This window comes from Kordiimonas sediminis, assembly GCF_014656395.1.
GTDB classification, from domain to species: Bacteria; Pseudomonadota; Alphaproteobacteria; order Sphingomonadales; family Kordiimonadaceae; genus Kordiimonas_A; species Kordiimonas_A sediminis.
This window is the reverse complement of the sequence record NZ_BNCI01000002.1, coordinates 1,037,573-1,095,243: the sequence shown is the minus strand read 5'-3', so window position 1 is coordinate 1,095,243 and position 57,671 is coordinate 1,037,573. Positions and strand designations below refer to the sequence as shown.

Here is a 57,671-nt window from a genome sequence, read left to right as displayed (position 1 = left end):
TGTCCGCAACCTGGCCAAGAACACGTCTTGTTGTGAATTCTTGTCCATTCAGGGATGTAATCCCGGCGGCTTCCTGTCCCCGGTGCTGCAAGGCATGCAGTCCCAGTGCCGTGTGGGCAGTAGCGTCAGGAGAACCAAAAATACCGAAAACACCGCATTCTTCGCGTAGTTTATCGTCATCAAAGGGATTAGTGGTAAGGGTGGATGAACCGTTGGGCATGAAGCTTTGGGGCATGACTTTGTTACCATTTCTGGACCGGTCAGAGGTCTATGTTGTAAGCGGCAAAATTCTTTTTTGCTGCGTATCGTGAATTCTTAGGATGGATATACCTTCCACTGGCATGAATGCATAGTGAAAAAAACTGATTAATTTAGACTTACCGATTGTCTTTTTTCTTTTTTTCTTCTTCGTCGGCAATGTCATCAAACAGTTTATCCATCTTATTGCGTTGTTCCTGCATATATTTTGCAGCTTGTTCTTCCAGTTTTTCGTTGATGAACTGGCTTTCTACACTCTGAGATGCTTTTTCAATATAGTCTTTGCCTACCTCGGTCGGGTCTTTCCCAAGTGCTTCGGCTGCAAGCCCTTCCATCATTTCGGCGCCCCACGATACCAGTGGTCGCAGTTTTGCATCCTTCACCCATTCGGGCTGTTCTTGTCCTGGGTACAATTTAGCAAATCCGAGATAAAGTATCGAGACAATGACCATACCACGTAGCAAACCAAATAAAGCCCCAAGAGAGCGATCCAGGAATCCGATCTGACTGTCTTTAATCGCCCCGCCGATCCATTCGGCCAGAAGCTTCAGTACAAACAAAGTCACAAAGAAAAGAACTACAAGCGTGATAAGGTCAGCCAGTTCAGGGGGAGTTATTAAATCTCTGCCGTAAGGCTTTAGTAGCTGAAACCCGAAGATGGAAGCAACAAACGCACCGGCCCAAGCGCCAAAACTAAGGGCAACTGTTGCGAAACCTCTGCCAAAGGCAAAGAGGGTGGACAGGCCAATAATGACCAGTACGGCAATATCAAATGCGGTTAAGCTACTAACATCCATGATCGGTATGATACTCCAGTCTTACAATCAGGTCACGCATCAGGTTCAATGAACAGGGCGACAAGGTCGCTGACCCGGTCAACGGTTGTTTCCCGCATGCCGGACTTTCCCTGTGTTTTGCCTTTTGGCATAATGGCAGAAGAAAAACCAAGTTTTTGTGCTTCTTTCAAGCGCGCTTCGGTTTGGGAGACACTGCGGATATCTCCAGATAGGCTTATTTCTCCAAACAAAATGCATTCATTGGCGACCGGGCGCTGCGCCACACTGGATATCAGGGCGGCTGCAACGGCAAGGTCTGCTGCTGGTTCCGAGATTTTTAATCCACCGGCAACATTCAGATATACATCACAGCCAGAAAGACCAAGGCCGGCACGTGCATCCAGAACGGCAAGCACCATGGCAAGGCGTCCACTATCCCAGCCTACAACGGCACGCCTGGGGTTGGCCGCAGTTGTCTGCGCGACAAGCGCCTGAATTTCAACCAGTACTGGACGTGACCCTTCAACACCGGCGAAAACTGCACTGCCTGGCTCTAACGTATCGCGGTCGCTTAGGAATAATTCAGACGGGTTGGCCACTTCTGCAAGGCCTTCACCGGTCATTTCGAACACACCAATTTCGCCCGTGTCACCAAAACGGTTTTTAACAGCTCTTAGAATACGGAATTGGTGTCCCCGGTCCCCTTCGAAATACAGGACGGTATCAACCATATGTTCCAGAACCCTGGGGCCTGCGATCTGCCCGTCCTTGGTAACATGTCCAACAATCAGCATAACGGTGCCGCGTCGTTTTGCGTAACCGATCAGTTCGTGGGCGCAGACTCGCACCTGACTAACGGTACCGGGGGCACTATCTATATGGTCAGCAAAGATGGTCTGAATACTATCAATCACAACAACATCAGGGGGCGGCCCTTCATCAAGCGTAGTCAATATATTCCGAAGGCTGTTTTCTGCGCCTAGCTTCAGGGGGGCATCTGACAGTCCAAGTCTGCTTGCGCGCATCTGAACCTGTGCGGTTGCCTCTTCGCCAGAGAAATATATGCAGTGTTTCCCAGCTTTGGCGAGGTTGCCCATCGCCTGCAGAAGAATGGTGGATTTACCAATGCCAGGGTCCCCGCCCACTAGAATTGCACTGCCGGGTACTAAACCACCACCAAGGGCCCGATCAAATTCGGGCATGCCGCACAGTGTCCGCGGCACTTCTTTCTCTGGCGCATTCAGGTCAACAAGTCTTACATTGCTGCCTTTTTTCGCGGAAAGTCCTTTGGGCGCGCCAGAAACTGCCGCGGCTTCCTGTTCTATCGTGTTCCAACCGCCACAGTCGTCACATTTGCCCTGCCACCGCGTGTAAACAGATCCGCAACTTTGACAAACAAAGGATGTTTTTGCCTTGGCCATTAGCTTTTTAAAATCTGCATTTCAATGGGGCCGTGTGCGCGGCCATGGATAAATTGATCCACATATTCGTTGCCAGAGGTATCAATCGTTTCTTTACTACCTTCCCAGATAATCTTGCCCTCATAAAGCATAGCGACACGATCAGCGATTTTACGGGCACTGGCCATGTCATGGGTAATGGATAATGTAGTGGCGCCCAGATCTTTCACGCATTCGACAATAAGATCATTAATGACGTCAGCCATAATCGGATCAAGACCGGTCGTTGGCTCGTCAAAGAAGATGATCTCAGGCTCTGCTGCGATTGCCCGCGCCAGACCAACACGTTTCTGCATGCCGCCGGACAGTTCAGCTGGCGACAAATTGGCTACATCAGGACGCAGCCCAACACGCCTTAGTTTTTCAACAGCGATTTCCTTGGCGTCTTTTTTGTTCAAGCCTTTGCCCTGAATAAGGCCAAAGGCGACATTTTCCCAAACAGGAAGACTGTCAAAAAGCGCAGCGCCCTGAAAGAGCATGCCAAACTTTTCAAGAATTTTTTTTCGTTCACTGCGACTAGCGGTGGTGACTTCCTGTCCATCAACCTTGATTGACCCGCTATCAGGGCGGAGAAGCCCCAGAATACATTTCAGCATCACAGATTTGCCGGTTCCCGATCCGCCAATGACGACAAGCGATGAACCCTTGGCAATCGTAAGGTCAAGCCCTTGCAGAATATGCTTGGGGCCGAAGGATTTATGGACACCACTCAGGGCAATTTTTGGTGTAGCGGTCATCCTTTACCTCCAAACACGATAACGGTGATAATGAGGTTCGCAAGCAAGATGACAATGAAGGCAGATACAACAGCGTTTGTCGTTGCCTTGCCCACACCTTGTGCGCCGCCGCGGCTGATATAGCCATGATAACTACCCATCAAGGCGATGATGAACCCAAATACCGCTGCTTTCACCAGAGAAGAATAAACGTCAGCCTTCTCCAGATAGTCGTAGGTTACCTGCAGGTAGTTGCCAGCATTAAGTCCCAGCCGTTCGGTGCCGATAACATATCCACCCATGATTCCAATGATATTTGCAATCAATACCAGCATTGGCAGGGTAATCACTGCCGCCATCAAGCGCGGTGTAATCAGATATTTGAAAGGGTCAGTCGACAGGGTTACAAGCGCGTCTATCTGTTCAGTAACGCGCATGGTGCCAAGTTCAGCCGCCATCGCGCTAGAGACGCGCCCGGCAACCATCAGGCCGCCAAGAACAGGTCCCAACTCCCGAACAATGGCGATAACAACAACCCCGGGTACGACATTTTCTGCGTTAAAGCGGCTGCCACCAACATAGATCTGCTGTGCAAGTGCCGCCCCAGTGAAAAGTGCTGTCAACCCCACAACAGGTAGGCTGTTATATCCTATCAGCCACATTTGCTTTAGAATGATGCGCCAGTATATGGGCGGACGAACCAGATGGCTCACCGCATGGGCGGCAAATGAAAAGACACGACCGACTTCTGCCAAACTTGCTAGAAAGACGCTGCCAACAATAGCGAGAGGATTATACACGAGACCTTTAATGCCCTATTTAACCAAAAGATAACCATCAATAGCCGTTCTTTTAGGGAAAGAAAAGGGCAGGATTATGTGCCCGTAAAATTTGCTTTTCGTTTTTGTAGAAAGGCCGTTACACCTTCGCGGCAATCATTGGAAAAATAACAATCTCGCTGGATCATAGCCTCGGATTGGATTTGTTCTGTAAAGCTTTGATTGAATGACTTTGCTATCAGTTGCCTGATCCCGGAAAGGGCGCGGGTAGGGCCGTTAGCCAACCTGTTCGCAAGCGCGGTTGCTTCAGACATCAGGGCGTCATCCTCTACACATTTGTAGATCATGCCCCACTCAGCGGCCTTATCAGATGGCAATTTTTCGCCAAGCATTGTGACTTCCCGTGCGCGTGCTTCTCCAATTAACCTCGGTAGGATGTAGCTACTGCCTGCATCGGGTACGAGCCCAATGTTTACGAATGCCTGCAAAAAATAGGCGGACCTCGCAGCTACTACAAAATCAGCGGATAGCGCCAGGGACATACCTGCGCCGGCAGCTACACCGTTCACCGCAGTGATCACCGGAATTTTCAGGTGTGCTAATTCAAGAAGGAAAGGGTGATAGGATGTCATAAGATCCGTCCCTGCATCCTGCAGGTTACCCGCAGATAAATCGGCTCCCGCTGAAAATGCCTTGCCTTGTCCCGTGATGAGAAGGGCCCGCGCTTCGATCGCTCCTACCGCAATCTGGTTCAGGGTTTTACGCATTTCTTCAAGCATTTCGCGGCTAAGCGCATTGAGCTTGTCTGGCACATTCAGCGTTATCGTTGCCAGGCCGTCTTTGATGTCGAAGGTTATTGTTTTTAAATCTGTCATTTCACCCCTCCCAACCCTTGCAAATTGCAATGTACTGACTAATGAAGATTTTTATTGACCTTAGGGTATCTTTCGTGGGGTTTCAATCATCATCAGTTCAGGTATTGAAATGATGGTCATTATGGCAGTCTCTTAGTTGGGCTGTATGCGCAGGCGATCAGCTGCGGAGAATACTTTACGGAATCAGCATAAAAATGCGGTGAAATATCACCGCATGCGTCTTTAAATTTTAACTGGGTTTGCCAGAAATGCCGGGATATGAGGCCCCATGCCAATAACCTTGCCCTTTGGCCAGTCATCTGCTGCCAGTTTGGGTTTTGGTGGGACTACATCCGGTGCTTTAATATGCGGGATTTTTTTGTTGGTTAGCTTTTCAATATCAGCCAGGTTTTTCTGGTCCAGCTTGCTTTTCGTGACGATGGTGAAGGCACTTCCTTCTCTCCCCGCTCGTCCGGTTCTGCCAATACGGTGGACATAGTCTTCTGCATTGCCCGGTACATCAAAGTTAAAGACATGCGATACATCAGGCACGTCAAGACCGCGCGCGGCTACATCAGAGGCAACAAGGAGTTGAATAGTATTTTCTTTGAAGCCACTTAAAACACGCATTCTATCTGACTGCGCCATATCCCCGTGCAGTTCGCCAACGCTAAAACCGTGACGGTGTAGGGAGGAGTAGACTTCTTTGACGTCAGATTTGCGGTTACAGAAAATGATACCGTTTTTGACTTTCTCAGATTTCAGCAGCGCACGCAAAGTTTTGCGCTTATCTTTTGCTGCAACGGTGATCAGTTTTTGGTCGATTGTCGTGGCCGTGGAGGAAGCACGAGCAACTTCAATCATTTTGGGGTCATCAAGGAATTGTTTTGTAAGGCGCTCGATCGGAGGAGGCATGGTGGCTGAGAAAAAGAGGGTCTGGTGTTTCTTCGGAATACACTGACAAATTTTCTCAACGTCTGGGATAAATCCCATGTCCAGCATACGGTCAGCTTCATCGACAACCAGAATATCAATACCGGTCATCAGCAGTTTTCCACGCTCGAAGTGATCTAACAGGCGGCCTGGTGTCGCGATCAGGACATCTACACCGCGGTCCAGCAGTTTTTCCTGATCACCAAAGTTCACACCGCCAATAAGAAGCGCCATAGTCAACTTGTGATTTTTGCCATACTTCTCAAAGCTTTCGGCAACCTGTGCAGCAAGTTCACGCGTTGGTTCCAAAATCAGGGAGCGCGGCATTCTGGCACGTGCCCGGCCTTCGGAAAGGATGTCAATCATGGGCAAAGTGAAGGACGCGGTTTTCCCTGTACCCGTTTGGGCGATACCAAGAATATCGCGGCCCATTAAAACCTGAGGGATGGCTTGTGCTTGTATGGGTGTCGGCTCCGTATAGCCACTTTCGGCTACTGCAGACAGTGTTCCTTCGCTCAGTCCTAAAAGATCAAAACCCATTAACAATCCATATTTTTAATCAACAATTTGCGCGCAGCATAGGAATTGTGCACCCAATGTCAATGACAATGGCAACTGTCGAAGTCCATCTGTCGGTTCCTGTGTCTATGGTGCGACAAATTTATCGCGCCTTTCCCAAGCAATCAGGATGGGTATTTGTCAGTTTCAGCAATAAAAACTGGCTGTAATCGGCTGATATAAAGAGAATGTCTAGATATCCAATTCTGCTACAGAGTCTGCATTATCCCGAATAAATTCGAAACGACGCTCAGGCTTTTTGCCCATTAAATCATCTACGAGTTTATTGGTGATGGCACGTTCAGCATATTCAGTTGGCAATGTAACACGCAGTAGTGTCCGATTCTCTATTGCCATGGTTGTTTCTTTAAGCTGAGCTGGGGGCATTTCGCCCAGACCTTTAAAGCGGCTGACTTCGATTTTACCTTTGCCCGCAAACTCAGTTTCCATCAGTTCGTCTTTATGGGCGTCATCTCTGGCATAATGAACATTACCACCCTTCGCCAAACGATACAGCGGAGGCTGTGCCAGATAGAGATTTCCATCCAGAACCAATTGCGGCATTTCCTGGAAGAAAAAAGTCATAAGAAGGGTGGCGATGTGAGCACCATCTACGTCCGCATCGGTCATAATGATAACTTTTTCGTAGCGCAAAGACTCACGGTCGTAGCCTTCTCGCGTACCACAGCCTAGTGCCTGAATAAGATCCCGTACTTCCTGGTTTGCGGCGATCTTGTCACGGGTTGCAGAAGCAACATTCAGGATTTTACCGCGAATAGGTAAGACTGCCTGTGTTTTCCGGTCACGAGCCTGTTTTGCAGATCCGCCCGCACTATCACCCTCTACGATGTAAATTTCGGTGCCTTCTGAGCTGTCACTGGAGCAATCTGTAAGTTTGCCCGGTAGGCGAAGTTTACGTTTCCCAACAGCCGTTTTACGTTTGATTTCGCGCTCCTGCTTACGGCGTAAGCGCTCCTCGAGACGTTCCAACGCCCATGTAAGCAAGTTGTTTGCACGGTTTGGTTGGTCCGCCAGCCAGTGATCAAAGGCATCCCTGATAGCATTTTCAGTCAGGCGTGCGGCTTCTGCGGTAGACAGTTTGTCTTTGGTCTGGCCCTGAAACTGTGGGTCCCGAATGAAAACCGAAAGCATCGCGCAGGAAGAGCCGGATATATCTTCGCCTGTTAACTGAGCTGCTTTCTTATTGTTGACCAATTCACCATACGCCTTCAGCCCTTTGATCAGGGCAGCGCGCAGACCGCTCTCATGGGTGCCGCCTTGCGGGGTAGGGATTGTGTTACAGTAACTGTTAGAAAACCCATCCCCAAATTCCGGCCATGCCAGTGCCCATTCAACCTGACCCTGTTCGTCTGGAAATTTTGCAAAGCCAGCAAACGGTTCTTCGGTAACGCAGGTGCGTTTGCTCACGGTCTCTTTTAAATAGTCTGCAAGACCGCCAGGGAAGTGCAGTGTTGCCTCTACTGGTGTTTTGTCATCTTTCTCAATGAGATCCGCAGCACACCGCCAGCGAATTTCCACACCGCGAAACAGATAGGCTTTTGAACGGGCCATTTTGTAAAGCCGTGCCGGTTTCAGCTTTGCCTTGACGCCAAAAATCTCATGATCAGGCAGAAAGGTAATTTTTGTACCGCGACGATTATTGACACTGCCAAGATCTTCAAGACCGGTGACGGTTTTACCGCGGCTGAACTTTTGCTGTTTCAGTTGCTTGTCACGTGCGACTTCAACGGTCATCCACTCGCTGAGAGCGTTTACGACAGATATACCAACACCGTGCAGGCCGCCTGATGTTGCGTATGCATCAGAGTTAAACTTACCGCCAGAGTGAAGCGTAGTCAGAATGACTTCCAGTGCTGATTTGCCGGGGTATTTAGGGTGTGGGTCAGTTGGGATACCGCGACCATTATCCGTGATTGTCAGCGATCCATCGTCGTTTAGCTGCATTTCAATGCGGTTGGCATGGCCAGCAACGGCTTCATCCATGGAGTTGTCGAGGATTTCAGCAACAAGATGGTGCAGAGCGTTGTCATCAGTACCGCCGATATACATACCGGGTCTTTGCCTGACTGGCTCCAGCCCCTCAAGGACCTCAATATCTTTCGCGCTGTAGTCGGATTTGGTCTGGCTGACTTCGAAGAGGTCGCTCATGCAGTATTCCCCGGAACTTGGATCAAAAATAATCGAATTAAAGGAGGTAATATAGAGACCGGAGTGCGTCAAGGTTAACGAGTTTAAATCTACACAATGATCTTGGCCGAATTGTAAGGCGAACCTAAAGTGCCCCTATGATGGTGCTAGGTTTAGTCAAACAAGGCGTCGATTTCTTCCTGTGTATGTGCGGCATCTCTGTCATCATCCTTGATGTTGGTGGACTCTTTTGCAGCAATAATGGTTTTTGACGTAGCTTCATCTACAAATTCGTCCACTTTCCCATGAATGATTGCATTCAGCTTCGCCAGTTCTTCCTGGACTTGTTGCACGCGTGATTTTATCAGCATGCTCGCATTTTCAGTCAGACCACGCTCTGCCACATTTAGAGTCTTCAAGCCGGAAACTGTCGCAACAAGAAAGTCATCAAGGTGCTGGCACGTGATGTCAAATGCCTTGCGAATACTTGTCGGAGCCAGTTCATACGCTTCTACCGCAAGGTCCTTGGCCGCAAAACCACTATCAAGAAAATGCTGGGGGTAACTTTTAGGCGCCCATTCATAAGTATCTTCGGCAATATCAGGCATGTCGGGCACCATCTCCAGCAGCATCACTATCTCATTGTAATGATTAAGGTAATCAGTTGCCAGAAAGCTCGCAGGATTGATGTTTGCTTGCTGCAGACGAGGCTGTATTTCTTGTTGTTCTTTTGTCAATTGTGTTTTGGTCATCGTCATCGCAATCGTCATACGGGCCCCAAAAACTCAATACACTTACCTTTTGTGGCAAGAAAATGAAGCAAATAAAAGTTCTAGATGTCAGAATGAGGGAAATATCTTTACGGGACGTAAATGCCATAAAAATAGAGGCCCCTTTGTCAGGGCCTCTGGAAGTACTGTATATTTGTAGCGTATTATGCGCTGTAGTACATATCGAACTCGACAGGATGTGGCGTCAGGTCCAAACGGTTAATTTCCTGCCATTTCAGTTCAATGTAAGCATCGATCTGATCGTCGGTGAAAACGCCACCTTTGGTCAGGAACTCACGGTCAGCATCAAGGGCCTCAACCGCTTCGCGTAGTGAGCCGGCAACTGTTGGAATGCCTTCCAGTTCTTCTGGTGGCAGCGCATACAAATCTTTGTCCATGGCATCGCCCGGGTGTATTTTGTTCTGGATACCGTCAAGGCCAGCCATCAGAAGCGCTGCAAATGCCAGATATGGGTTAGCCGTTGCATCCGGGAAGCGTACTTCTACACGCTTGGACTTTGGGCCACCACCGAATGGAATGCGGCAGGAAGCGGAACGGTTGCGTGCTGAATATGCAAGCAGAACCGGTGCTTCAAAGCCAGGTGTCAGGCGTTTGTAGCTGTTTGTCGCCGGGTTGGTGAAGGCATTCAGTGCTTTGGCGTGTTTGATAATGCCGCCAATGTAGTAGAGTGCAGTCTCTGACAGGTCAGCATAGCCATTACCAGCAAACAGTGGGTTGCCGTCTTTCCAGATGGACATGTGCACGTGCATGCCTGACCCGTTGTCTGCGGCAACAGGTTTTGGCATGAAAGTAGCCGTTTTACCGTATGTGTGGGCAACTTGGTGGACGCCGTATTTGTAGACCTGAACGTTATCAGCAGTTTTAGTAAGCGTAGAGAAGGTCATGCCGAGCTCGTGCTGAGACGCAGCCACTTCGTGATGGTGCTTATCCATAGGAGCACCCATCTCTTTGATAACTTTTACCATGTCGCCACGGATGTCAGAGGCGCTGTCAACCGGCGCAACAGGGAAGTAACCGCCTTTTGCTCGTGGACGGTGCGCAAAGTTACCGCCTTCATACGTTTTGGCAGTGTTGTAGGGGCCTTCGATATCGTCCAACTGATACATGGCGCCGCTGTAGTCTACTTTGAAGCGGACGTCATCGAACATGAAAAACTCTGGTTCCGGGCCAAAATAGGCAGTTTCGCCGATGCCAGTGAACTTTAAGTATTCTTCAGCGCGTTTTGCAGTAGAGCGTGGGTCACGAGCATAATCCTGGCCGGTAGACGGCTCAAGAATGTCGCAGAAAACAACCAGTGTGACATCTGCTGCGAATGGATCAATTGTTACCGCAGACAGGTCTGGTTTAAGGATCATGTCTGATTCGTTGATTGCCTTCCAGCCAGCGATGGACGAACCATCAAACATGAAACCTTCTTCGAGCATGTCTTCATCGATTACTTCGGAATCCATTGTCAAATGTTGCCATTTGCCCTTGGGGTCAGTGAAGCGAAGGTCAACCCATTCAGCATTCAGCTCTTCGATAAGCTTGAGAAAAGAGTCGATGGTTAGATTTTCGTATTTAGACATATTGGACCTCTTTTAAAACGTCGGATGGTTTGAATTCTTGGATGCCGCAGAATTAGATCGCGTCATCTCCGGTTTCACCGGTTCTGATGCGAATTGCTTCTTCAACGGTGCTGATAAATATTTTGCCGTCACCAATGCGGCCAGTGTGTGCGGCATCGCGAATTGCTTCTGCAGCACGTTCCATTTGGGCGTCGGAAACAACGACTTCGATTTTTACCTTTGGCACAAAATCAACTACATATTCTGCACCGCGATACAGCTCGGTATGTCCCTTCTGACGACCAAAGCCTTTTGCTTCGGTAACTGTAATTCCTGAAATGCCGACATCATGGAGGGCCTCTTTGACCTCATCCAATTTGAACGGCTTGATGATTGCTTCTATTTTTTTCATTCTTTTTACACCTGTTTTCATTTTGGTGTTCTGGACGCGTGTAAGATTGCACAGCTTGTGCCAGTTTTAGAATGGCTGATGAAACGGCAGTTTTATGCGAAAAACTCACAGCAAAAGTCTGTATTCTGACTTTTAATGTGATTAAAAAATAAGCAGGTGACTATTGGTGAAGCATTTTACTGTCCCTCACGGAGCAGAAAAAACGATTTTCGGGCATCTTAGGTCTTGACGAATGGGGGGCAGTGCGCATAAACAGGCGCACCCAACGGGCAATTGCTCCGTTTGGTTTGAAATGTTGTGGCGGGTGTAGCTCAGTTGGTTAGAGCGCCAGATTGTGATTCTGGAAGTCGCCGGTTCAATTCCGGTCACTCGCCCCACTTTCCCTGCCTTCCTTAAATGTCCAGCAACTTAGCCTCTGAAATTTTAGCAGTGATTTCATGTCGCTTGTCCATGCAATGTTCAGGTGTAAGTTCTCCAAGCATAACAAGTCTTTTGTCTTCTATATCCGTACATATATCGCGTATTGAAATTAATAGATTCGTCACTCCGTATCAGCTTCCCTGAGATAAGAACTGCAATAAAAGTAAAGTTTTGGCGTTTGTCGAATCGATTCTTTTGATATGCTAAAGCGATTCGTCAGGTCTGTGAGAGGGATGGAGTTGGTTATGGGGTTGGATCCGCGTTTGCCGGAAAGTCATATACTATTGTCACCGCATCAAATGTATGCGGCGGATACCTGGGCGATGCAAAATGGCACGTCCGGTATTACGCTGATGGAAAGGGCTGGTAAATCAGTTGCAGAAGTAGCTACTGAAATGATGCCCCATAACGGTGATGGTACTATCATTGTTTTGTGTGGACCAGGCAACAACGGCGGTGATGGCTATGTCGCGGCCAGATATCTGGCTGAGTGGGGCTATACTGTATCAGTGATGCCAATCAGCGATATTATGGCGTTGAAGGGTGACGCAGCCATTATGGCGCGGCCATGGATTGGCCGGACACGACCGATGGACCTTAACGCACTGAAATCGGCAGACCTTGTGATTGATGCCATGTTTGGAGCTGGGCTGGACCGCGATATTGAAGGAGATATTGCGGCTGTCATAGAGGCAGTAAACGAAGGATCTGCCGTGGTTTTGGCGGTTGATTTGCCTTCCGGGCTGTCTGGTGCGACGGGGCAGGTACAGGGGACTGCTATTCAGGCGGATACTTCTGTTACTTTTTTCTCTTACAAACCAGGCCACATCCTGACGCCAGGGCGGTATTATTCTGGCGGAATAGACAATATTCATGTCGTGGATATTGGTATTTCGCGGGACTGTCTGGCCGATATTCAAGTGAATACCTATTGGAATACGGCCAGTCTGTGGCAAGGGGCGGTTTTTCATCCGGGGCCATCCTCTCATAAATATGACCGCGGACACGTGCTGGTTCTGGGTGGGCGGGAGCCCGCGCTGGGCGCTTCACGTCTTGCCAGTTTGGCTGCGCTCAGGTCAGGGTGTGGATTGAGTACACTGGCATGCCCTTCAGAATCCTATTCTATTCAGGCGACGGCTTTAACAGATGTTATGGTCAGGCGTTATGACAGCAGCTTTGGCCTTCTAAGTATTATGGCGGACAAGCGTATCAATACAATTGTTGCCGGTCCGGGGCTGGGTGTTGGAGAGAAAACGACAGAAACTATTCTTGCTGTTTTAAATGAAAGGCGCAGGACTGTTCTGGATGCGGATGCGCTTACCAGTTTGGCGCGGCAAATGGTGCAACTATCTGATTATTCTGGGCAAGACATTGTTTTGACGCCACATGATGGCGAGTTTAAGAAAATGTTTCCGGACATTTCACTGGATGATCGTCTGTCTGCTGCAAGGCAGGCCGCGCGTCAAACGGACTGCGTCATTGTACTGAAGGGGGTGTCTACTATTGTTGCCGCGCCAGATGGCAGGGCATCAATTGCCAGCAACGCACCGGCATGGTTGTCTGTGGCGGGTGCAGGCGATGTTCTTGCTGGAATCATAGCCGGAGTTCTGGCGCAGGGTCTGCCGCTCTTTGAATCTGTGTCTTATGCAGTGTGGCTACACGGAAAGTCCGGGGAGGTAGCGGGGCGCGGTTTGATCGCCAGTGATCTGCTGCCAGCGATTGCCAAGTCACTGCCATAATGCGTGGTGATCGGCGATATTGCTCGCTCATAGTGTGTTTATCGGCATCCGGATTTGGGGTAGGCGAAATGCCAAAATAGGGTGCTTTCGGGAAAAAGCGTCTCCTCAGGTGAAAAAAAGCTTGTGCTCCGGCGCGCGCCTGTTATAAGCCCACAATCACAAATCACTCGCGGTGCCAAATGTGGCGCCGCTATTGTTTGTGCCCAGCCAGACTCCCTTGAGGATCGTCAAACGGCTGAACGGAAAATGGAACTGCGGGCGTGGCGAAATTGGTAGACGCGCTAGATTTAGGTTCTAGTGTCCTTCGGACGTGGGGGTTCAAGTCCCTCCGCCCGCACCATCTTTCCGAAATAAGCACAGGGTAGGGTACAGACACCCGAACTGCAAAATCGCAGATCGGGCACACATATTAGAGATTATGAAAGTGGGATGAGCGATGCAGATCGACGAACTGCTGAACGAAGGTTTGAAGCGCGAATTTAAAGTTACCGTAACTGCCGGTGAACTTGATGAACGCTTGAATGTTGTTCTTGAAGACTTCCGTAAAAACGCCAAGATTAAAGGCTTCCGTCCAGGTAAAGCTCCTATTTCGCTTCTGAAGCGGATGCACGGTGATCGTGCAATGGGTCAGGTTCTGAATGAAACAATTCAGGAAACGTCTGCCAAGCTTTTCGAAGACAAGGATATCCGTCCTGCTTTGCGTCCAGACATTGATCTTGGTGATTATGCAGACGGCAAGGATCTGGAATACACTTTGAAAGTGGAAATCCTTCCAAATGTTGATGTTGAAGGCTTTAAAGCGCCATCACTAGAGCGCTGGGTTGCAGACGTTGAAGAAGCAGAGATTAACAAATCTCTGGAGCGTATTGCTGAAGGTCAAAAGTCTTTCAAGAAGGCTGCGAAGACTACAAAAGCTGCTGAAGGCGACCAGCTTCTTATCGATTTTGTTGGTCGTAAAGACGGTGTTGAATTCGATGGTGGTAAGGGCGAAGACTTTGCTCTTGAGCTTGGCTCAAACACCTTCATTCCAGGTTTTGAAGAGCAACTGGTAGGCGTAAAGGCTGGCGACGAGAAGATCGTTGAAGTTACTTTCCCTGAGCAGTATCACTCTGCAGACCTGGCGGGTGCAGCGGCTGAGTTTACAGTAACTGTGAAAGAAGTACGTCGTCCGACTGAAACAAAAATTGACGATGAGCTTGCAAAAGGTCTGGGTCTCGAAGACCTGGACGGTCTTAAAGAAGCTCTAAAAGGTCAGATCGAAGCTGACAACAACACGCTTACACGTGCTAAACTGAAGCGTTCTCTCCTTGATGTTCTTGCTGATGAATATTCCTTCGACGTACCGCAGGGTATGGTTGATCTGGAGTTCAAGCAGATTTGGGAGCAGATCAAACGTGACAGCATCATGTCTGGTGATGCCAAGCCTGAAGACTTTGAGGGCCAGGAAGAGCCAGAGGACAAAGAAGAAGCGGCTGAGTTCCGTGCCATTGCTGAACGCCGTGTTCGCCTTGGTCTTCTTCTCTCCGAGCTGGGCGTGAAAAACGAAATTCAGGTAAACCAGGAAGAAGTAAACAAGCGTATCTTTGAAGAGGCGCGTCGTTATCCTGGTCAGGAAGCTGAAGTCTTCAAATTCTTCCAGGAGAATGAAGAAGCTCGTGCACAGCTGCGTGCTCCAATCTTTGAAGAAAAGGTTGTAGATTTCGTTCTGGAAATGGCTGACCTCAAAGACAAGAAGGTCTCTCGCGAAGAGCTTGAAAAAGCTGTTCGTGAAGCTGATGAAGAAGAAGCTAATCCAAAGACTAAGAAAAAAGCGCCAGCTAAGAAAAAAGCTCCGGCTAAGAAAGCTGCAGCTAAGAAAGAGCCAGCCGAGAAAAAAGCCCCGGCTAAGAAAGCAGCGGCTAAAAAGGCTCCTGCAAAAAAAGAAGCAGCTGAGAAGAAGCCGGCAGCTAAAAAGGCACCAGCCAAGAAAAAGGCTCCTGCTAAAAAAGCTGAAAAATAGAATAACTGCTTCAGGTGGTATCACCTGTGGTAAGGTATTAAGGGCTCCGACATTCGGAGCCCTTTTTCGTCTGTCTAGCTTTTGGTCATTAGGCGTATTTAACGTACGAATAGGATTTTCAAGCTTGCCTCTTACTTCATGATCTTTTACCACTTGGAAAATGGATATAGGTCACCATATCTGGTGTCCTGCAACTGAAACGGATTGGGAATTCATATGACTGATATGCTTGATATTTACGCAAATACACTCGTGCCAATGGTTGTTGAGCAGACGGCTAGGGGCGAGCGGTCATTTGATATCTATTCGCGCCTGTTGAAAGAGCGGATCATCTTCCTGACAGGCCCTGTGAATGATCAGGTTGCAAGCCTGATAGTAGCGCAGTTGCTGTTTCTGGAAGCTGAAAATCCTGAGAAGGATATCTCCTTCTACATCAATTCTCCGGGCGGTGTCGTGACATCTGGTCTGTCAATGTATGATACGATGCAGTATATCAGACCAAAGGTAGCGACTATGTGTATTGGTCAAGCCTGTTCAATGGGATCCTTGCTACTGACTGCGGGTGAAGCAGGAATGCGCTACGCGCTGCCGAATGCACGTGTAATGATCCATCAGCCATCTGGTGGGGCGCAGGGGCAGGCTGCTGATATTGAAATCCAGGCAAAAGAAATTTTGAAAATGCGTCAGCGCCTGAATGAAATTTATGTGAAGCATACCGGGCAGAAACTTAAGACGATCGAAGGGGCAATGGACCGCGATAACTTTATGTCTGCTGAGGAAGCAAAATCTTTCGGTCTGATTGATGAGGTAATCACCAGTCGGGAAGACGAAGGCAAGAAAGAAAAGAAATAAATTCAGGCCTGAAGAAAGGCTTAGATTATGCGCTTTATCGCCCGGAATATGCGGGCGATTTTGCGTCTCTGGAACGTCTGGTTATATTTTGTTTATATTTTTCTTGTAAGCCTGAACATGCACGGTTTACGATGAAGCTGGTTAAAAGGGACTTTTCCCGGAAAAAACGGTGACTGATTTGAGTAACAACGATTCGAAAAACACGCTCTACTGCTCCTTCTGTGGCAAAAGCCAGCATGAAGTACGCAAGCTGATCGCAGGACCTACGGTCTTTATCTGCGATGAATGTGTCGAGCTGTGTAACGATATTATCAAGGAAGAAGGTAAAGCAGCTGCATCAGGCAGTCGCAGTGGTGTTCCATCACCGCTGGAAATCCTTCAGACTTTGAATGATTATGTTATCGGTCAGGCAGGTGCCAAAAAGGTGCTGTCAGTAGCGGTACACAACCATTATAAGCGTCTTAACCACGCTAGTGCCGGAAATAACGACGTGGAGCTGTCCAAGTCGAATATCCTTCTGGTTGGTCCTACCGGGTGCGGTAAGACACTTCTCGCTCAGACTCTTGCTCGCATTCTGGATGTGCCGTTTACTATGGCAGATGCGACAACGCTTACCGAAGCGGGCTATGTGGGCGAAGATGTAGAGAACATCATCCTGAAGCTATTGCAGTCTGCGGATTATAATGTTGAACGTGCACAGCGCGGCATCGTTTATATTGACGAGGTAGATAAGATTAGTCGCAAGGCTGATAACCCGTCTATTACCCGCGATGTGTCGGGTGAAGGTGTGCAGCAGGCACTGTTGAAGATCATGGAAGGTACTGTTGCCAGTGTACCGCCACAAGGTGGCCGTAAACACCCTCAACAGGAATTTCTACAAGTTGATACAACGAACATTCTCTTTATCTGTGGTGGCGCATTTGCGGGCCTTGATAAGGTCATTTCTAACCGCCTGCAGGGTAAGTCAATCGGCTTTGGTGCTGCTGTTTCTGGCCCTGATACCCGCGGTACAGGTGAATTGTTCCTTGAGACAGAGCCAGAAGATTTGCTGAAGTTTGGTCTAATTCCAGAATTTGTTGGCCGTTTGCCTGTAATCGCAACGCTGGAAGATCTGGATGAAGATGCTCTGGTTCAGATCCTGTCCATTCCAAAAAATGCGCTACTGAAGCAGTATCAGGCGCTTTTCGAAATGGAAGATGTGGCCCTTACTTTCACCGATGATGCGCTTTTTGCTGTCGCTAAACAGGCGATTGAGCGTAAGACCGGTGCACGTGGGTTGCGTTCTATTATGGAAGATACGCTGCTTGATACTATGTTTGACCTTCCTTCCCTGGAAGGCGTTGAGGAGATTGTAATCAACGCAGATGTGGTGAACGGTAAAGCGACTCCTTTGCAGATTTATGCAGAACGGAAAGACGAGGCAGATCAGTCTGCCTAATTTCTAAGCTTTAGACATAAAAATATATTCTATTGGGGTTGAATTTCGCTATTCAGCCCCAATTTTTGTTCTGAAGGTGTATAAATCTTCACCAAAAGCCATAAACGGCTGCAATATCGCTATCTATTGCTGCTTTCATAGCTTAAAATTAGTGTTAAGGGTGCAAAGCCCTATGAGTTTTAATCGATATCAGGATATTTATCATGTCTAGTTCCGTATCTGACTTTTCTGACACAGCGACATTACCGGTTCTCCCGCTTCGGGACATTGTAGTGTTCCCGCACATGATTGTACCGCTGTTTGTTGGGCGGGATAAATCTGTTCTCGCGCTTGAAGAAGTGATGGCAAACGACAAGCAGATATTGTTAGTTGCGCAAAAAGATGGGGCAGAAGACGATCCATCCGTAGAAGATGTCTATGAAATCGGTACGATTGCTACGGTATTGCAATTGCTAAAGCTTCCTGATGGGACGGTGAAAGTTCTGGTTGAGGGGCAAACCCGTGCGAGAATTGAGGATTTTGTGCGTCAGGAAGATTTCTTTGAAGCACAGGTTTCTGTTCTTGAGCCGGGCGAAGACGATAGTGCTGAACTGGAGGCGCTTGGCCGCACTGTGATTTCCCAGTTTGAGCAATATGTTAAGCTGAACAAAAAGATCCCTGCAGAGGTTGTGGCAACTATCAACCAGATAGATGATCAGGAAAAGCTTGCGGATACTATTGCATCTCATTTGGCATTGAAGATTGGGGACAAGCAGGAGCTTCTTGAAGCTACCACCATTACCGAGCGGTTTGAGCGTATCTTTGCCTTTATGGAAGGTGAGATTGGTGTCTTGCAGGTGGAAAAGAAAATTCGTGGCCGCGTGAAGCGCCAGATGGAAAAGACACAGCGCGAATATTATCTGAACGAACAGTTGAAGGCCATTCAGAAAGAGCTGGGTGAGGGCGATGAAGGCCGTGAAGAAACCCAGGAACTTGAAGAAAAAATTGCCAAAACTAAGCTGACGAAAGAAGCCAAAGAGAAATCTATGGCAGAACTCAAGAAGCTTAAAAATATGAGCCCAATGTCCGCGGAAGCAACGGTTGTTCGTAACTATCTTGATTGGATGCTGGGCGTGCCGTGGGGTAAGAAAAGCCGCGTTAAGAAAGATATTGCCAAGGCGCAGCTTGTCCTGGATACGGATCATTTCGGTCTGGAAAAAGTCAAAGAACGTATCATTGAGTATTTGGCGGTACAGCAACGGGCGAAAAAACTTAAAGGACCGATTCTGTGTCTTGTTGGCCCTCCGGGTGTTGGTAAGACGTCCCTTGGTAAATCTATCGCCAAGGCTACAGGACGGGAATTTATTCGTTTTTCACTGGGGGGTGTTCGTGACGAAGCAGAAATTCGGGGACACCGGCGGACCTACATCGGTTCTATGCCAGGAAAAGTAATGCAGTCGATGAAGAAAGCAGGAACGACGAATCCACTCTTCCTGTTCGATGAAATCGATAAAATGGGGCAGGATTTTCGCGGTGATCCAGCGTCTGCACTACTGGAAGTGTTAGATCCGGAACAAAATAATAAGTTCAATGACCATTATCTGGAGGTTGATTACGATCTGTCGGATGTAATGTTTGTGACAACAGCAAACTCTCTGAACATGCCGCGGCCGCTTCTTGACCGGATGGAAATCATCCAGTTGTCCGGCTATACGGAAGATGAAAAACTGGAAATCTCCAAGCGCCATTTGATTTCAAAATTGATTTCTGATCATGGGTTGAAGGAAAACGAGTGGTCCATTTCTGATGGCGCCATCCGTGACCTGATTCGCTATTACACACGGGAAGCTGGTGTTCGTAGCCTGGAACGCGAACTGGCGAAACTAATTCGTAAAGCAGTGAAAGAAATCGTTGAAGGCAGCCGCGAAACAGTCGCCGTTACTTCAAGAAACCTTGGTCAATATGCAGGCGTTCGTAAATACCGATTCGGTGAGGTCGAGGAAACAGACCAAGTCGGTCTGACAACGGGTCTTGCATGGACCGAGGTTGGTGGTGAGCTACTCGCTATTGAAGCTGTTACCGTTCCCGGTAAAGGCCTGATTAAGCAGACCGGTAAACTGGGCGATGTGATGAAAGAGTCTATTGATGCAGCCCGGTCTTTTGTGCATTCGCGCTGTGTCGATTATGGTATTCATCCATCAATGTTTGAGAAGAAGGATATCCACGTTCACGTACCAGAAGGGGCGACGCCAAAGGATGGTCCAAGTGCCGGTGTTGCCATGTGTACGTCAATCGTATCAACGCTTACAGGTATTCCTGTTCGCAAAGATATCGCTATGACAGGTGAAGTAACATTGCGGGGCAGAGTGCTGCCAATTGGTGGCTTGAAGGAGAAGCTTTTGGCTGCACTGCGAGGCGGAATCAAGAAAGTATTAATTCCGAAAGACAACGAAAAAGATCTGGCAGAAATTCCTGATAATGTGAAAAAAGGTCTTGAGATTGTACCGGTATCAGAAGTTGATGAAGTTCTATTTCATGCTCTGACAGAGAAGATGACTCCTATCGAATGGGTAGAGGAGGCAATGCCGGATATTTCTTCGGAAAAATCGGAAAAAGAGGGCGGAATCGCGACTCATTGACCGCCTAATTATGTTTTGACATAAATTACAAGAAAAAAAATGCACCAAACCGCAGTTTTCTGCGGTTTTTTGCTTTGACAATTGGTTTTTTCTAGTCCTAAGATGCGCATGCATTCGGCGCGGTGTTTCGCGTTATTACGAAAGCATTCTCATCAACTCAGAGGGGGATACCTTGAACAAAAATGATCTGATTGCAAAGGTTGCTGACTCAGCTGACCTTTCTAAGGCAGACGCTGGTAAAGCAGTAGACGCAGTATTTGATTCTATCGCAGCAGAGCTTGCTGGCGGTGGTGAAGTACGTTTGGTTGGTTTTGGTACTTTTGCTGTTGCAAATCGCGCAGCTACTAAAGGCCGTAACCCACGTACTGGTGAAGAAATTGACATCCCAGCGTCAAAGCAGCCTAAGTTCAAAGCCGGTAAGGGTCTTAAAGACGCTGTAAACGGCTAAAAAAATCAGCTTATGTTGATGACTGGCGGTCGCGGATTTTCCGTGGCCGCTTTTCCTTTTTCTAGCCATGGCAAAAAAAACTTTCTGAAAGTGCACTTTAGGCTGGACACAAGGCGAAATTCTTTTTACAAGCGCGCCACCACGTTGTTCGTGGGCGATTAGCTCAGTTGGTAGAGCATCTCGTTTACACCGAGAGGGTCGGCAGTTCGAGCCTGTCATCGCCCACCATTTTCTAACTTAGTTAGGAAATAATTACAGGAATTTGCGTGGGCGATTAGCTCAGTTGGTAGAGCATCTCGTTTACACCGAGAGGGTCGGCAGTTCGAGCCTGTCATCGCCCACCATTCCATTCACCGCATTTTTCTTGATACATTTTTCTTCACGCCGGTAGGGTGTCTCCAATTCATTTAAAGAATCGGAGCGAGGAATGTCATTAACTTTTAAAAACTTGTTTATCTTGGCTTTTTTTGTGCCAGGCTTGTCTGTGACTGACGCTTTGATAGCGGAGGATAGTGCAGAAAGTCCCAGTGCCGCCATCATTGCACTTGAGCAGGGTTTGCGCCCTAAGTACGGGGTAAAGGGGCAAGAAGAGGTGCTGTGGAGCCTGAAAGACAGGATGGCGCATTATAAAGTGCCAGCCGTAAGCATTGCTGTAGCAATTGACGGCAAACTTGCATGGGCAAAGGCGTATGGCGTCCGGTCATCTGCGACAGGTAAGCCAGTAGACACAGAAAGTTTGTTTCAGGCCGCATCCATTTCAAAGCCTATCGCAGGTCTTGGGGCCTTGAGACTGGTAGAAGAGGGCGCTTTGCAACTTGATACACCAGTGAACGCGCAGTTAAAAAATTGGAAGATTGTGGACAATGACTTTACCAAAAAGTCGCCCGTGACCCTTCGTCACTTACTGAGCCACCGATCAGGCGCAACTGTCCACGGTTTCAGGGGATATGCTATTGATGAAGAGATACCCACAACGGTCGAGATCCTAAATGGTGCTGCCCCTGCCAATAGCGCGCCTGTTGTTATTCGTAACCTTCCTGGTGCGGCTTATAAATATTCTGGCGGCGGCTACACTATTATGCAGCTCTTGATGGAAGATACCTTTGGAGAGAGCTTTACACATATCATCCAGGAAAAGATTCTAAATCCTGCCGGGATGCTGCTCAGTCGTTATGAGCGTCCAGATGATGGGGGTAACTATGCAGTTGCGCACACAGGCCGTGATTCTTCGCCACTGAATGGGGAATACCACCTGTACCCGGAATATGCAGCGGCTGGACTATGGACGACGCCGTCAGAGTTAGTCCACCTTGGTAGTCAAATTGCACAGGCGCGTAATAATGAAGATGGTTTGATATCGCAAAACCTGCTTCAGGAGATGATCCCCGATAGTGCAGAGGAAAATGGTCTGGGGTTTGGTTTGAATAATGATGGTGACGGTGTTGCCTTTGTCCACAGTGGGCGTAATGTCGGTTTTACTGCTCGCTGGATCACCTATGCAGACGGCAGGGCTAGTGTTGCCGTCATGACTAATGCTGATACCGGACATGATCTGATAGCGGAAATACTAAGTGGTCTGGGGAATATTTATGGCTGGAAGCAGGATGCTTACACGGAATTTGAAGTAGTAAGTCTGAACAAAGAGCAACTGGATGCTGTTGCTGGAACGTATAAATTCAGTGCCGAAGATGATGAGGCAGCGATAGAAATCACAGCAGAATCCGGTATGTTATGGGCTGAGAGCGTTCTGTTCCAGCGTTCGCGTTTTCATGCAATCTCTGATTCACGCTTTTTCTTGCCGTCAGGGCTGACGTTTGAGCTTAAAATACCTGAAGATGGTTCCACCCCTGAGCTTATAGTAATGGATGAGATCCATTTAATAAAAGCAGATCAATAAGTCCTGTTTAAGAGGATATCGGTAGTATCTGGCTTATACTATAAGCTGGGGACATTGAGGCAAGCAGTACTAAGAGTAAAAGGATGTTCAGTGTGGATGAGAAGTGTGACAAAGATCAGGCGCCAAAGCCTACTGTCATTGAAGCAAGCTGGGCACCACCAGATCCGCGGGACTTAACGAGTAATGAGAATGCTTCTGGGCCGGAAAAGGCCTGGTCAATGGTCCGAATCTTTGGGGCGTATCATCCAATTTTAAATTTGCCGATTATCATCTTTGACGCCATGATGGGGCGTAGCGGCACCAGTGGCCGTATTTTGGTGTCCTTAATAGTTGTCAGTCTCATTTTTACCATTTTCTTTTTTGCCTAGGAAAAGGGCCGTAAACTGCGCTTGACAGGGAGCAAGGTCTTTTCTGTCTCTTTTTTGCAAAAAAGAATATTGACACCGACCATCCTAGAGCCTAAACAACGCTCCGCAAGCGATGCGCGGGTGTAGCTCAGTTGGTTAGAGTATCGGCCTGTCACGCCGAGGGTCGCGGGTTCGAGCCCCGTCACTCGCGCCATTTGCTTGCAATATTTGAAATAGCTGCGCGGGTGTAGCTCAGTTGGTTAGAGTATCGGCCTGTCACGCCGAGGGTCGCGGGTTCGAGCCCCGTCACTCGCGCCACTATTTCAAATCAAAGAAACGCGTCACAGGTCCTTTTCAGGAAACCAGGCGCGTTTTTTTATTTTCCACCTCTATGCCTAAAACTAGCGTTTAGTTAAGAATCGTTCTCAACATTATAAAAAATATACAAAAATCAGACCGATTGACTTTGTTTTAAGCGGGAGGGTGGTTATAGTGTGCGCATTCGAGAACAGTGACCATTTCTTCTTTACACTTTTGTGTGACATGGATAAAAGGTCGCTGTGTTTAGGCTAACGAATTAACAAGAAGGGGCTCCCATGGAGTCGTTATTAGTTCAATATCTTCCGATCCTGATCTTTCTAGGGATCGCAATTGTCCTTTCTGTGATTTTTGTCGGTGCCGCTGTTTTGGTTGCAAAACAGGCTCCTGATGATGAAAAGCTGTCAGCGTACGAATGTGGCTTTGACGCTTTTGAAGAATCAAGAAATCAGTTTGATGTCCGCTTTTATCTTGTCGCCATCCTGTTCATCATTTTTGACCTTGAGGTAGCATTCCTTTTCCCGTGGGCAGTGTCCCTTGGTGAAATTGGTGTCTACGGCTTCTGGTCTATGATGATCTTCCTTGGCGTTCTGACTGTCGGCTTTGTCTATGAATGGAAGAAGGGAGCTCTGGAATGGGAGTAGAACCCTCTAAGAATGCACTGCCTGCTGCGATGCCAAATAATCCATCTGAAGATGGATACTTTCTTGGCTTGAATGAAGAGCTGGCAGATAAGGGCTTTGTGGTTACCTCTATGGAAGAGTTAATCACTTGGGCCCGAACCGGCTCTTTGTGGTGGATGACATTCGGTCTCGCATGTTGCGCAGTGGAGATGATGCATACATCCATGCCGCGTTATGATGTGGAACGTTTTGGTTTCGCCCCGCGTGGTAGCCCACGTCAAAGTGACGTTATGATCGTTGCTGGTACGCTAACAAACAAAATGGCGCCAGCTCTGCGTAAAGTATACGACCAAATGTCTGAGCCTCGCTATGTGATCTCTATGGGGTCATGTGCAAATGGCGGTGGTTACTACCACTATTCATACTCTGTTGTGCGTGGCTGTGACCGCATTGTGCCAGTGGATATTTACGTTCCAGGCTGCCCGCCAACGGCTGAGGCATTGCTGTACGGTGTTCTGCAGTTGCAGCGTAAAATCAGAAGAACAGGAACACTCGTACGATAGGTGCGGGTGCTTCTTCGTTGTATTAAGTTTTTCATTAGGGCTCATGGCCCACGGAAATTAGGGAGCGCGTCCGCGCATGACTGACGAACCATTAAAGGAACTTGCCGAGCATATCGCCAGTAGCCTCGATACAGAGGTTGTTGAGACGTTTGTTCGTCATGGTGAGCTGACTGTCCTGGCTCGGGCAGAGCATATCTTGAAGGTGCTGACTTTCCTGAGGGATGATCAGCTTTGTATGTTTAAGCAGCTGGTTGATATTAGCGGTGTAGATTACCCTCAGCGCGAGAAGCGGTTCGATGTCGTCTATCATATGCTTTCTTTGCAGTTGAATATGCGAATCAGGGTAACGGTAATGGCGGATGATGTAACGCCGGTACCTAGTGCAACAAGCGTCTTTTCTTCTGCGGGATGGTGTGAGCGCGAAATCTGGGACATGTACGGTGTGTATTTCGCTGATCATCCTGATCTGCGCCGTATTCTGACAGATTATGGCTTCCAGGGTCATCCGCTTCGTAAAGATTTCCCGCTGACTGGGTATGTTGAGTGCCGGTACAGCGAAGAAGAGAAGCGGATTGTGTATGAGCCAGTGGAGCTTACGCAGGAATTCAGGAACTTTGATTTCATGAGTCCGTGGGAAACAGCAAAATACGTCTTGCCGGGTGATGAAAAAGCCGGCGAAGAGACGAAGGGATAATCGGGAAAGAAGAATGGCTGAAGTCGATATTAAAAACTATAGCCTGAACTTTGGGCCGCAGCACCCTGCCGCTCACGGCGTTTTGCGTATGGTTCTGGAGTTGGATGGCGAAGTGATGGAGCGGGTTGATCCGCACATTGGTCTTCTGCACCGCGGTACTGAGAAGCTTATTGAAAATAAGCAGTATTTGCAGGCAATGCCGTATTTTGATCGTCTGGACTATGTTGCTCCTATGAATCAGGAGCATGCTTTTGTAATGGCGATTGAAAAGCTGATGGAAGCGGAAGTGCCAATTCGTGGCCAGTATGTTCGCGTACTTTTCAGTGAAATTGGTCGTGTACTGAACCATTTGATGAACACCCTTGCCCATGCAATGGATGTGGGCGCTCTGACACCTATTCTTTGGGGCTTTGAAGAGCGTGAGAAGCTGATGGTTTTCTACGAGCGTATTTCTGGTGCGCGCCTACACGCTGCATTCTTCCGCCCTGGTGGAGTCCATCAGGATCTGCCTGCGGGTCTTGCAGAAGATATTTTCAAGTGGAGTGAGGAATTCCCGAAGGTAATTCAAGACCTGGAAACACTCCTGATTGATAACCGTATTTTCAAGCAGCGTAATGTGGATATTGGTGTTGCTTCTGTGGAAGACGCGCTTGATTGGGCTTTCTCTGGTCCGATGCTGCGCAGTACCGGTATTCCGTGGGATCTGCGCCGTTCGCAGCCTTACGAAGTTTATGACAAGATGGACTTCAATGTCTGCGTTGGTAAGCACGGCGACTGCTATGACCGGTTCATGCTGCGTATGGCCGAAATGAAAGAATCTCTGAAGATTATTCGCCAGTGCCTGAATGAGATGCCTGAAGGTCCGGTTCTAAGTCTGGACAATAAGGTTGCTCCGCCGCGACGGTCCGAGATGAAAACATCTATGGAAGCGCTGATCCACCACTTCAAACTTTACACCGAGGGCATAAAAGTGCCGGAAGGTGAAGTGTACGCGGCTGTGGAAGCGCCGAAAGGTGAGTTTGGTGTGCATTTGGTGTCTGATGGGTCTAATCGTCCGTACCGCTGTAAAATTCGTGCACCGGGATATATTCACCTTCAGGCAATGGAGTTTTTATGTAAAGGCCACATGCTGGCAGATGCGCCAGCAATTCTTGGGGCCATGGATGTAGTATTTGGTGAGGTGGACCGATGAGTACCGCTGAGAAAAAAGGCTTTTGCTGGACCAAGGAGAATGAAGCCCTTGCACAGCATCACATTGCCAAATATCCGGAAGGTCGGCAGCAATCTGCTGTCATGCCGCTTCTGGATATTGCACAGCGCCAGAATGGTGGGCATGTAACGGTCGAAATTATGGAATATATTGCAGACTATCTTGATATGCCTGCAATTCGCGTACAGGAAGTTGCGACTTTCTACACGATGTACAATCACCGCCCAATTGGCAAACACCATGTACAGGTTTGCGGCACGACGCCTTGCTGGCTTCGTGGATCTGATAAGATTTTGGCAGCTATTGAAGCGCACCTTGGCATCAAGAAGGGTGAAACGACCGCAGATGGTCTCTTTACGCTTGGTGAAGTTGAGTGTGCTGGTGCGTGTGTGAATGCGCCGGTTGTCTCTATTGGTGATGATTATTTTGAGGATCTGTCGCCAGAGCGCGTTACAGAAATCCTTGATATGATCAAAGACGGTAAAGACGTTGTCGCAGGGCCACAAAATGGCCGTCAGACCAGTGCGCCGCTGGGTGAACTGACGTCGTTAACCGAATTTGTAGAAAAAGCGTAGGAGGGTAATCATGCTACAAGATAAAGACCGCATTTTTACCAACCTGTATGGTCATGAGCCGTGGAACCTGGATGCTGCGATGAAACGCGGCGACTGGGATGGTACAAAAGAGCTGCTGGCTAAAGGTCGTGACTGGATTATCAGTGAAATGAAGGAAAGCGGCTTGCGTGGCCGTGGTGGTGCCGGTTTCCCAACTGGTCTGAAATGGTCCTTCATGCCCAAAGAATCTGATGGCCGTCCAAGCTACCTGGTTGTGAACGCCGATGAAGGTGAGCCGGGGACATGTAAAGACCGTGACCTGATGCGTCATGATCCGCACAAGCTTATCGAAGGCTGCCTGATTGCCGGTTTCGCGATGAATGCTGTTGCCGCTTATATCTATATTCGTGGTGAGTTCTACCGGGAAGCAGAAGTTTTAAATGCCGCGATTGAAGAGGCGCGTGCCAAGGGCTTTCTTGGCAAGAATGCTTGTGGCTCTGGCTATGACTTTGATGTGCATGTTCACCGCGGTGCCGGCGCATACATTTGCGGCGAAGAAACCGCTCTGATCGAAAGCCTTGAAGGCAAAAAAGGCCAGCCTCGTCTGAAACCTCCATTCCCTGCGAATGTGGGTGTCTGGGGTTGCCCTACAACCGTTAACAATGTGGAATCGATCGCAGTTGCACCTACTATCCTTCGTCGTGGTGCAAGCTGGTTTGCAGGTCTTGGCCGGGAAAATAACACCGGTACAAAGGTTTTCTGCATTTCTGGACATGTAAACAATCCCTGTAACGTTGAAGAAGAAATGGGTATTCCGCTTAAAGAGCTTATTGAAAAGCATGCTGGCGGTGTACGGGGTGGCTGGGATAATCTCCTTGCTGTTATTCCTGGCGGGTCGTCTGTACCAGTTCTTCCAAAAGAGATTTGCGACACAGTGCGCATGGACTTTGATAGTCTGCGCGATGTTCAAAGTGGTCTTGGGACTGCTGCAGTTATAGTTATGGATAAGTCTACGGACATTGTTAAGGCGATCGCCCGTCTTAGCGAGTTTTACAAACATGAATCATGTGGCCAGTGTACGCCGTGCCGTGAAGGTACAGGCTGGATGTGGCGCGTGATGGAACGTCTTGTCGTTGGCAAGGCTGACAAAGAAGAAATCGATATGCTTCTGGATGTTACAAAGCAAATCGAAGGTCACACTATTTGTGCACTGGGTGATGCTGCTGCATGGCCTATTCAGGGTCTGATGCGCCATTTCCGCCATGAGGTGGAAGCGCGTATCGATGCTTATCACGCCAAAGCGGCAGAGTAAGGCGAGGTCAGGAGAGATATATGCCCACGCTAACCATTGACGGTAAAGAGATTGAAGTAGAGAACGGGATAACCGTCCTGCAGGCTTGTGAAGAAGCCGGGGTCGAAGTTCCACGTTTCTGCTATCACGAGCGGTTATCGATTGCCGGTAACTGCCGCATGTGTCTGGTAGACATGGAAAAAGCGCCAAAGCCTATCGCAAGCTGTGCGATGCCAGTAGGCGAAGGCATGGTAATCCATACCAATACGGAACGTGTTAAAAAAGCACGTGAAGGGGTTATGGAATTCCTGCTTATTAACCACCCACTGGATTGTCCGATTTGTGACCAGGGTGGTGAGTGTGACTTGCAGGACCAGGCAGTTGCTTTTGGACGAAGCGGTAATCGCTATGAAGAAAGCAAGCGTGCGGTTGAAGACAAGAACATGGGGCCGTTGATTTCAACCACCATGACGCGCTGTATTCACTGTATGCGCTGTGTACGCTTCTCGACAGAAGTGGCTGGGGTGACGGATATGGGCTCCCTGTGGCGCGGTGAACATACTGAGGTAACAACCTATCTGGGTAAGATCCTCGATAGTGAGATGTCTGGTAACGTGATTGATCTTTGCCCCGTTGGCGCACTGACAAACAAGCCTTATGCCTTCACAGCCAGAAGCTGGGAATTAAAAGGTACTGAATCCATTGATGTTATGGATGCGGTTGGCTCAAACATTCGTGTTGATGCACGGGGTGCCGCGGTTATGCGGGTACTGCCTCGTTTGCATGAAGATGTGAATGAAGAGTGGATTTCTGACAAAACACGATTTGCCTGCGACGGCTTGAAAAAACGCCGTCTGGACCGTCCATATGTTCGCAGACGCGGCAAGCTTGAAGAAGCGAGTTGGTCTGATGCCTTTGCTGCTATCAAGAAGAAGCTTAAAGGCATGAAGGGTGCGGAAATCGCAGGTGTCGTAGGTGATCTGGCTGACATGGAATCCATGCTGGCGTTCAAGGACCTACTTGGGAAGCTTGGTTCCAAGCGTATTGAAGGCCGTCAGGATGGTGCTGCAATAGATAATGCGGTGCGTGCTGGCTATCTGTTGAACGCAGGTATTTCCGGTATTGAAGACGCTGATTATCTGCTTTTGGTTGGTACGAACCCACGTGTGGAAGCACCAATTATCAATACGCGCATTCGTAAAGCTGTTCTGTCTGGTCTGAAGGTCGGTAATGTTGGTAATGCCGAAGATTTGACATACGCTGTTGAAGAGTTTGGTGACGATAAAGCAATTCTAAATGCTATTATCTCTGGCAAACATGCTGCTGCTGATGCTTTGAAGAAAGCAGAACGTCCAATGATTATCGTCGGGCAGGGTGCTTTAACGGGTGAAGATGGTGCAGCGGTTCTGAAAGCTGTACGCGACATTGCTGATACATACTGCGTCAAAGACGGCTGGAACGGTTATGGTATGCTGCACACCGCTGCTAGCCGTGTTGGAGCCATGGACCTTGGTCTGGTAACCAAAGGCGGTGTTGACAGCATTCTTGATGATGCATCCGCTGACAAGCTGAAGGCTGTCTTCCTTCTTGGCAGCGACGAAATTGATACAGCATCCCTTAAGAAGACTTTCACTGTATATATCGGCACGCACGGTGACGAAGGTGTTCAGAATGCTGATGTTATTCTGCCTGCCGCTGCCTACACGGAAAAGTCTGGCACGTATATCAATACCGAAGGTCGGGTACAGCGTACTGAAAAAGCTGTATTTGCGCCAGGTGATGCACGTGAAGACTGGACAATCCTGCGGGCTTTGTCTGATGTTCTTGGTGATACGCTTCCATATGATACGCTTGCGCAGCTACGGGACGCACTTGCGAAGGCTGTACCTGCGGCAAAAACACTTGATACCGTGCCTACAGAGGCATGGGGTGATTTTGGCACAGCAGGTGATGTTGCAAGTGGCGGTATCGCACCAACGATTGAAAACTTTTATCTGACAAACCCGATCGCCCGCGCATCTGAGACTATGTCACAGTGTGTGGATGCTCGCGAAGATATTGCTGGGGAGGCAACAGGCACCCATGGTTGATGCAATTTATTCATTGTTTGGCACTGAAGGGCCGTTTCTGTATTTGACAGCCATCGTGCTCTCAATTCTTGCCGTGGTGTTGCCACTTCTGATCGCAGTTGCTTTTGCGGTATATTTCGACCGTAAAATCTGGGCAGCGGTTCAGATGCGTCGTGGTCCGAACGTGGTTGGTCCCTTTGGTCTGTTGCAGTCTTTTGCCGATGGTCTGAAATTGTTCCTGAAGGAAACGATTATTCCGGCAGGTGCGAACAAGGCGATCTTCCTGATTGCGCCAATGCTGACATTCACACTGGCACTGATCAGCTGGGCTGTTATTCCTTTTGAAGCACGGGTTGCAATCGCTGACCTGAACGTTGGAATACTATATATCTTGGCGATTTCATCGCTGGGCGTATACGGTATCATCATGTCAGGCTGGGCGTCGAACAGCCGTTATGCATTTCTTGGTGGCTTGCGTTCTGCAGCGCAGATGGTCTCTTATGAAGTCTCTATCGGCTTTGTGCTGGTCTGTGTGCTTGTGAAAGTCGGCTCCCTGAATATGACTGATATTGTTCTTGCGCAGGAAGGTGGTATCTGGAACTGGCACTTCATCCCGTATCTGCCGGTTTATGTCATCTTCTTTATTTCTGCACTGGCTGAGACGAACCGTCCGCCGTTTGACCTCCCAGAGGCGGAAGCAGAGCTGGTTGCAGGCTATCAGGTAGAATATTCATCCATGGCGTTTGCTCTGTTCTTCCTTGGGGAATATGCAAACATTCTGTTGATGTCTGCAGTGATGGCGATCCTTTTCCTTGGTGGATGGGATGCTCCGCTGCCAATCCTTGACTTTATCCCAGGATGGATTTGGCTCTTGGTGAAGACTGCATTTGGTTTCTGGCTCATCGCGATGGTGAAGGCTTTTGTGCCGCGCTACCGCTATGACCAACTGATGCGCCTTGGTTGGAAGGTATTCCTGCCACTGTCACTATTCTTTGTTGTGTTGTACTCCGGCCTGAAGGTCGCCGGCGTGCCGTTGTTTAGTTAAAAAGGGGCTGAGAAGGACATGACCGCATTAGCACAAGCCGCAAAATCCCTTTTGCTGATTGAGTTTTGGAAAGCGATGGTGTTGTCGACGAAGTATTTCTTCCGTCCAAAGGCAACAATCAACTATCCGTACGAGAAAGGGCCGCTTAGCCCGCGTTTTCGTGGAGAGCATGCGCTACGTCGTTATCCAAACGGCGAAGAACGGTGTATCGCCTGTAAGCTTTGTGAGGCGATTTGCCCTGCACAGGCGATTACAATCGAAGCTGAGCCACGTGAAGATGGCTCTCGCCGCACAACACGGTACGATATCGACATGGTTAAATGTATTTACTGCGGCTTCTGTCAGGAAGCCTGCCCGGTAGATGCGATTGTCGAGGGACCAAACTTCGAGTTCGCAACGGAAACCCGTGAAGAACTTTATTACGATAAAGACAAGCTGCTCGCGAACGGTGAGCGGTGGGAGCGCGAAATTGCAGCTAATATTGCTGCTGACGCGCCCTATAGATAAGGTCAGGAGAGGATAGAAATGGACTTTCCAGTAGAAATTTTACCGGCTCTGGCCTTTTATATGTTTGCTGCAATTACAGTGGCATCAGGCTTTCTGGTTATTTTTGCCAAAAACCCCGTTCATTCGGTTCTTTGGCTTATTTTAGCATTTTTCAGTGCAGCAGGTTTGTTTGTCCTGATGGGGGCTGAGTTCCTCGCGATGCTGCTCGTTATTGTTTATGTTGGCGCAGTTGCTGTCCTGTTCCTGTTTGTTGTGATGATGCTTGACATCAATTTCGAGGAACTGCGGGAAGGGGCGCTTGATTATATTCCTATTGGTGCGCTCATTGGGCTGATCTTACTGGCTGAGCTGGTGACACTTGGTTCCGCCTGGGTTGTTGGCGAGGATATTACACGCAATGCCGCAGCGCCGATGCCTTCGGTTGCTGAAGTGCATAACACCGAAGCTATCGGCCAAATTCTGTACACGGATTACATCTATGCCTTCCAGGGGGCTGGTCTGGTGCTTCTGGTCGCTATGATTGGCGCAATTGTGCTTACGCACCGTACGCGCACAGGTGTTCGCCGTCAGAATATCAGCGCACAGGTATCGCGTCGTCCAGAAGATGCATTTGAACTTGTTAATGTTAAATCGGGTGAGGGCGTTTCGCTCACTCCCGGCAAAAAAGGGTAAGAGCTCAACATGGATATCGGGCTAGGACATTACCTGACGGTTGCCGCAATCCTTTTTGTAGTAGGGGTTTTCGGTATCTTCCTGAACAGGAAGAACGTCATCATCATTCTTATGTCGGTGGAACTGATCCTTCTATCGGTCAACATCAACCTTGTGGCCTTCTCCACGCACCTGAATGACATGGTAGGGCAGATCTTTGCCATGTTCGTATTGACGGTTGCAGCGGCAGAGGCAGCGATTGGACTGGCAATCCTTGTGATTTACTTCCGTAATCGCGGCACAATCGCGGTTGAAGATATCAACCAGATGAAGGGGTAAGCGACCATGATGTATAAGCTTATTGTTTTCTTGCCTCTTATTGGCTTTTTGTTCGCTGGTCTTTTTGGATCAAAGTTCTCTGATCGTATCAGTCAGCTTGTTACTGCGGGGTTGGTGACTGTCTCTGCCGTCTTGTCCTGGATGGCATTTGCAGACGTTGCACTGGGCGGTAATCAGTATACTGTTCTGGTTCTGGAATGGGTGTCATCTGGTGCACTTAGCTTCGACTGGGCATTCAAGATTGATACGCTTACAGTGGTGATGCTGGTCGTTGTAAACAGCGTTTCTGCACTCGTGCACTGGTATTCCTTCGGTTACATGGAAGATGACCCAAGCAAGCCGCGCTTCTTTGGCTATCTGTCGCTCTTTACTTTTGCGATGTTGATGCTGGTGACATCCGACAACCTCGTTCAGATGTTCTTTGGTTGGGAAGGTGTTGGTCTGGCGTCCTACCTGTTGATTGGCTACTATTATAAGAAGCCAAGCGCGAATGCTGCAGCAATCAAGGCTTTCGTTGTAAACCGGGTAGGGGATTTTGGTTTCTCTCTTGGTATTTTCGGCGCATTTGCACTCTTTGGCTCGGTCATGTTTGATGACATTTTTGCAAGCGCTGATCAGTATGCTGACTATTATATCAATTTCCTTGGTACAGATTTCCATGCGATCACTGTGATTTGTATCCTGCTGTTTGTTGGTGCCATGGGTAAATCAGCGCAGCTTGGTCTGCACACATGGCTTCCTGATGCAATGGAAGGCCCAACACCGGTTTCCGCCCTTATTCACGCGGCAACAATGGTAACAGCGGGTGTTTTCCTTGTCGCGCGTTTCAGCCCAGTGTTCGAGATGTCACCAACTGCGTTGGCTGTGGTGACGATCATTGGTGCTACAACGGCATTTTTCGCAGCAACTGTTGGTCTCGTTCAGAATGACATTAAACGTGTTATTGCCTACTCAACCTGTTCGCAGCTTGGCTATATGTTCTTCGCACTAGGCGTATCTGCTTACGGTGCTGCTATCTTCCACCTGTTTACGCACGCTTTCTTCAAAGCCTTGTTGTTCCTTGGATCGGGTGCTGTCATTCATGCAATGCATCACGAACAGGATATGCGTAACTATGGTGGTCTGGCTAAGAAAATTCCATTTACCTTTGCCATGATGACAATTGGTACGATTGCCCTGACAGGTTTCCCAGGTACAGCAGGCTTCTACTCCAAGGATATGATCCTTGAAGCAGCCTATGCATCCCATGCGTTTGGTGCTCAGTATGCATTTGTTCTTGGTATCGCTGCCGCATTCATGACCAGTTTCTACAGCTGGCGTCTGGCGCACCTGACATTCTTCAACGGCGAATGTCGTGCTGACGAGCATACTGCATCCCATGCACATGAAGCGCCGTGGATTATGCGTTTGCCACTGGTTATTCTGGCAGTAGGCGCCCTGTTCGCGGGTGTCGTGTTCGCAGATATGTTTGTGGGTGAAGGACGCTTTGCTTTCTGGAATGGTGCACTGGTTACATCTGTTGGTGACGTTCTGGATGAAGCGCATCACGTACCGTTTGCTGTTAAGGCTGCACCGTTTGTTGTGATGCTGCTTGGCTTCATTTTCGCAACTGTCATGTACTATAAGGTTACTGACATTCCTGAGCGTATGGCAAAAACCTGGGACGGCCTTTATGCCTTCCTTCTTAATAAATGGTATTTTGACGAGTTGTTTAACTTCATTTTCATCCGTCCTGCATTTTGGCTTGGTCGTGTGTTCTGGAAGAAGGGTGACGAGGCTACTATTGATGGCTTTGGCCCGAATGGCGTGTCACATGCGATTGCCTTTGTTGCAGCCCGTGCCCGTAAACTTCAGACTGGTTACGTGTACCATTATGCCTTTGCCATGATCATTGGTTTGTCGCTCGCGATTACCTGGTTCATGGTCACCGGTAGCAGTCATTAAGGGATAGGGGTTTTAGACATGACTTTTCTTTCAGAATATCTTCTATCCATGATGCTGGCGGTGCCGCTTGTCGGTGCTGCGATCATCCTCCTTATCCGTCATCAGGATCAGGAGATTGCTAATCGTAATATTCGTAACGTTGCGTTCCTGACAACGTGTGTGACATTTGTTCTGACGATTTTGATGTGGATCGGGTTTGATAATTCCAATCCTGACTTCCAGTTTGTAGAAAGCTACAGCTGGTTCGGTGATACAGTTAAGTATCATTTGGGCGTCGACGGTATTTCCATGCTGTTTATCGTGCTCACCGGATTCCTGATGCCGATTGTGATTGCTGCATCATGGGAGAGTGTTCAGACACGCGTTAAGGAATATATGATAGCTTTCCTCGTGCTTGAAACACTGATGGTTGGTGTTTTCTCAGCACTGGATATCTTCCTCTTTTACGTCTTCTTCGAAGGCGGCCTGATCCCAATGTATCTTTTGATCGGTATTTGGGGTGGTGTGAACCGGATTTATGCAAGCTTTAAGTTCTTCCTTTATACGCTTCTTGGTTCTGTCCTGATGCTCGTTGCTATCCTTTGGATGGTAATTGAAACAGGCACTACTGACATTCCAGTATTGATGACAACGGATTTTGCTGCAGATGTGCAAAATTGGCTGTGGCTTGCATTCTTTGCTTCATTTGCGGTCAAAATGCCAATGTGGCCGGTTCATACGTGGCTTCCAGATGCACACGTACAGGCACCTACTGGCGGTTCTGTGATTCTGGCGGGTGTTTTGCTGAAAATGGGTGGATATGGTTTCCTCCGCTTCAGTTTGCCGATGTTCCCTGAAGCAACAGAGCATTTCGCATGGCTCGTATTTGCGCTGTCGATCATTGCCGTGATTTACACATCACTTGTGGCACTGGTGCAGGAAGACATTAAAAAGCTGATTGCATATTCCTCTGTTGCACACATGGGCTTTGTTACAATCGGTATCTTTGTTCTAAACACTAACGGTATTGAAGGATCGATCTTCCAGATGCTTAGCCACGGTGTGGTATCGGGCGCACTGTTCCTATGTGTTGGTGTGATCTATGACCGGTTGCACACGCGGGAGATTGGACGATACGGCGGTCTGGCCATTAATATGAAGATTTATGCGGTAACGTTTGTGATCTTCTCCATGGCATCTGTCGGGCTGCCGGGAACAAGTGGTTTCGTAGGCGAATTCCTGGTTCTTAACGGTGCGTTCCAGTATGATAGCTGGATTGCGTTCGGTGCCTCGTTCGGTGTGGTTCTCGGTGCTGCTTACATGCTGTATCTGGTTCGCCGGGTTATTTTCGGCGATCTAACCAAAGACGATGTGAAGGCTATGCCTGACCTGTCATGGCGTGAAAAGGCGATCTTCGCCCCCCTTATTGCAGTTGTTCTGTGGATGGGTATCTATCCCAAGAGCTTTCTGGACCCGATCCATACAAGTGTTGAAAATCTAATTGAAACGCGCTTCCCGGAAGAAGCTGCGCGTCAAAAACAAAGTGTCAAGGCGGGCGCACCTGTTGCGTCTTCTGATGACCATTCTGCCGACGCGCACTAAGGAGAGAAATGGTGTTTAACGAAGTAATTCCAAATCTCGGTATTGCACTGCCAGAAATTGTAATGGCTGTTGGAGCTCTAGCTCTCCTGATGGTTGGCGTTTTCAGCACTGCTGATAAGGCTTATCGTCTGGTGACGAACCTTGCCGCTGCTTTGCTCCTACTGACCGCTATTTTGTTGATCACGCAAGTGGGCGGCGAGCGTCAGGTAACATTTGGCGGCATGTTTGTGTCTGATGGCTTTGCTATCTTTACCAAGATTTTGGTGCTTATCGGTTCCGGTATCAGCTTGTTGATGGCTGAACGCTTCCTAAAGGAACATAACGTTGCAAAATTTGAGTATCCTGTCCTTGTCGTATTAGCGACCTTGGGCATGATGGCAATGATTTCGGCAAACAACTTCCTGAGCCTTTATATTGGCCTGGAGCTGCAAAGTTTGGCCCTGTATGTTCTGGCATCCATCAATCGTGACCGTAACCGTTCGACAGAGGCTGGTCTGAAGTATTTTGTGCTGGGTGCACTTAGCTCTGGTATGCTTTTGTTCGGTATCAGTTATATCTACGGCTTTGCTGGAAGTATCGAATTTGATGTATTGGCGGAGACACTTGCGAGCGGCGAAGCATCAGTTGGTGTGATTGTTGGTCTGGTCTTCCTGATAGCAGCTCTTGCCTTTAAAATATCTGCCGTCCCATTCCACATGTGGACACCAGATGTGTATGAGGGGGCGCCGACGCCTGTAACGGCATTCTTTGCGTCCGCACCGAAGGTGGCGGCACTTGCACTGTTCGTTCGCGTCATGATTGGTGCCTTCCCTGATATGCTACATGAATGGCAGCAGGTCGTGATCTTTATCTCAATCGCTTCCATGTTTGTTGGTGCATTCCTGGCGCTTGTTCAGACAAATATCAAACGCCTGATGGCCTATTCGTCTATTGGTCATGTAGGATTTGCTCTTGTTGGTCTGGCTGCAGGCACGCAAGAGGGCATCACTGCACTGCTTATCTATGTTGCGATTTACCTGACCATGACATTAGGCGCCTTTGGTGCGATTCTGTCGATGCGTCGGGGTGACGGCATGGTAGAAAGCATTCACGACCTGGCTGGATTGTCTCGGACGAACCTGCCAATGGCGCTTGCGATTGCGACTTTCATGTTCTCACTTGCTGGTATTCCGCTGCTTGCTGGTTTCTTTGGTAAATGGGAAGTCTTCAAAGCAGCGGTTAATGCTGACCTGGTACCACTTGCGATAATTGGTGTGCTGACAAGCGTTGTTGGTGCCTTCTATTATTTGCGCGTTATCAAGATCATGTTCTTTGATGATCCTGCTCCTGCGTTTGAAGGTGGTGCGGGCCGCACAGTAAGCTTGGTGATTGGCGTGACAGCTATTGTGAACTCACCGGTTAGCTTTTTGCTGATCTCACCACTCACAGTTGCTGCTGCCTGGGCTGCAGGATCGCTTTTGTACTAAGCGGATGAACAACCAGTTTGAAAATTGGACAGCCTCGATGCCCGCCGGTGTCGGGGCTTTCTTCATCAAGGAAACAGATAGCACCAATTGTTTGGCTGCATCAGAGGCAGCTGCGGGTAGAGCAGGGCCTGATTGGTTTATTGCAGGCCACCAAACCGCAGGCAAAGGGCGCAGGGGTAATGTTTGGGACGGGGCTACTGGTAATCTCTATAGTAGTCTGTTGTGGCGTCCTGCACTGAAACCTGCTGATTTGTCAGCACTGCCTTATATTACAGCCTTAGCCGTGCGGGACACGATAGTATCCTTTGGCGTAGATAGCGCACGGGTTACTTGCAAATGGCCGAACGACTTACTTCTGGACGAGAAGAAAGTCACCGGAATTCTAATTGAATCTAGCGTCAAACAATCAGGAATGCTGGATTATGTCATCATTGGAATTGGCGTGAACTTGACCTTTCATCCAGAAACAGCATTCGGTGCAACGGATCTATTTGAGGCAACCGGTGTCATGGTTTCAGTGGCAGATTTTCATGCCAAACTTGCGGCATCCATGACGGATCGTATCAATGCATGGAATGTGGATGACTTTGCCACAACTGCTGCGGAATGGTCCGGGTGTGCTTGGGGACTGGGCGAGCGGAGGGAGTTTCGTCTGTCTGATAGAACCGAGGTTGGAACACTGATTGGACTTGCTGACGATGGAGGGCTTAAGGTTCAACTGGACGAGGGGGCAGAAATACGTCTATATGCGGGGGATGTTTTCCCAGTGACGGAGAAATAGCACATGTTACTGACCATTGATGCCGGGAACACCAATACGGTATTTGCACTCGTTGACAATGATACAATCGTTGAACGCTGGCGTATTTCGACACAAGACCGGAGAACGGCCGACGAATATATCGTCTGGATCAGCCATTTGATGAAACTGAATAACCGTACTGTTGATGATGTTAAGGGCGCGATTATCGCAAGTGTGGTTCCGCAAATGGTCTGGCCACTGCAACAGATATGCAGACATTATTTCAAACATGAACCTTTGGTGGTTGGTGCCGCTGATGTGAAGTTGGGCATTGATGTGCAGGTTAAAAATCCTCAGGAAGTCGGTGCCGACCGTTTGGTCAATGCCGTTGCCGCCGATGTTTTGTATGGCGGCCCCTTAGCTGTGATTGATTTTGGGACTGCGACGACCTTTGATGTGATTGGTTCAGACGGTGCGTATTTGGGTGGCGTTATCTGCCCGGGCATTAACTTGTCGCTTGATGCGCTGCACCAGGCGGCTGCGAAGCTCCCCAGAATTGCTGTGACGGCACCAGAAGGAACCGCTATCACAGGTAAAACGACGCTTGAAGCAATGCAGAACGGCATATTTTGGGGGTATGTCAGTATGATCGAAGGGCTAAGTAAGCGTCTGAAAGACGAACATGGTTCAGAGATGAAGATTATGGCCACAGGTGGGTTAGCGCCAATTTTCTCAGATCATACGAATGCGATAGATACAGTAGCGGGGGACTTAACGCTTGAGGGGCTGAACATAATTTATAAACGGAACAGGTAACGCCTTTTATGTCCTATATGAAAAAGAATGACGACCGGGTTCTGTTTTTACCCCTCGGTGGTTCTGGTGAAATTGGAATGAACCTTAACCTGTATGGCCATAAAGGCCGGTGGTTGATGGTTGATTGCGGTATGTCTTTTGCGGATGATCATCTGCCGGGTATTGATCTGGTTTTCCCGCGTGTAGATTTTATTGAAGACGAGCAGGATGCTCTTGTCGGGTTGGTTCTGACACATGGGCATGAAGATCATATCGGCGCGATCCCCTACCTTTGGGAGAAATTTCGCTGTCCTGTGTATGCGACCCCTTTCACCGCAGAGTTAGTGAAAGACAAATTGAAAGAAGCAGGCTTGCTCGACCAGGTAGACCTGATCGTTGTGGAACCCTCTGTCCCGCAGAAGCTGGGGCCATTTGAAGTAACATATGTGCCGCTGGCACACTCCATTGCCGAAGGGCACGGTGTAGCGATCAAAACATCTAAGGGTACATTATTTCATACGGGAGACTGGAAGCTTGATGACAGACCTTTGATTGGACCTGTATGCCCGTCACCTGTTTTGCAAAAATTGGGTGAAGACGGTGTCCTGTGTTTGATCGGTGACTCAACGAATGTTTTCAATGAAAGCGAATCTGGTTCAGAAGCTGCAGTTCGTGAGAGCTTGCAGGAGCTTGTCAAAGGTGTGAAACAGCGTTTGGTCATCACGACCTTTGCTTCAAACGTCGCAAGACTGGACACAATTGGCCAACTGGCGAAGGCAACAGGCAGACATCTGGTGCTGCTGGGGCGTTCGATGCACAGAATATATAATGCCGCCAAAGAAACGGGATATTTGAAAGATTTTCCTCCCCTGATGGCGGAAGAAGATGCAGATCATCTGCCACGGGACAGGGTATTAATAGCATGTACCGGGTGTCAGGGCGAGCATAGGGCCGCAATATCACGTATTGCTCGGGATGATCACAAGTTTCTCCACCTTGCGGCGGGGGATACAGTTATTTTTTCATCAAAGATTATCCCTGGTAACGAAATCACGCTTGGAAGGCTGTTTAATGAGCTTGCTGACAAAGGCGTGGAGGTGATCACGGAGAAAGACGCCTTTATCCATGTTTCGGGGCATCCGGGGCGGGCAGAGCTGCGTAAAATGTACGACTGGGTAAGGCCTGCGTCCATTATTCCCGTTCACGGCGAAACACGGCATCTGATACGGCATGCTGCCTTTGCGCGGGAGATGGGACTGAAAAAGACGATAGTCCCTAAAAACGGAGATATCATCGAAATTAGCACCAGTGGTGTGAAGAAAATTGACGAAGTGGCCGTGGGGCGTTTGATACTTGACGGTAAATTGGTTGAAGATATCGGAAGTGAGCCGATGATAGAGCGTCGCAGGATGGCCGTGAATGGTCATATAAGCGCAAGCCTTATTTTCGGGGACAGAGGTGAGGCACTGTGTGAGCCGCTGTTAAGTATTCGCGGTGTGCCAGGTGGTCATACGGATATTTTCTATGATACGGTTCTAGAGACAGTCGAGCGTGCGCTTGAGCGTATGAGCCCCAAGAAACGTCAAAATGATAAAGATGTTGAGGAAGTCGCCCGTATTGCCATCAGGCGTTTCTGCAGACAGGAAACAGGTAAGAATCCGTCAGTGGATATTTTGATCACTCGACGGGAAGATTTATCAATATAAGACAGGCATAGGTGAATAAATGATCGGTCGATTAAATCATGTGGCAATAGTAGTGCCAGATTTGACTGCGGCAGCAGCACTTTATAGCGGTACTCTTGGCGCGGATGTCTCGGAGCCTTTGGACTTGCCCGAGCATGGGGTTACTACTGTTTTTGTCAATTTACCGAACACGAAAATTGAACTGTTGCATCCGCTGGGTGAAGGCTCGACCATTGCCAAGTTTCTTGAGAAAAATCCATCTGGCGGCATGCATCATGTATGCTACGAAGTTGATGATATCACGGCAGCACGGGACAAGATGATTGCTGATGGGGCACGTATACTCGGCGATGGTGAACCCAAAATCGGTGCTCATGGTAAGCCGGTCTTGTTCCTGCACCCAAAGGACTTTTGTGGAACTCTTGTGGAATTGGAGCAGGTGTAAATGGGTATTGTAACCATAATATTGGTATTTGGGGTTATGTGGTGGCTAGTGTTTTTTGCTGTTCTCCCCATTGGCATTCAGTCGCAGCATGAAAGCACGGAAGACACAGTTGAAGGCACAGACCCTGGCGCACCGGTGAAACCAAATCTACTGAAGAAGGTTCTTTGGACAACACTTATTACAGCGCTGCTGACATTCGTATTTTATATGGTTGTTACATCGGGTTTTATTAGTTTCAGGGATATGGCGCCGAAGCCCCTGGAAGGCTAGTAGCAGGGCAGCTATCCCTTGGCGATGTTGACTAATCAACCCAAGCTTTCATAACACCGTAGAATATAAAAAAAGCAAGGCAGCTGCCTTGCTTTTTTGTGACGAAACCCGAAATTTATCGGGTAATGGGATCTTTGTCCCAGTGGATCTTTGACCCTTTATGTGTGCGCTAATCTCCCTGAGCGTGGACCACGGTAGCGGTAAGCACGCCGCGCAAGAAGAAATTTATGCATAACTTTTATGTCTGTCAAAAACCGAATAGGAAACTTCCCCCCCTCCAGAGGCAACCTTTTTAAAAGGTGTGTTATTTATGCAACGACATTGTCATGGAAATCTTATTGAGTGCCGGAATGAGCGGCCTTGATAAAGAAAATTGCGGTTTTGCCAAGAAAGCCATTGCGCTATCGTTATGATAACGTCACAAAGCAAGATAATTCAAATACCAAAGCAGAGAGTAAAATCATGCGTCTTAGTCGTTATTTTATACCGACCATAAAGGAAACCCCATCCGAGGCACAAATTGTGTCGCATCGTTTGATGCTGCGTGCTGGTCTTATCCGACAATCAGCAGCCGGCATTTATACGTGGTTGCCGCTTGGCCTGAAGGTCCTGAAGAAGATCGAAAATATCGTTCGCGAAGAACAGAACAGGGCCGGGGCGCATGAACTGTTGATGCCAACTATTCAGTCAGCAGACTTGTGGCAGGAGAGTGGTCGGTATGATGACTACGGTAAGGAAATGCTGCGGATTGAAGACCGCCATGGTCGCGAGCTTCTGTACGGTCCAACCAATGAAGAATTGATCACGGATATTTTCCGCCGTGAAGTGCGCTCCTATCGTGATTTGCCGCTAAATCTGTATCACATTCAGTGGAAATTCCGTGATGAGATCAGACCGCGCTTTGGTGTTATGCGTGGGCGCGAATTTCTGATGAAAGATAATTACAGCTTTGACCTGACAGCAGAGGAGGGTGTGCACTCCTACAATGCAATGTTCGTTGCCTACTTGCGTACATTTGCCCGCCTTGGACTGCGTGCAATTCCAATGAAAGCGGATACAGGGCCGATCGGTGGTGATCTATCACACGAATTTATCGTGCTGGCTGAAACTGGTGAAAGTGAAGTTTTCTTCGACAAGGGCTTTGATGCTTTCGAAATCCCGGGTGAAGACGTGTTTGATGGTGACTTGCAGCCTATTGTGGATCAGTGGACGAGCCTCTACGCAGCGACTGATGAAATGCATGATGTCGAAAATCCCGGCGTTGACATGAAGAACATACAAACTGGTCGCGGAATTGAAGTCGGCCATATCTTCTTCTTTGGTGACAAATACTCAAAACCAATGGGCGCGTCGGTCCAGGGGCCAGAAGGTGATATTGTTGACGTGCAGATGGGCTCTTACGGAATTGGAGTTTCTCGCTTGATTGGCGGTATTATTGAAGCAAGCCATGATGACAATGGGATAATCTGGCCAGAATCTGTTGCGCCGTTCAAGGTTGGTCTGATGAATCTGAATGTCAAAAATGATGAGTGTGTAGAAACATGTGACCGTCTGTATAAGGAATTCACGGCCGCGGGTGTTGAAATCCTGTATGATGACCGCAAAGAAGGCGCAGGTGCCAAATTTGCAGATATGGATCTGATCGGGTTGCCGTGGCAGGTTGCCCTTGGTCCACGCGGTTTGAAGTCTGGTATGGTTGAATTGAAAAATCGTGCCACTGGTGAACGCGAAGAAGTTGCTATCGATGATATCGTAGCACGTCTTTCCTAGGGGTATTTCATGGGCGGTTTCGAATGGGCAGTTGCTAAACGATACCTTTCTTCCAGAAAGCGGGATGGCTTTATCTCGTTGACGGCAATTTTGTCTATCGTTGCAATTGCACTTGGTGTTTCCGCCCTTATCATTGTTATGTCCGTGATGAATGGATTTCGTGCGGAACTAATGGATAAAATCCTTGGATATCATGGCCATGTATTAATTCAGGGTTATGGCGGTAAAATTTCAGGGTACGAGGAAATACTCAAGGATATTGAGGACCACCCATCTATCGTTCGGAAGATGCCTTTCACAGAATCCCAGGTTATGGTGCGCAGTGGCGACCAGGCTTGGGGGGCGATTGTGCGCGGTATGCCTCAGGATGTACTGACGATTGATGAAATGCCGGTTGCACGGATTATAGACGGTGACCCTGCGGATACCAGCAGCTATGACAGCTTAATATTAGGGGTGCAACTGGCACGCCGCCTAGGGGTTGGTGTTGGTGATGATGTGACGATCATCAGCCCAAAGCCCATTGATACTCCGTTTGGCTCAACGCTGCGTTATAGAGCGTACCCAGTTGCCGCCATCGTCGAAATTGGCGTTTTTCAGTTTGATGAAAGTTTTATTGGCATGTCTTTGCCTCTTGCGCAGGAATTTTTCCGCATGCCAAGCCAGGTATCCAATATTGAGGTGTTTTTAACGGACCCAGAGTTGGCAGACAGTGTCGTTCCTCAGATACAGAGTAAACTTGGGCAGCGGGCGTATGTGCGGAGTTGGAAAAGCTTTAATCAGGCATTGGTTGGCGCACTGCAAACCGAACGTGTGGCAATGTTTATTGTTTTAACGCTGATTATTGTTGTGGCCGTTTTCAATATTGCTTCCAGTCTTTTCATGTTGGTGAAGGATAAGGCCGCAGACATAGCAATTCTCAGGACCATGGGCGCCCGGCGGAAGTCTATCCAGAAAATTTTTGTGATTGTGGGCTTAAGTGTCGGAATGATGGGAATTGTTGGTGGGTGTCTGTTGTCGTGGCTGGTAATAGCTAATCTAGAAGCTATCAAAAATGCACTTGAACAGATGCTGAACCTAAATCTTTGGGATCCGTCAATTCGTTATATTACCTCACTGCAGGCAATCGTCGTCTGGAAAGAAGTGGCGCTTACAATTTTGATCGCGGTGATCCTGTCCTTTATAGCGGCGTGGGTGCCAGCGCGGAGGGCAGCTAAAATGGATCCTGTAGAAGTCTTGAGGTACGAATAATGGCACCAGCACTTTCCGTACAAAATCTGAAAAAGACATTTCGTGAAGCTAACAACAGCTTGGAAATACTGCGCGGCATCGACTTGTCGGTCGAGAAAGGGGAGATTGTCGCACTGGTCGGGGCTTCCGGTGCTGGCAAGTCTACTTTGTTGCAGATCGCTGGTTTGCTTGATCATGCCGACAGCGGGCATGTTCATATTGCCGGACAGGATACCACTTCGCTGAAAGAAGAAAAAAGAACAGAGGTTCGACAGAACGATATCGGGTTTGTCTATCAGTTCCATCATCTGTTACCTGATTTTTCTGCGCTTGAAAATGTCGCATTGGCACTGCGTATAAGTGGCAGCTCTAACAAAGATGCAGAAAGACGGGCCGAAGATATTTTGACACAAATGGGGCTGAAAGACCGGTTAAGTCATATTCCGGCGAAATTGTCTGGCGGGGAGCAACAGCGCGTTGCCATTGCACGTGCGCTTGTCGGGCGGCCAGCTATTTTGCTTGCAGATGAGCCAACCGGTAATCTAGATGAATCTACGGCAGGGCAAGTGTTTGAGACGATGTTGGATATGGTGCGCCGTGAGGGTGTTTCTGCGCTGATAGCAACGCACGACACATCGCTTGCCATGAAAATGGACCGTCAGTTTCGTCTGCATGAAGGCAAGCTGGAAAGTCTCTAATCAACTCTTGTATGCTATTGAGTAAATCTATAGCGTCTTATCATTGTCGATTCATTTTAAATACAGGATTCCTGCGGTATGGCACATGCAGAATTTGTTCACCTACGTGTTCACACTGCCTATTCATTATCTGAAGGCGCGATACATGTAAAAGATCTGGTGAAACAGTGTGTTGGCCTGCACATGCCTGCTGTGGCAATGACAGATACCGATAATATTTTTGCTGGGTTGGAATTTTCTACATATGCGGCAGAGGCAGGTATTCAGCCCATTATTGGGGTTACGCTTCATGTCAAAAATCCTTTCAAAAAACAGGATGGCCAGAAGAAGGCCCCCCCGCCCGCAGATGAACTGGTTTTGCTGGCACAGTCAGAGCAAGGCTATAAAAACCTGCTGCGTTTGGTGTCTCGTGCACATTTGGAAAGTGATCCACAGTATGGGGTGCAGCTCCCGCTTGATGCATTTGAAGGTCTGTCAGATGGTATCATCTGTCTTACAGGCGGCCCGACGGGACCTGTTGGAAGCTTGCTTCTTGGTGGGCAGAAGGATGATGCGGAAGAATGTCTGAAGGTCCTAAGTGGCCATTTCCCGGAACGGCTCTATGTCGAGCTATTACGGCACGGGGAACAGGCCGAAGAAGCAATCGAAGAAGATCTGTTGGATTTTGCCTATAAATACGATCTACCTATCGTCGCGACCAATAGACCGTATTTTGTCAGTACTGATATGTACCAGGCACACGATACCTTGCTTTGTATGGCAGATGGCACATATGTGGCGGAAACTAACCGGCGCAAACTAAACAGCGATTACAGGTTCAAAAGTGCTGAAGAAATGGCCGTCTTGTTTAAGGACCTTCCAGAGGCTATTGAAAATACTGTTAAAATTGCAAAACGGTGTAGTTATAAAGTTGATAAAATTCCTCCGCTTCTGCCGAATTTTACGCGGGGTCTTGATTTGTCCGAGGCCGATATGCTGCGGGATGAGACGATCAAGGGGTTGAATGAAAGGCTTGATTTCAAAGTCAATGAAGAAGGTCTGGAGCGAACAAATAAAGACGGCTGGGAGGAAGAATACTGGCAGCGTCTTGAATATGAGCTTGGCATCATCAACGAGATGGGTTTTCCTGGCTACTTTCTGATCGTTGCCGACTTTATCCAGTGGGCTAAGGACCATGATATTCCTGTTGGGCCGGGCAGGGGCTCGGGTGCGGGCTCGCTTGTTGCGTGGGCCTTGAAAATCACTGATCTTGATCCACTCCGGTTCTCTCTGCTTTTTGAGCGTTTTCTTAATCCAGAACGGGTTTCCATGCCTGACTTTGATATTGATTTCTGTCAGGACAAACGGGAACGCGTGATCAAGTATGTGCAGGAAAAGTACGGTGCCGACCATGTGGCGCAGATCATTACGTTTGGTAAACTGCAGGCACGTGCGGTTGTCAAAGCATGTGGCCGCGTCATGCAGCAGCCTTATCCTGTGACAGACAGGCTTTCCAAGCTGATACCGAACGATCCAGGCAATGCTATGACACTGGCAGAGGCAATTAAAAGCGAAACGCGGCTTCAGTCAGAGATTGATTCCGATGACCTGACCCGACAGGTCATTGATCGTGCCCTTAAACTTGAAGGGCTTTATGCGCATTCATCCACCCATGCTGCGGGTGTGGTAATTGGTGACAGGCCACTTGATCAACTTGTGCCGCTGTATCGTGATCCGAAATCAGATATGCCGGTGACCCAGTTTAATATGAAGTGGGTGGAACAAGCAGGCTTGGTGAAGTTTGACTTCCTCGGCTTGAAAACCCTGACAGTGCTAGATCGGGCGGTTCACTATGTACAGGACAGGGGGATTGATATTGACCTCGCCGCGGTTCCGCTGGATGACGGTCCTTCTTATGAGTTATTGGCAAAAGGTGAATCAGCAGGTGTTTTCCAGTTAGAGAGTACTGGTATGCGGGCTGTCCTAAAGGGACTGCAACCTGATAAGTTCGAAGACATTATCGCGATTGTGGCACTCTATCGTCCTGGGCCAATGGCGAATATCCCGACGTATGTTGACCGTAAGCACGGCAGAGAAGAGGTTGAATACCCGCACCAGATGTTGGAAGAAATATTGGGCGAAACGTACGGTGTTATCATCTATCAGGAGCAGGTGATGCAGATTGCCCAGGTGCTGTCAGGGTACAGCCTTGGTGAAGCGGATCTGCTGCGTCGTGCGATGGGTAAAAAGATCGCGGCCGAGATGGAAAAGCAGCGCGCGCGTTTTTGTTCCGGTGCTGAAGAACGGGGCATTCCAAAAGAAAAAGCATCCTACATCTTTGATCTTGTTGCCAAGTTTGCGGAGTATGGTTTTAACAAATCCCATGCCGCTGCCTATGCGCTCGTTGCTTATCATACTGCTTTCATGAAAGCGAATTACCCGGCCGAGTTTATGGCCGCAATAATGACCCTTGATCTGTCCAATACAGATAAATTGTCAGCGTTCAAGCAGGAACTGCAGCGCATGGAAGTGCCACTTCTGTTGCCGGATATAAATGCATCAGGTGTGTATTTTACAGTAGAAAAAGCCCCTGAAGCATACTGTGAAGATGACGATCCTCGCCATAACCTTGGTGTGCGCTATGCACTGGCAGCCATTAAGGGGGTTGGTGAAAAGGCAATGGAATCGGTTGTCGCTGAACGGGAGAAAAACGGTCCATTCAAAGACATCTTTGATTTTGCGGATCGTATTGATCCGAAATTGATGAATAAGCGTCAATTGGAGAAGCTGGCTGCTGCTGGTGCGTTTGACAGTCTGGTCACAGACCGTGCACAGGCATTTGCAGCATCGGAAATTATTATGCGCACTGCGCAAATGGCTGCGCAGGAACGGGAAAGTAATCAGGTCAGCCTGTTTGGGGATGAAACAGGTGTCAGGACCGAAAGACTTTCCTTACCGGTTGTGAAGGCATGGACGGACACTGAAAAACTTGATCATGAAAGAAAAGCTGTTGGCTTTTATGTGTCTGCTCACCCGCTTGATGTGTATGAGACAATTCTTGAGAGAGAACGGATTGTCCCAGCACGGGAAGTCTTTTCAGACGAAGGGTTAATAGGCCAGGAAATTAGAATGGCAGGGGCAATCCTGGGATACCGGGAGAGTACGTCCAAGAAAACGGGGCGTAAATTTGGCGCACTGACACTTTCGGACCGTACTGATGCGTTCGAGTTGATGGTTTTTGAAAACGAGCTTGAATTCACAAGAGCACTTGTTGATGACGGGGCGCCGCTTGTTGTTACCGTTCAAATCAGAAAGCGTGAGGATGACGATATGGTTCGATTGTCCTGTCGGTCAATGGAATCTCTCGAACAGGTAGCGGCACAGTCGTCAAAAGGATTGATCATAACGCTTGCCAAATCTGACTCAGTCGCCGGTATGCGTGCTGCACTGGAGCGCAAGGCTGGTGGTAAGGGGCGGGTCACAGTCCGTATACCTGTGCATGACAATAAACGCATCGCAGAAGTCCGGGTTCCAGGTAGATTTAAAGTGACACCGGATTTGAAACAGGCAATTGCAGCGGAGCGCGGTGTGCTAGAGGTGGAAGAGATATAATGACTGATCAAAAGAAAATAGCACCTGCTTTACCTTCAGCCACTATTCTGATGGTACGTGATGGAGCTCCTGGCTTGGAGGTTCTGATGCTGCGCAGGCCAGAGACAATGCGATTTGCGCCGGGAGCACTGGTGTTCCCTGGTGGCAAGGTGGACGATGCTGATTGTGATCCTGATTTCTGGTTTGCACATTCAAATACACAAGAGCTGCCCGAGGATTATATGTACAGGATCGCTGCACACCGCGAAATGTTCGAAGAAGTGGGGCTGTGGCATCTGGAAGAAGCAGATAACCCGACAGAAAAATTGCATGGTGACTTCAAAGAGATCGTGAACGACCATAATTGGTCACTTGATATTGATGATATGTTCCCTTTCGCGCACTGGGTAACACCTGAGCCGTTACCCATGCGGTTTGACACGCTTTTTTATCTTTGTCCTCTTAAAGGGAAACAAAAGCCCTATCATGAAGGGGATGAAGCAATGGAGTTGCAGTGGATTAATCCACAGCAGACCTTGGCTGATTGGGAGAATGATCAAGTGCCGCTGATGTTCCCTACACGCCTGACACTGATCAAGCTTGCACGGGCCCATAGCGTTGAAGAAGCGGTGGAACTTGCACGTACCAGTGACGTGGTGAAAACCATGCCAACTCTGAATGTTGTTAATGGGGAACGTACTGTTACTGTGCCGATTGAGGCAGGGTACGGTGTTACGACTGCAACCCAGCGCGAACTGCGTGTTGAAGGCCCCGCTCGCAAAAAGTCTGATTAAAGCTAAAAATATCTTGATCTTCTGCGGTTTCCCGCTTATACGGGCGACGACTTCACACGCGAGTCTTGGCTAACTGGGTGTTTCAGGCGGCCAACCGGTGTTTGAACTGTCTATGACAGTGATAACAAACTCGCGGAGGCTAAACCGGTAAAGGAGAAAAGTTATGGCTATGCCACAAGTCGAAATGCGTGCGCTTCTGGAAGCAGGTGTGCACTTTGGTCACCAGAAACATCGTTGGAATCCTAAAATGGCGCCGTACATTTTCGGCGAGCGTAATGGAATTCACATTCTTGACCTGTCTCAGACAGTTCCTGCGCTGACACGTGCACTGCAGACTGTTCGTGAAACAGTTGCAGGCGGTGGTCGTGTTCTGTTCGTAGGTACGAAGCGTCAGGCGTCCCCAATCATTGCTGAAGCTGCAAAGCGTTGTGGTCAGTATTATGTAAACCACCGCTGGCTTGGTGGTATGATGACTAACTGGCAGACTATTTCCCAGTCTATTCGTCGTCTTAAAGCTCTGAACGAGCAACTTTCTGCAGAGCACACAGGTCTGACGAAGAAAGAAACTCTTCAGATGACTCGCCAGCGTGACAAGCTTGAGCTGTCGCTGGGTGGTATTCAGGACATGGGCGGTCTGCCTGATCTGGTTGTTGTGGTTGATACAATCCGCGACGAGATTGCTATTAAGGAAGCTAATTGCCTGAATATTCCAGTAATCGGTATTCTTGACACTAACTCAAAGCCAGACGGTGTTGATTTCCCTGTTCCAGGTAACGATGATGCAACGCGTGCAATTCGTCTTTACTGTGACCTGATCGCTGGTGCTGTTCTTGATGGCATTCAGGCTGAGCTGTCTGCTCAGGGTGTTGATCTGGGTGCTGTTGAGGCTCCAGTTGAGGAAGCTGTAGTGGAAGCTGCTGAAGCTCCTGCTGAAGAAGCTCCTGCCGAATAATATAAATGTAACGATGCCCGTCTATGTACGGGCATCTCTTCTGTTACCTACCCGATATATTTAAGGGGAATTAGAATGGCACAAATTACTGCCGCACTCGTAAAAGAACTGCGTGAGAAATCTGGCGCAGGCATGATGGACTGTAAAAAAGCCCTCTCTGAAAATGATGGTGATTTGGAAGCTGCTGTAGATTGGCTTCGCACTAAAGGCCTTGCTGCTGCTGCGAAGAAGTCTGACCGTGTAGCTGCTGAAGGTCTGGTTTCTGTCAAAGTTGGCGACTCTAAAGCTGCAATCATCGAAGTAAACTCAGAGACTGACTTTGTTGCGCGTAATGAGCAATTCCAGAAGCTGGTTTCTGACCTTGCTACTGTTGCACTGGAAGTTGGTACTGACGTTGATGCAATCAAAGCTGCAACATACCCAGGTACTTCCAAGAAAGTTGAAGAAGCACTCACGGATGCTATCGCAACTATCGGCGAGAATATGAACATTCGTCGTGCTGTACAGCTCGAAGTGGAAGAAGGTGTTATTGCTAGCTATATCCACAGCGCTGTAGCTGATGGCATGGGTAAAATTGCTGTTCTCGTGGCACTGAAGTCTTCTGCTGATGCGGATGCGCTGAACGCTCTTGGCAAGCAACTTGCCATGCATGTTGCAGCAACAAACCCTGCATCTCTGAACGTTGAAGAGCTTGACCCAGCACTTGTTGAGCGTGAGCGTCAGGTTCAGATTGAAAAAGCCCGTGAAAGCGGTAAGCCTGAGAGTATCATTGAGAAAATGATCGAAGGCCGCATGCGTAAATACTATGAAGAAGTTGTTCTTCTGAATCAGTCTTTCGTAATGGACCCAGACTCTAAAGTTGAACAGGTTATTGCAAAGGCTGCCAAAGACGCAGGTACAGACATCACTTTGACAGGTTTTGTACGCCTTGAAATGGGTGAAGGTCTTGAGAAAAAAGAAGAAGACTTCGCAGCAGAAGTTGCTGCCGCTGTCGGTTCCTAAATCTCAGCACATAAGAATAATAGAAACCCGGGGTTTGCCCCGGGTTTTTTGTGGGCAATTGCGGAGCCCGAATATATTCGCGCACCTTTTTTATTGAAATGCTGTCCGAATTCTGTCACTTGACTGACAAATTTAATTGCTTAAAGAAAATGCTGAAAGTTCGGCTGGCTATTGCTCGCAGAAATGGCTAAGCTGCGCCGGAATTATGATATCAGGGAGGAAGTTTCTGGATGTCCAAAGACCCTAAATATAAAAGAGTTTTGCTGAAACTGTCGGGTGAAGCCCTTATGGGTAATGACAGTTACGGAATTAATCCAGAAACGGTTGCAGGAGTTGCTGCTGAAGTGAAAGCAGCTATCTTGGGCGGTGTAGAAGTTTGCATTGTTGTTGGTGGCGGTAATATTTTCCGCGGTATGAAAGGCGCTGCACAAGGGATGGACCGTGCAACTGCTGACCACATGGGCATGCTAGCAACGGTAATGAATGCGTTGGCACTTCAAAATTCCCTCGAAGAAATCGGCGTTGATACGCGTGTGCTTTCAGCCATTCCTATGGCAAGTGTGAGCGAGCCATACATCCGGCGCAGAGCAATCAGACACCTTGAAAAAGGCCGTGTCGTAATCTTTGCAGCGGGCACGGGTAATCCGTTCTTCACAACTGATACTGCAGCGGCTTTGCGTGCTGCGGAAATGAACTGTAACGCACTACTTAAGGGTACGCAGGTTGACGGCGTTTATGATGCTGATCCAAAGACCCATCCTGATGCCGTTCGCTATGATGCACTATCATATATGGATGTGCTGCGTCAGGACCTGAAGGTTATGGATGCATCTGCTATTTCTTTAAGTCGTGAAAACAATATTCCAATTGTAGTTTTTTCTATCCATACAGAGAATGCCCTGATGAATGTCTTACGGGGCGAGGGGCTCTGTACCATCGTAGGGGAGGAATCATAAAATGAGTGATGATACGTTTGATCTAGACGATTTTGAACGTCGTATGGCTGGTGCTGTCGATGCCTTGAAACATGAATTTTCCGGTCTGCGCACCGGGCGTGCAACTACAAGCCTGCTTGATCCTGTTATGGTTGATGTATACGGCTCTTCCATGCCTCTTAATCAGGTTGGTACTGTGTCTGTTCCTGAGCCAAGAATGCTATCCGTTCAAGTTTGGGACAAAGCCAATGCAAGTGCTGTAGAGAAAGCAATTCGGACATCTGGTCTTGGTCTTAACCCGATGCTGGATGGCCAGTTGGTCCGCATTCCTATCCCTGAGTTAAACGAAGAGCGTCGCCAGGAACTTACTAAAGTTGCAGCGAAATATGCCGAGCAAGGCCGTATCGCGGTCAGAAACGTTCGCAAATCCGGCATGGATGCGCTTAAGAAAATGGAAAAAGATAAGGCTATCAGCGAAGATGAACATAAAATGTACGCTGATGAAGTCCAAAGCCTGACCGACAAATTCGTCGCAGAGATCGATAAGGTTCTCGAGGCAAAAGAACAAGAGATCATGCAGGTTTGAGTATGGTGCCTGACACCACATCGGCTGCTTATTCCAGTTCACAGTCTGTGCCGCAGCATGTTGCCGTCATTATGGATGGTAATGGCCGTTGGGCTGTGCGGGAAAAGGTATCCCGTGGTCAGGGCCATAAAAAAGGATCTGAAGCTGTTCGACAGGCAATTGAAGGTGCTGTCGAGGCTGGAGTGTCTTACCTGACACTATATGCTTTTTCTTCTGAAAACTGGAACAGGCCTCAGGAAGAAGTCTCTGATCTTATGGGGCTTCTCCGCTTTTATCTGAGTAGAGAGATAAAAAGGCTTCATAAGGAAGGCATTAAGTTAAAGGTTATAGGGCACCGGGAGCGCCTGGCTGAAGATATCCAGAAGATGGTGGCGCAGGCAGAAGCGCTAACTGCAGATAATTCGCGTCTGACGCTTGTTATCGCTTTGAGTTATGGAGCTCGGGAAGAAATCACCGAAGCTGCAAAGCATATAGCTGCGAAAGTACAATCTGGTGACGTTGCCCTTGAAGACATAAGCGAGGATTTGGTGTCTTCGTCACTTCAGACGAAGGGCATACCTGATCCCGATCTGATCATCAGAACCAGTGGGGAGCAGCGACTGTCAAATTTCCTATTGTGGCAGGCTGCTTACGCAGAGTTCCTGTTTCTGGATGTGCTGTGGCCAGATTTTACCAAAGAGATTTTTCATGAGGCAGTTCAAAACTATCTGACCCGTGAAAGACGATACGGCGCGCGTCCTTAATACTAAAGAAAGCAAGAGAATGCCCCTTGGCTTATCTGACAATCTGTTTAAACGCATTATTGCCGCGCTTGTTTTATTGCCGCCGGTAATTTTCATCATTCTGTCCGGTGGGTACTGGTTAACGGGCTTGTTAGCAGTCGGCGGCGTCATTATGTTTCTTGAATGGTGTGAAGTCACTAACATTCCAGAAAAGCCGTTTCGAATATCAGGGATATTCTTCATACTGGCATCTGTGATGCTGGGGCATATTTTGTCGGGTGCCAATGGTATTACAAATTTGATCCTGGTGATTTTTCTTCCCTTTTTGCTGATCATTCTTTCAATTCGTGAATATGACGGAACTGAGGGACGTGGGCTCCATATTACTCGTTGGGGCGGCAATGGAATACTGTATGTCATCCTGCCACTGATCTCCCTGTCCTGGTTACGGGGGGTGGAAGATGGTGCCATTTACCTTTTTTGGACTTTCCTGATTGTGTGGGCAACTGACATCGGAGGCTATTTCTTTGGCAAAGGAATTGGTGGCCCCAAGCTTGCTCCGAAAATCAGTCCCAAGAAAACATGGGCAGGATTACTAGGCGGCATGCTTTTGGCTGCAATTGCGTCCGGTGTCCTTGCCTACATTATTAACTGGGGTGATATTACGGTTATATGCTTGGTAAGCTTGGTGGTGGCGGCTATTGCCCAGATGGGGGACCTTCTTGAAAGTGCAGTCAAGCGTGCCTTTGGTGTGAAGGACTCCGGCGGTATTATTCCTGGGCATGGGGGGCTGCTTGACCGGGTGGATGGCCTTGTATTGGCTGCGCCGGCAATGGCGATTGCTTACGACTATTTTGCGATTATCTGACATGGCGACAAACTGCAAAACTATCAGTATTTTAGGGGCTACAGGATCTGTTGGTCTGAGCACTATCGATCTAATTCGTCGTAATCCAGATATCTTTCAAGTGCGTGTTCTAACTGCTCAAAACAAAGTAGAAGAATTGGCTGCGCTTGCGATAGAGTTTCAAATCGATTTAGCCGTCATTGGGAACGAAGATCATTATGGTCGGCTTAAGGAACTTTTAAGTGGTACCTCAGTGAAGGCGGCAGCAGGACAGCAAGCCCTTATCGATGCTGCGTCGGTTGAAGCAGACCTTGTTATGGCTGCAATCGTTGGTGCAGCAGGTCTCAGGCCGACGCTTGAAGCCGTTAGACAGGGCAACACAGTTGCGCTAGCAAACAAGGAATGTCTTGTGTGTGCCGGTGACCTAATGATGGAAGAGGTCCGTAAGCATGGGACAACACTTCTGCCCGTCGATTCTGAACATAACGCAATTTTTCAGGTGTTTGAGGCGGATCAGATCGACCATATTTCCAAGATTATTCTGACGGCCTCTGGCGGACCCTTTTTAAATACGCCTAAGAAAGATCTGCTTAGTGTAACGCCGGCACAGGCAGTGGCGCACCCGAACTGGGATATGGGCGCCAAGATATCTGTCGATTCTGCTACGATGATGAATAAGGGGCTTGAAGTGATTGAAGCCTACCACCTTTTCCCGGTGGAGGTCTCTCAGATTGAGGTACTTGTCCATCCGCAATCTGTTATTCATTCGATGGTGGAGTATGGGGATGGCAGTGTATTGGCGCAGTTAGGCTCGCCGGATATGCGTACGCCGATTGCTTATGCGCTGGCATGGCCCCAACGTATGGAATCACCAAGCCCCAAGCTTAATCTTGCACAGATTGGTCAGCTGGATTTTAGAGAACCTGATCTGGAAGCTTTTCCGTGTCTGGCTCTTGCACTTGAAGCGCTTAAAGCAGGAGGGGCGGCGCCGGTAATTTTAAATGCCGCAAACGAAGTTGCCGTAGAATCATTTTTGAATGACAAAATAGGATTTATGGGGATTGCTTCAATAGTGGAAAAGACATTGTCCCGTTTGGACATGAAAGTGCCACATTCGATTGAAAATCTGCTACAAATAGACTTGGAAGCAAGAAAGATAGCTTCCGCTTTGATAGTCGAAGAAAATGCCTAGGTTAGTAGGGAATACACATGGAAACTGAAGCTCCTGGATTTTTCATTACACTCGTTGCGTTTATTGGCGGGTTTAGCCTGCTGGTCTTCATTCACGAATGGGGACACTATAGTGTTGCGCGGCTTTTTAAAATCAAGGTGGATAGCTTTTCTGTAGGATTCGGCAAGGAACTGTTTGGCTGGACATCCCCCAAGACTGGTGTGCGTTGGAAGATTGCCATGTTACCGCTGGGTGGGTATGTGAAATTCTTTGGCGACAAATCTGGCGCATCTGATGCGGGTGACGGGCTTGACTATCTAACTGATGAAGAAAAACAGCAGTGCTTACATTTTAAACCATTGTATCAGCGTGCGTTAGTGGTTGCTGCGGGTCCAGCGATTAATCTATTGGCTGCGGCATTGGTTTTTGCCGGGTTTTACTTGATCAATGGCATGGCATATTCTGAACCTGTTGTTGAGGAAATTCTGGAAGGCTCAGCCGCTGAAAAAGCTGGCCTCTTACCTGGTGACAGGATTTTGAAGGTTGGTGACCGTGAAATTGAGTATTTTACTGACATTGGTCGCGAAATTCGTATGTACCCAGGTGCTGCGTTAACTGTTCGGTTGGAGCGGGGCGGTGTAGAGCAGTCTTTGCCTGTTGTTATTGGTAAAGATTTTTATGAAGACAGATTTGGCACGAAATACCCCTACGGCATATTGGGCGTGTCTACCCGTTCTATTGAACATCGTGATGTTGGATTGTTTGAATCTCTTGGCAAGGGCACTGTTCAGACATATGAAATGTCAAAATCTATTTTCGTTACGATTGGTCAGATGATCATGGGCGTTCGTTCTGTCAAGGAAATGGGCGGGCCTGTAAAGATTGTCTCAATGACCGGCGAAGCAGCAGAGCAGGGGCTGACTAATCTGATTTGGTTCCTCGCTCTTATATCTGTGAATCTGGGCATAATGAATTTGTTGCCAATCCCTGTGCTTGATGGTGGGCATTTGATGTTCTACCTCATTGAGGCCGTTAAGGGATCACCCTTGAATAAAAAGGCTCAGGAAGCTGGTTTTGTTGCCGGTTTCGCACTTATGTTGATTTTTATGCTGTTTGTTACATTGAATGACTTGCAATCTGTGGCGCTCTAGGCCACTTTCACCACAAAAGTTTTAAAAAGAAAAATATAGGCTGGAATGTTTCGATTTAATAAAGAATTTATGGCTGTGCAACGTTCTGTGATTGTAACGGCCACACTACTTCTGACTGGCGTTCAGGCGGGTGTAGCACAGGATGTTCCTGTGGCTTCCGCTCCAGTTGAAATGCCAATCATCCGCCAGATTTCTGTCGCAGGAAATGAACGGGTGGAACCAGAAACTATTGCCTCCTATCTTACGGTTAAGGCTGGGGACAGATTTGACGGTGAAGCATTGGACCAAAGTCTGAAAAACCTCTTCGCAACAGGCCTGTTTTCTGATGTGGAACTGAATGAACAACAAGGTGTCTTGATTGTTCGCGTGGTTGAGAATCCGATCATTAACCGGATTGTTTTTGAGGGTAACAAGAAAATCGACCGTGAAGAAATGTTCGAGGAAGTCAGACTTCGCCCCCG

52 protein-coding genes and 6 tRNA genes (2 of these 58 running past the window's edge) are annotated in these 57,671 nt (G+C 48.4%); 47 read left to right on the top strand and 11 right to left on the bottom strand.

The window, feature by feature from the left end; all coding sequences use genetic code 11:
• The 11 genes from purF to IE181_RS12550 all read right to left on the bottom strand — a co-directional run.
• On the bottom strand, positions 1–235 hold the start of the coding sequence (gene purF / locus IE181_RS12600; protein WP_229819418.1) for an amidophosphoribosyltransferase. It extends 1,262 nt beyond the left edge of the window; only the first 235 of its 1,497 coding nucleotides appear in the window; it begins with the start codon at positions 233–235; its stop codon lies beyond the left edge, outside the window.
• Positions 236–377: 142 nt separating this feature from the next.
• Positions 378–1,055 (bottom strand): CvpA family protein, encoded by a 678-nt coding sequence (locus IE181_RS12595; protein ID WP_191253468.1) that lies wholly within the window; start codon positions 1,053–1,055, stop codon positions 378–380.
• Between the two features lie 32 nt (positions 1,056–1,087).
• A complete protein-coding gene (gene radA, locus IE181_RS12590; protein WP_191253467.1) occupies positions 1,088–2,455 on the bottom strand; it encodes a DNA repair protein RadA in 1,368 nt (455 codons plus the stop codon).
• Positions 2,455–3,231 (bottom strand): ABC transporter ATP-binding protein, encoded by a 777-nt coding sequence (locus IE181_RS12585; protein WP_191253466.1) that lies wholly within the window; start codon positions 3,229–3,231, stop codon positions 2,455–2,457. Before IE181_RS12585 ends, radA begins: the two co-directional genes overlap by 1 nt.
• Positions 3,228–4,010 (bottom strand): MlaE family ABC transporter permease, encoded by a 783-nt coding sequence (locus IE181_RS12580; RefSeq protein WP_191253465.1) that lies wholly within the window; start codon positions 4,008–4,010, stop codon positions 3,228–3,230. The genes IE181_RS12585 and IE181_RS12580 overlap by 4 nt, the downstream gene beginning before the upstream one ends.
• Before the next feature lie 74 nt (positions 4,011–4,084).
• Positions 4,085–4,864, bottom strand: coding sequence for an enoyl-CoA hydratase-related protein (locus IE181_RS12575; protein ID WP_191253464.1), 780 nt, complete (start codon positions 4,862–4,864; stop codon positions 4,085–4,087).
• A gap of 222 nt (positions 4,865–5,086) precedes the next feature.
• Positions 5,087–6,316: a DEAD/DEAH box helicase gene (locus IE181_RS12570; protein WP_191253463.1), complete on the bottom strand. Its 1,230-nt coding sequence runs from the start codon at positions 6,314–6,316 to the stop codon at positions 5,087–5,089.
• 210 nt (positions 6,317–6,526) lie between these two features.
• Positions 6,527–8,503 carry a DNA topoisomerase IV subunit B gene (gene parE, locus IE181_RS12565; RefSeq protein WP_191253462.1) on the bottom strand — a complete coding sequence of 659 codons (1,977 nt, stop codon included), beginning with the start codon at positions 8,501–8,503 and terminating at the stop codon, positions 6,527–6,529.
• Between the two features lie 152 nt (positions 8,504–8,655).
• Complete coding sequence (locus IE181_RS12560) at positions 8,656–9,252, bottom strand: hypothetical protein (protein WP_191253461.1); 597 nt, start codon at positions 9,250–9,252, stop codon at positions 8,656–8,658.
• Positions 9,253–9,416: 164 nt separating this feature from the next.
• On the bottom strand, positions 9,417–10,841 hold the full coding sequence (glnA, locus tag IE181_RS12555; protein ID WP_191253460.1) for a type I glutamate--ammonia ligase: 1,425 nt from the start codon (positions 10,839–10,841) through the stop codon (positions 9,417–9,419).
• A 52-nt stretch (positions 10,842–10,893) separates the two neighbouring features.
• Complete coding sequence (locus IE181_RS12550) at positions 10,894–11,232, bottom strand: P-II family nitrogen regulator (RefSeq protein ID WP_191253459.1); 339 nt, start codon at positions 11,230–11,232, stop codon at positions 10,894–10,896.
• Positions 11,233–11,532: 300 nt separating this feature from the next.
• Between IE181_RS12550 and IE181_RS12545 the strand changes: the two genes are divergently transcribed.
• From IE181_RS12545 to bamA, 47 genes are all read left to right on the top strand, one after another.
• A tRNA-His gene (locus tag IE181_RS12545) sits at positions 11,533–11,609 on the top strand.
• Between the two features lie 288 nt (positions 11,610–11,897).
• Positions 11,898–13,391 carry an NAD(P)H-hydrate dehydratase gene (locus tag IE181_RS12540; protein ID WP_191253458.1) on the top strand — a complete coding sequence of 498 codons (1,494 nt, stop codon included), beginning with the start codon at positions 11,898–11,900 and terminating at the stop codon, positions 13,389–13,391.
• 254 nt (positions 13,392–13,645) lie between these two features.
• Positions 13,646–13,731, top strand: a tRNA-Leu gene (locus IE181_RS12535).
• 96 nt (positions 13,732–13,827) lie between these two features.
• On the top strand, positions 13,828–15,390 hold the full coding sequence (tig, locus tag IE181_RS12530) for a trigger factor (protein WP_191253457.1): 1,563 nt from the start codon (positions 13,828–13,830) through the stop codon (positions 15,388–15,390).
• A gap of 216 nt (positions 15,391–15,606) precedes the next feature.
• On the top strand, positions 15,607–16,242 hold the full coding sequence (gene clpP / locus IE181_RS12525) for an ATP-dependent Clp endopeptidase proteolytic subunit ClpP (protein WP_191253456.1): 636 nt from the start codon (positions 15,607–15,609) through the stop codon (positions 16,240–16,242).
• A gap of 169 nt (positions 16,243–16,411) precedes the next feature.
• Entirely contained in the window at positions 16,412–17,680 is a 1,269-nt protein-coding gene (gene clpX, locus IE181_RS12520) for an ATP-dependent Clp protease ATP-binding subunit ClpX (RefSeq protein ID WP_191253455.1), read from the top strand.
• A 203-nt stretch (positions 17,681–17,883) separates the two neighbouring features.
• Positions 17,884–20,298, top strand: a complete 2,415-nt coding sequence (gene lon, locus IE181_RS12515) for an endopeptidase La (protein WP_191253454.1) — start codon at positions 17,884–17,886, stop codon at positions 20,296–20,298.
• Between the two features lie 172 nt (positions 20,299–20,470).
• On the top strand, positions 20,471–20,746 hold the full coding sequence (gene hbs / locus IE181_RS12510; protein ID WP_191253453.1) for a non-specific DNA-binding protein Hbs: 276 nt from the start codon (positions 20,471–20,473) through the stop codon (positions 20,744–20,746).
• Positions 20,747–20,898: 152 nt separating this feature from the next.
• Positions 20,899–20,974, top strand: a tRNA-Val gene (locus IE181_RS12505).
• Between the two features lie 40 nt (positions 20,975–21,014).
• A tRNA-Val gene (locus tag IE181_RS12500) sits at positions 21,015–21,090 on the top strand.
• 83 nt (positions 21,091–21,173) lie between these two features.
• Complete coding sequence (locus IE181_RS12495; RefSeq protein WP_191253452.1) at positions 21,174–22,643, top strand: serine hydrolase domain-containing protein; 1,470 nt, start codon at positions 21,174–21,176, stop codon at positions 22,641–22,643.
• A gap of 92 nt (positions 22,644–22,735) precedes the next feature.
• Positions 22,736–23,011 carry a hypothetical protein gene (locus IE181_RS12490; protein WP_191253451.1) on the top strand — a complete coding sequence of 92 codons (276 nt, stop codon included), beginning with the start codon at positions 22,736–22,738 and terminating at the stop codon, positions 23,009–23,011.
• A 116-nt stretch (positions 23,012–23,127) separates the two neighbouring features.
• A tRNA-Asp gene (locus IE181_RS12485) sits at positions 23,128–23,204 on the top strand.
• A gap of 27 nt (positions 23,205–23,231) precedes the next feature.
• Positions 23,232–23,308: transfer RNA gene (locus IE181_RS12480), tRNA-Asp, on the top strand.
• A gap of 278 nt (positions 23,309–23,586) precedes the next feature.
• Complete coding sequence (locus IE181_RS12475; protein WP_191253450.1) at positions 23,587–23,952, top strand: NADH-quinone oxidoreductase subunit A; 366 nt, start codon at positions 23,587–23,589, stop codon at positions 23,950–23,952.
• 29 nt (positions 23,953–23,981) lie between these two features.
• Entirely contained in the window at positions 23,982–24,494 is a 513-nt protein-coding gene (locus tag IE181_RS12470) for a NuoB/complex I 20 kDa subunit family protein (protein WP_373308377.1), read from the top strand.
• A 76-nt stretch (positions 24,495–24,570) separates the two neighbouring features.
• Positions 24,571–25,188, top strand: a complete 618-nt coding sequence (locus IE181_RS12465; RefSeq protein WP_191253446.1) for an NADH-quinone oxidoreductase subunit C — start codon at positions 24,571–24,573, stop codon at positions 25,186–25,188.
• A 13-nt stretch (positions 25,189–25,201) separates the two neighbouring features.
• The gene (locus IE181_RS12460) at positions 25,202–26,380 is read left to right on the top strand and encodes an NADH-quinone oxidoreductase subunit D (RefSeq protein ID WP_191253444.1); all 1,179 of its coding nucleotides are present in this window, start codon (positions 25,202–25,204) and stop codon (positions 26,378–26,380) included.
• A complete protein-coding gene (nuoE, locus tag IE181_RS12455; RefSeq protein ID WP_191253442.1) occupies positions 26,377–26,973 on the top strand; it encodes an NADH-quinone oxidoreductase subunit NuoE in 597 nt (198 codons plus the stop codon). Before IE181_RS12460 ends, nuoE begins: the two co-directional genes overlap by 4 nt.
• Positions 26,974–26,983: 10 nt before the next feature.
• Positions 26,984–28,264, top strand: a complete 1,281-nt coding sequence (gene nuoF, locus IE181_RS12450) for an NADH-quinone oxidoreductase subunit NuoF (RefSeq protein ID WP_191253440.1) — start codon at positions 26,984–26,986, stop codon at positions 28,262–28,264.
• A gap of 20 nt (positions 28,265–28,284) precedes the next feature.
• Positions 28,285–30,333 (top strand): NADH-quinone oxidoreductase subunit NuoG, encoded by a 2,049-nt coding sequence (gene nuoG, locus IE181_RS12445; RefSeq protein ID WP_191253438.1) that lies wholly within the window; start codon positions 28,285–28,287, stop codon positions 30,331–30,333.
• The gene (nuoH, locus tag IE181_RS12440; RefSeq protein WP_191253436.1) at positions 30,326–31,357 is read left to right on the top strand and encodes an NADH-quinone oxidoreductase subunit NuoH; all 1,032 of its coding nucleotides are present in this window, start codon (positions 30,326–30,328) and stop codon (positions 31,355–31,357) included. The genes nuoG and nuoH overlap by 8 nt, the downstream gene beginning before the upstream one ends.
• An 18-nt stretch (positions 31,358–31,375) precedes the next feature.
• Positions 31,376–31,864 carry an NADH-quinone oxidoreductase subunit NuoI gene (gene nuoI, locus IE181_RS12435; RefSeq protein WP_191253434.1) on the top strand — a complete coding sequence of 163 codons (489 nt, stop codon included), beginning with the start codon at positions 31,376–31,378 and terminating at the stop codon, positions 31,862–31,864.
• An 18-nt stretch (positions 31,865–31,882) separates the two neighbouring features.
• Positions 31,883–32,536: an NADH-quinone oxidoreductase subunit J gene (locus IE181_RS12430; protein WP_191253432.1), complete on the top strand. Its 654-nt coding sequence runs from the start codon at positions 31,883–31,885 to the stop codon at positions 32,534–32,536.
• A gap of 9 nt (positions 32,537–32,545) precedes the next feature.
• Positions 32,546–32,854 carry an NADH-quinone oxidoreductase subunit NuoK gene (nuoK, locus tag IE181_RS12425; protein ID WP_191253429.1) on the top strand — a complete coding sequence of 103 codons (309 nt, stop codon included), beginning with the start codon at positions 32,546–32,548 and terminating at the stop codon, positions 32,852–32,854.
• A gap of 6 nt (positions 32,855–32,860) precedes the next feature.
• A complete protein-coding gene (gene nuoL / locus IE181_RS12420) occupies positions 32,861–34,798 on the top strand; it encodes an NADH-quinone oxidoreductase subunit L (protein ID WP_191253427.1) in 1,938 nt (645 codons plus the stop codon).
• Positions 34,799–34,816: 18 nt separating this feature from the next.
• Positions 34,817–36,379, top strand: a complete 1,563-nt coding sequence (locus IE181_RS12415; protein ID WP_191253425.1) for an NADH-quinone oxidoreductase subunit M — start codon at positions 34,817–34,819, stop codon at positions 36,377–36,379.
• Between the two features lie 11 nt (positions 36,380–36,390).
• Entirely contained in the window at positions 36,391–37,845 is a 1,455-nt protein-coding gene (gene nuoN / locus IE181_RS12410; protein WP_229819416.1) for an NADH-quinone oxidoreductase subunit NuoN, read from the top strand.
• 37 nt (positions 37,846–37,882) lie between these two features.
• The gene (locus IE181_RS12405; protein ID WP_191253421.1) at positions 37,883–38,626 is read left to right on the top strand and encodes a biotin--[acetyl-CoA-carboxylase] ligase; all 744 of its coding nucleotides are present in this window, start codon (positions 37,883–37,885) and stop codon (positions 38,624–38,626) included.
• A 3-nt stretch (positions 38,627–38,629) separates the two neighbouring features.
• Complete coding sequence (locus IE181_RS12400; protein ID WP_191253419.1) at positions 38,630–39,403, top strand: type III pantothenate kinase; 774 nt, start codon at positions 38,630–38,632, stop codon at positions 39,401–39,403.
• A gap of 8 nt (positions 39,404–39,411) precedes the next feature.
• Positions 39,412–41,088, top strand: a complete 1,677-nt coding sequence (locus tag IE181_RS12395) for a ribonuclease J (protein WP_191253417.1) — start codon at positions 39,412–39,414, stop codon at positions 41,086–41,088.
• A gap of 19 nt (positions 41,089–41,107) precedes the next feature.
• Complete coding sequence (mce, locus tag IE181_RS12390; protein WP_191253415.1) at positions 41,108–41,512, top strand: methylmalonyl-CoA epimerase; 405 nt, start codon at positions 41,108–41,110, stop codon at positions 41,510–41,512.
• Complete coding sequence (locus IE181_RS12385) at positions 41,513–41,782, top strand: DUF1467 family protein (RefSeq protein WP_191253414.1); 270 nt, start codon at positions 41,513–41,515, stop codon at positions 41,780–41,782.
• Positions 41,783–42,244: 462 nt separating this feature from the next.
• Positions 42,245–43,552 (top strand): proline--tRNA ligase, encoded by a 1,308-nt coding sequence (proS, locus tag IE181_RS12380; RefSeq protein ID WP_191253413.1) that lies wholly within the window; start codon positions 42,245–42,247, stop codon positions 43,550–43,552.
• A gap of 9 nt (positions 43,553–43,561) precedes the next feature.
• On the top strand, positions 43,562–44,803 hold the full coding sequence (locus IE181_RS12375) for a lipoprotein-releasing ABC transporter permease subunit (RefSeq protein WP_191253412.1): 1,242 nt from the start codon (positions 43,562–43,564) through the stop codon (positions 44,801–44,803).
• Positions 44,803–45,480 carry an ABC transporter ATP-binding protein gene (locus tag IE181_RS12370; RefSeq protein WP_191253411.1) on the top strand — a complete coding sequence of 226 codons (678 nt, stop codon included), beginning with the start codon at positions 44,803–44,805 and terminating at the stop codon, positions 45,478–45,480. Before IE181_RS12375 ends, IE181_RS12370 begins: the two co-directional genes overlap by 1 nt.
• A 78-nt stretch (positions 45,481–45,558) precedes the next feature.
• On the top strand, positions 45,559–49,071 hold the full coding sequence (dnaE, locus tag IE181_RS12365) for a DNA polymerase III subunit alpha (RefSeq protein WP_191253409.1): 3,513 nt from the start codon (positions 45,559–45,561) through the stop codon (positions 49,069–49,071).
• Positions 49,071–49,844, top strand: coding sequence for an NUDIX hydrolase (locus IE181_RS12360; protein ID WP_191253408.1), 774 nt, complete (start codon positions 49,071–49,073; stop codon positions 49,842–49,844). Before dnaE ends, IE181_RS12360 begins: the two co-directional genes overlap by 1 nt.
• Before the next feature lie 163 nt (positions 49,845–50,007).
• Entirely contained in the window at positions 50,008–50,796 is a 789-nt protein-coding gene (gene rpsB, locus IE181_RS12355; RefSeq protein ID WP_191253406.1) for a 30S ribosomal protein S2, read from the top strand.
• A gap of 75 nt (positions 50,797–50,871) precedes the next feature.
• Positions 50,872–51,798, top strand: coding sequence for a translation elongation factor Ts (gene tsf / locus IE181_RS12350; protein ID WP_191253404.1), 927 nt, complete (start codon positions 50,872–50,874; stop codon positions 51,796–51,798).
• A 230-nt stretch (positions 51,799–52,028) separates the two neighbouring features.
• Positions 52,029–52,754, top strand: coding sequence for a UMP kinase (gene pyrH, locus IE181_RS12345; protein ID WP_191253402.1), 726 nt, complete (start codon positions 52,029–52,031; stop codon positions 52,752–52,754).
• A gap of 1 nt (position 52,755) precedes the next feature.
• Positions 52,756–53,319 (top strand): ribosome recycling factor, encoded by a 564-nt coding sequence (frr, locus tag IE181_RS12340; protein WP_191253400.1) that lies wholly within the window; start codon positions 52,756–52,758, stop codon positions 53,317–53,319.
• Positions 53,320–53,321: 2 nt separating this feature from the next.
• Positions 53,322–54,062 (top strand): isoprenyl transferase, encoded by a 741-nt coding sequence (locus IE181_RS12335; protein ID WP_191253398.1) that lies wholly within the window; start codon positions 53,322–53,324, stop codon positions 54,060–54,062.
• 19 nt (positions 54,063–54,081) lie between these two features.
• Positions 54,082–54,909 (top strand): phosphatidate cytidylyltransferase, encoded by an 828-nt coding sequence (locus tag IE181_RS12330; RefSeq protein ID WP_191253396.1) that lies wholly within the window; start codon positions 54,082–54,084, stop codon positions 54,907–54,909.
• A gap of 1 nt (position 54,910) precedes the next feature.
• The gene (locus IE181_RS12325; protein ID WP_191253394.1) at positions 54,911–56,080 is read left to right on the top strand and encodes a 1-deoxy-D-xylulose-5-phosphate reductoisomerase; all 1,170 of its coding nucleotides are present in this window, start codon (positions 54,911–54,913) and stop codon (positions 56,078–56,080) included.
• Between the two features lie 17 nt (positions 56,081–56,097).
• Positions 56,098–57,210, top strand: a complete 1,113-nt coding sequence (gene rseP / locus IE181_RS12320) for an RIP metalloprotease RseP (protein WP_191253392.1) — start codon at positions 56,098–56,100, stop codon at positions 57,208–57,210.
• A 69-nt stretch (positions 57,211–57,279) separates the two neighbouring features.
• Positions 57,280–57,671, top strand: the 5' portion of a protein-coding gene (gene bamA, locus IE181_RS12315; RefSeq protein WP_191253390.1) for an outer membrane protein assembly factor BamA. The gene runs 2,269 nt beyond the window's last position; the window shows 392 of its 2,661 coding nt (coding positions 1–392); it begins with the start codon at positions 57,280–57,282; its stop codon lies beyond the right edge, outside the window.

Bases quoted from the DNA above. Each gene is read 5' to 3' on its own strand.
- IE181_RS12465 (WP_191253446.1), top strand. From the start codon at position 24,571: ATGACTGACGAACCATTAAAGGAACTTGCCGAGCATATCGCCAGTAGC.
- IE181_RS12585 (WP_191253466.1), bottom strand. From the start codon at position 3,231: ATGACCGCTACACCAAAAATTGCCCTGAGTGGTGTCCATAAATCCTTC.
- nuoK (WP_191253429.1), top strand. From the start codon at position 32,546: ATGGATATCGGGCTAGGACATTACCTGACGGTTGCCGCAATCCTTTTT.
- rpsB (WP_191253406.1), top strand. From the start codon at position 50,008: ATGGCTATGCCACAAGTCGAAATGCGTGCGCTTCTGGAAGCAGGTGTG.
- clpP (WP_191253456.1), top strand. From the start codon at position 15,607: ATGACTGATATGCTTGATATTTACGCAAATACACTCGTGCCAATGGTT.
- nuoG (WP_191253438.1), top strand. From the start codon at position 28,285: ATGCCCACGCTAACCATTGACGGTAAAGAGATTGAAGTAGAGAACGGG.
- IE181_RS12360 (WP_191253408.1), top strand. From the start codon at position 49,071: ATGACTGATCAAAAGAAAATAGCACCTGCTTTACCTTCAGCCACTATT.
- radA (WP_191253467.1), bottom strand. From the start codon at position 2,455: ATGGCCAAGGCAAAAACATCCTTTGTTTGTCAAAGTTGCGGATCTGTT.
- IE181_RS12370 (WP_191253411.1), top strand. From the start codon at position 44,803: ATGGCACCAGCACTTTCCGTACAAAATCTGAAAAAGACATTTCGTGAA.
- IE181_RS12335 (WP_191253398.1), top strand. From the start codon at position 53,322: ATGGTGCCTGACACCACATCGGCTGCTTATTCCAGTTCACAGTCTGTG.
- nuoI (WP_191253434.1), top strand. From the start codon at position 31,376: ATGACCGCATTAGCACAAGCCGCAAAATCCCTTTTGCTGATTGAGTTT.
- rseP (WP_191253392.1), top strand. From the start codon at position 56,098: ATGGAAACTGAAGCTCCTGGATTTTTCATTACACTCGTTGCGTTTATT.
- nuoH (WP_191253436.1), top strand. From the start codon at position 30,326: ATGGTTGATGCAATTTATTCATTGTTTGGCACTGAAGGGCCGTTTCTG.
- nuoF (WP_191253440.1), top strand. From the start codon at position 26,984: ATGCTACAAGATAAAGACCGCATTTTTACCAACCTGTATGGTCATGAG.
- IE181_RS12495 (WP_191253452.1), top strand. From the start codon at position 21,174: ATGTCATTAACTTTTAAAAACTTGTTTATCTTGGCTTTTTTTGTGCCA.
- IE181_RS12395 (WP_191253417.1), top strand. From the start codon at position 39,412: ATGTCCTATATGAAAAAGAATGACGACCGGGTTCTGTTTTTACCCCTC.
- IE181_RS12430 (WP_191253432.1), top strand. From the start codon at position 31,883: ATGGACTTTCCAGTAGAAATTTTACCGGCTCTGGCCTTTTATATGTTT.
- IE181_RS12375 (WP_191253412.1), top strand. From the start codon at position 43,562: ATGGGCGGTTTCGAATGGGCAGTTGCTAAACGATACCTTTCTTCCAGA.
- mce (WP_191253415.1), top strand. From the start codon at position 41,108: ATGATCGGTCGATTAAATCATGTGGCAATAGTAGTGCCAGATTTGACT.
- glnA (WP_191253460.1), bottom strand. From the start codon at position 10,841: ATGTCTAAATACGAAAATCTAACCATCGACTCTTTTCTCAAGCTTATC.
- IE181_RS12405 (WP_191253421.1), top strand. From the start codon at position 37,883: ATGCCCGCCGGTGTCGGGGCTTTCTTCATCAAGGAAACAGATAGCACC.
- IE181_RS12415 (WP_191253425.1), top strand. From the start codon at position 34,817: ATGACTTTTCTTTCAGAATATCTTCTATCCATGATGCTGGCGGTGCCG.
- IE181_RS12385 (WP_191253414.1), top strand. From the start codon at position 41,513: ATGGGTATTGTAACCATAATATTGGTATTTGGGGTTATGTGGTGGCTA.
- lon (WP_191253454.1), top strand. From the start codon at position 17,884: ATGTCTAGTTCCGTATCTGACTTTTCTGACACAGCGACATTACCGGTT.
- IE181_RS12330 (WP_191253396.1), top strand. From the start codon at position 54,082: ATGCCCCTTGGCTTATCTGACAATCTGTTTAAACGCATTATTGCCGCG.
- IE181_RS12325 (WP_191253394.1), top strand. From the start codon at position 54,911: ATGGCGACAAACTGCAAAACTATCAGTATTTTAGGGGCTACAGGATCT.
- IE181_RS12595 (WP_191253468.1), bottom strand. From the start codon at position 1,055: ATGGATGTTAGTAGCTTAACCGCATTTGATATTGCCGTACTGGTCATT.
- IE181_RS12470 (WP_373308377.1), top strand. From the start codon at position 23,982: ATGCCAAATAATCCATCTGAAGATGGATACTTTCTTGGCTTGAATGAA.
- proS (WP_191253413.1), top strand. From the start codon at position 42,245: ATGCGTCTTAGTCGTTATTTTATACCGACCATAAAGGAAACCCCATCC.
- IE181_RS12475 (WP_191253450.1), top strand. From the start codon at position 23,587: ATGGAGTCGTTATTAGTTCAATATCTTCCGATCCTGATCTTTCTAGGG.
- pyrH (WP_191253402.1), top strand. From the start codon at position 52,029: ATGTCCAAAGACCCTAAATATAAAAGAGTTTTGCTGAAACTGTCGGGT.
- IE181_RS12540 (WP_191253458.1), top strand. From the start codon at position 11,898: ATGGGGTTGGATCCGCGTTTGCCGGAAAGTCATATACTATTGTCACCG.
- tsf (WP_191253404.1), top strand. From the start codon at position 50,872: ATGGCACAAATTACTGCCGCACTCGTAAAAGAACTGCGTGAGAAATCT.
- parE (WP_191253462.1), bottom strand. From the start codon at position 8,503: ATGAGCGACCTCTTCGAAGTCAGCCAGACCAAATCCGACTACAGCGCG.
- IE181_RS12550 (WP_191253459.1), bottom strand. From the start codon at position 11,232: ATGAAAAAAATAGAAGCAATCATCAAGCCGTTCAAATTGGATGAGGTC.
- tig (WP_191253457.1), top strand. From the start codon at position 13,828: ATGCAGATCGACGAACTGCTGAACGAAGGTTTGAAGCGCGAATTTAAA.
- IE181_RS12575 (WP_191253464.1), bottom strand. From the start codon at position 4,864: ATGACAGATTTAAAAACAATAACCTTCGACATCAAAGACGGCCTGGCA.
- nuoE (WP_191253442.1), top strand. From the start codon at position 26,377: ATGAGTACCGCTGAGAAAAAAGGCTTTTGCTGGACCAAGGAGAATGAA.
- IE181_RS12560 (WP_191253461.1), bottom strand. From the start codon at position 9,252: ATGACGATTGCGATGACGATGACCAAAACACAATTGACAAAAGAACAA.
- nuoL (WP_191253427.1), top strand. From the start codon at position 32,861: ATGATGTATAAGCTTATTGTTTTCTTGCCTCTTATTGGCTTTTTGTTC.
- IE181_RS12400 (WP_191253419.1), top strand. From the start codon at position 38,630: ATGTTACTGACCATTGATGCCGGGAACACCAATACGGTATTTGCACTC.
- dnaE (WP_191253409.1), top strand. From the start codon at position 45,559: ATGGCACATGCAGAATTTGTTCACCTACGTGTTCACACTGCCTATTCA.
- IE181_RS12570 (WP_191253463.1), bottom strand. From the start codon at position 6,316: ATGGGTTTTGATCTTTTAGGACTGAGCGAAGGAACACTGTCTGCAGTA.
- frr (WP_191253400.1), top strand. From the start codon at position 52,756: ATGAGTGATGATACGTTTGATCTAGACGATTTTGAACGTCGTATGGCT.
- IE181_RS12460 (WP_191253444.1), top strand. From the start codon at position 25,202: ATGGCTGAAGTCGATATTAAAAACTATAGCCTGAACTTTGGGCCGCAG.